This window comes from Caballeronia sp. NCF2, from assembly GCF_023631205.1.
GTDB classification, from domain to species: domain Bacteria; phylum Pseudomonadota; class Gammaproteobacteria; order Burkholderiales; family Burkholderiaceae; genus Caballeronia; species Caballeronia zhejiangensis.
Genome location: NZ_JALQDN010000006.1, coordinates 226,448 through 281,392, shown reverse-complemented (window position 1 = coordinate 281,392; position 54,945 = coordinate 226,448). Strand labels below are relative to the sequence as shown.

Here is a 54,945-nt window from a genome sequence, read left to right as displayed (position 1 = left end):
GCCCGTCGTCGTGGACGCCGAAGCGTTCTCTTCGCATCCGAAGCGCACCGCGCGATTCCAAACGCGATCTTCGCCCACGCTGCGCCAGTCCCCAAGGCATCATCGCAATTCCTCGTGACCGCAACCTTTTCCAAGACGCTCGCCGAGCGCATCGAAGACCTGCTGCCGCAGACGCAATGCACCAAGTGCGGCTACCCGGCCTGCCGGCCCTACGCCGACGCCATCGCCGCGGGCGAGGCGAGCTATAACCGGTGCCCGCCGGGTGGCGCCGAAGGTGTCGCGCGTCTCGCCGCGCTGCTGGGCGCGCCCGATATACCGCTCGATACGACGCATGGCGTCGAGCGCGCACGGCCCGTCGCGGTGATCGACGAGAACGTGTGCATCGGCTGCACGCTGTGCATGCAGGCGTGTCCGGTCGATGCGATCGTCGGCGCCGCGAAGCAGATGCACACGGTCATCGCCGAACTGTGCACGGGTTGCGATCTGTGCGTGCCGCCCTGCCCCGTCGATTGCATCGCGATGGTGCCCGTGACCGGCGATCGCACCGGCTGGGACGCGTGGAGTCAGGAACAAGCCGATGCTGCGCGCGCCCGGCACGACCGTCGCGTGGCACGTCTGGAGCGCGAGCGCGCCGAGGCGCAGGCACGCGCGAGCGCGCGTCAGGCCGCGCGGGCGGCGCAAACAGCGCAAACAGCGCAAGCGACGCAGGCCACGCAGGCCACGCACGAAGCGCAGCCCGCGAGCGACGATCCGGAAGCGAAGAAACGCGCGATCATCCAGGCCGCGCTGGAGCGCGCGCGCAAGAAGAAAGAAGAGATGGCGAAGCTCGGCGCCGGTCCCAAGAACACGGCTCACGTGAGCGCGGCCGTGCAGGCGCAGATCGACGAAGCGGAAGCGCGCCGCCGCCGTCTTGGCATTACGGACGACGCAAACGCGTCCCATCCCGATAAAGGCGATAAACCCGCGTAAGAACGGACATCGAATCATGAACGCCACGAAGCGCCGCGCGATCTACGAGACCTTGCAGAGCCTGAATCCGCACCCGGTGACCGAGCTCGAATACACGACGCCGTTCGAACTGCTGATCGCCGTAATGCTCTCCGCGCAGGCCACCGACGTCTCCGTGAACAAGGCGATGCGCAAGATGTTTCCCGTCGCCAACACGCCGGCAACGGTGCTCGCGCTCGGCGAGGAAGGCGTAGCGGAATACATCCGCACGATCGGGCTGTATCGCACGAAGGCGAAGAACGTGATCGCGACGTGCCGCATGCTCGTCGAGCAGCACGGCGGCGAGGTGCCGGACAATCGCGAGGCGCTGGAAGCGCTGCCGGGCGTCGGCCGCAAGACCGCGAACGTCGTGCTGAACATCGCGTTCGGGCAGCCGTCTATCGCCGTCGATACGCACATCTTTCGCGTCGCGAATCGCACCGGGCTCGCGCCGGGCAAGGACGTGCGCGCCGTCGAAACCGCGCTCGAGAAATTCACGCCGAAGGAATTTCTGCACGACGCGCATCACTGGCTGATCCTGCATGGACGCTATGTCTGCAAGGCGCGCGTGCCGGAATGCTGGCATTGCGCGATCGAGCCGCTCTGCGAATATCGGCCGAAGACGCCCGCGCCCGTCGAATGAAGAGGGTTTGGGCAGAACCTGCGCATCGCGGTCTACAATAGCGGATTCAGAAACCCGCAATCGAATCAATACGTTATGTTCAACCCCAGCCGCGACGAAGTTCGCCAGTTCTTCACCGAAACGTGGCGCAAGGAGCGCGCCGGCGAGATTCTGACGCCGCTCGAAAGCATGGCCGCCGACTGGATCGGCGAGCATCCGGAATATCACGACGCGCTCGTGAACCCCGAATCGCGCGAAGCCGATTACTCGCCCGATCGCGGTCAGACGAACCCGTTTCTGCATCTGTCGATGCATCTCGCGATCAGCGAGCAGCTTTCGATCGATCAGCCGCCGGGCATCCGCCGCGCGCACGACAGGCTCGTCGCACGCCTCGGCTCGCCGCACGACGCGCAGCACGCGATCATGGATTGCCTCGGCCAGATCATCTGGGAAGCGCAGCGCTCCGGCACCCCGCCCGACACCGACGCCTATCTCGCGCTGATCGAGCGCCGTGCTTCGCGCGACTAAGCATCGAAACCGGACGCATCAAGCAAAACACCCCGCTTCGAGCGGGGTGTTTCGTTGTGCGGATTGCGTGAGAAATCGCGCTTACTTCTTCAGCACGAGACTGCCATCGAGCGATTCGATGTATGCCGCGAGATCCTTCAGATCGCTCTGCGACAGGTTCTGCACCTGCGCCGCCATGATGGCGTTGTTGCGTCCGAAGTTCGGGTTGTTGCCGCCGATCTGATACTGCCGCAGCGCCCAGTAGATGTACGTCGCGTGCTGACCCGCGAGACGCGGATACTCGCCGCTCACCGGCTTGTTCAGACCGGGACCGTGACAGGCCGCGCAGTTGTGGCTGTCGGAAAGCGCCTTGCCGTTTGCGACATCGGCTGCGTGCGCGCTGCCGAACGCCGTCATGCCGATGAGCGCCGCTGCGGCGCTCGCTGCCTTGAAGCTTGAGTGAAGTGCCTTGGACGGCTTCATGAATTCTCCTTCCCGTTGTCGCTTTGCGTTCACGCGCGGATCACTTGTCGGGATTGTTCTTCGATTGGGGAGTCTGCGCAGCGTAGTACGCGGCGATATCGGCGATATCCTGATCCGACAGCGTCGTCGCGATGGCGCGCATCGTGTCGAAATGACGGTCGCCCTTCTTGTAGGCATGCAGCGCATTGGCGATGTACTGCGCGTTCTGGCCGCCCAGCATCGGCACTTCGTACACCTCGGGGTACGCGGTGCGATAGCCGGGGATGCCGTGGCAGCCGATGCACATCGCAACCTTGCCCTCTGCGGCCTTCGCGTTGCCGACGACGTCGGCCGACGCCTCACTCGCGAAGCCGGCGAGACCGGACAGCGCTGCAATCACGGCACATTTGCCGACGAAATTGTTCATAGCTCTTCTAACCTGGCTTGAGGGGAAATCCGGCGCTCACAAGGCCGCGGCCCGCGCCGAGCGCAATACAACCTTCTCGGGACTGTTTGCTGTTGCAGGGTCTGTCGCCACGCAGGCCAAAAAAATCGCGCTAATTGTACCGCGCGACCTACCCTCCGTCCACACGCGAACCGCGCCGAAGCCCTGCTGACAAGGGGAATCGGCTGAAAAGCAGCCGTTTGCCCTGCGACAATTCGTCCCTGTACACGCGATGAACCCGCTTGCGCGCACGCTTCACCCGCGCTCGGGCATGCAGCGTCGACCTGCCGATAAAGCGGCTCAAACGATACCGGGCGCGCCTCAATGCGGAAAGGTCTTCTGACTTATACTGGGATTTTTTTGCCAACCGGATCTTCGTCATGCGTTTCGAAGGCTCATCGCAATACGTCGCAACCGACGATCTCAAGCTCGCGGTGAACGCCGCGATGGCGCTGCAACGGCCGCTGCTCATCAAGGGCGAACCGGGAACCGGCAAGACCATGCTCGCTGAGGAAGTTGCGGGAGCACTCGGCATGCCGCTTCTGCAGTGGCACATCAAATCGACGACGAAAGCCCAGCAAGGCCTGTACGAATACGACGCCGTCTCGCGCCTGCGCGATTCGCAGCTCGGCGACGAGCGCGTGAAGGACATCCGCAATTACATCGTCAAGGGCGTGCTGTGGCAGGCGTTCGAGTCGGACCAGCAGAGCGTGCTGCTCATCGACGAGATCGACAAGGCGGACATCGAATTTCCGAACGACTTGCTGCGCGAACTCGATCGCATGGAGTTCTACGTCTACGAGACGCGCGAGCTCGTGAAAGCGAAGCACCGGCCGCTCGTCATCATCACGTCGAATAACGAGAAGGAGTTGCCTGACGCGTTCCTGCGCCGCTGCTTCTTCCACTACATCAAGTTCCCGGACGCGGAGACGATGAAGGCCATCGTCGAGGTGCATTTTCCGAACATCAAGCAGGATCTGCTCGCCGCGGCGATGCAGAGCTTCTTCGAGCTGCGCCAGGTCTCGGGCCTGAAGAAGAAGCCGTCGACGTCCGAACTGCTCGACTGGCTCAAGCTGCTCCTGGCCGAAGACATTCCGCCCGAGGCGCTGCGCTCGTCGGATCAGAAACAGATCGTGCCGCCGCTGCACGGCGCGTTGCTCAAGAACGAACAGGACGTCGCGCTCTTCGAGCGGCTGCTGTTCATGAACCGCAACCATCGCTGATAACGACATGAGCCGCTGGATCGAACCCGTCACGCTGCAAGGCGAACACGTCAGGCTCGTGCCGCTCACGCCCGAGCACGAGCAGGCCCTCACGGCCGCTGCGAGCGATGGCCAATTGTGGAAGCTCTGGTACACCTTCGTGCCGCCGCCCGACAAGACGCGCGCCTATATCGACACCGCGCTCGACATGCGCGACCGCTCGGGCGCGCATCCGTTCGCGGTGATCGATGCGAAGAGCGGCGACATCGTCGGATCGACGCGTTACTTCAACGTCGACGAAGCGAATCGTCGGCTGGAGATCGGGCATACGTGGTATGCGAAGCGCGTGCAGAAGACCGCGCTCAACACCGAAGCCAAACTGCTGCTGCTCACGCACGCCTTCGACAGGCTCGATGCCATCGCCGTCGAATTCCGGACGCATTTCATGAACCACGCGTCGCGCACGGCGATCGCGCGGCTCGGCGCGAAGCAGGACGGCATTCTGCGCAATCATCAGGTCGGCAAGGACGGCGTGTTGCGCGACACCGTCGTGTTTTCGATCATCCGCTCGGAATGGCCGGCGGTGCGCGCCAATCTGAATTTCCGGCTCGAACGTTAAGCACGATGGAGCGCGCGCCATGCTGATCGACTTCTTCTACTCGCTGCGCGACGCGAAGCTGCCCGTTTCGGTGAAGGAATATCTGACCTTGCTCGAAGGGCTGAAGGCGCAGGTCATTTCGCCGTCGCTCGACGAGTTCTATTTCCTCGCCCGCATGACGCTCGTGAAGGACGAGAAGTACTTCGACAAGTTCGATCGCGCGTTCGGCGCGTATTTCCACGGGCTGACGCAGCTTCCCGACGAAGTCTTCGACATTCCGCTCGATTGGCTCAGGAAGCGGCTCGAACGCGAATTCACGGCGGAAGAGAAGAAGCGCATCGAGGCGCTCGGCGGCCTCGACAAACTCATGGAACGCCTGAAGGAACTGATGGACGAGCAGAAGGAGCGTCACGAAGGCGGCAACAAATGGATCGGCACGGGCGGCACGTCGCCCTTCGGGCATGGCGGCTACAACCCGGAAGGCATTCGCATCGGCGGGGAATCGGCGGGGAACCGCACCGCCGTGAAAGTGTGGGACGAGCGCGCGTACAAGGATTACGACGATCAGGTCGAAATCGGCACGCGCAACATCAAGGTCGCGCTGCGGCGCTTGCGGCGCTTCGCGCGCGAAGGCGCGAACGAAGAGCTCGATCTGCCCGGCACGATCCGCAGCACCGCCGCCAACGCCGGCTGGCTCGATCTCAAGATGGTGCCCGAGCGCCACAACAACGTGAAAGTGCTGATGCTGCTCGACGTCGGCGGCTCGATGGACGATCACATCAAGCGCGTCGAAGAGTTGTTCTCGGCGGCGAAGGCCGAGTTCAAGCATCTCGAGTTCTACTACTTCCACAACTGCGTGTACGACTATCTGTGGAAGAACAACCGCCGCCGTCACACCGAGCGCACGCCGACCTTCGACGTGCTGCACAGGTTCACGCCGGACTACAAGCTGATCTTCGTCGGCGACGCCACCATGAGTCCCTACGAAGTGCTGCAGCCGGGCGGCTCCGTCGAATACAACAATGCCGAGGCCGGCGCGGTGTGGTTGCGCCGTCTCGCGGATCAATTCCCGCATCACGCATGGCTCAATCCCGAGCCCGAGCGGCTATGGGAATATCGCCAGTCGATCTCCGCGATCCGCAACGTGCTCGGCAATCGCATGTATCCGCTGACGATGGCCGGCCTCGAAACCGCCATGCGCGCCCTGTCGAAGTAATCGAGACACCCGAATGAAAGCTTCCGCTCCGGCGCCCGCCGCGCCGCGTTTCCTCTTTGATACGTCGCTCTCCACGATCGTCGCCGGTTTCGTCGCGATGATGACCGGCTACACCAGTTCGCTCGTCCTGATGTTCCAGGCGGGCCAGGCCGCGCATTTGTCCGATGCGCAGATTTCCTCGTGGATCTGGGCGCTCTCGATGGGCATGGCGGTCTGCACGATCGGCCTGTCGCTGCGCTATCGCGCGCCGATCGTCGTCGCATGGTCGACGCCGGGCGCGGCGCTGCTCGTCTCGTCGCTGCCGAACGTCGCCTACGCCGATGCGATCGGCGCGTTCATCGTCTGCGCGGTGCTCTTGACCGCCGTCGGCCTGACCGGCTGGTTCGACACGCTGATGAAGCGCATTCCGTCGGGCATCGCCGCCGCGCTGCTCGCGGGCATCCTGTTCGAGATCGGCATCGAGATTTTTCGCGCCGCCGAGCATCGCACCTCGCTCGTCATCGTGATGTTTTTCACATATCTCGCCGGCAAGCGCTTCCTGCCGCGCTACGCGATCCCGGCGACGCTCGTCGTCGGCATCGCGGTCGCGGGCGCGCTCGGGCTGCTCGACTTTTCGCGCTTTCATGTGGCGCTCGCGCATCCCGTCTTCACGATGCCCGCGTTCTCGATCGCCTCGGCGATCAGCATCGGCATTCCGCTTTTCGTCGTCGCGATGGCCTCGCAAAACGTGCCAGGCATCGCCGTGTTGCGCGCCGATGGCTACACGACGCCTTCCGCCCCGCTCATCTCGACGACCGGCCTCGCGTCGCTCGTGCTCGCGCCGTTCGGCTCGCACGGCGTGAATCTCGCCGCCATCACCGCCGCGATCTGCACCGGCCGCGAGGCGCACGAGAATCGCGACAAGCGCTACACGGCGGCCGTCTGGTGCGGCGTGTTCTATCTGCTCGCGGGCACGTTCGGCGCGACCATCGCGGCGCTGTTCGCGGCGTTTCCGAAGGAGCTCGTCGTGTCGGTGGCGGCGCTCGCCCTCTTCGGCTCGATCATGAGCGGCCTCGCCAACGCGATGCAGGACGCGCGTCAACGCGAGCCCGCGCTCGTCACGTTCATGGTGACGGCGTCGGGCCTCACGCTGCTGTCGATCGGCTCCGCGTTCTGGGGCTTGATCGCGGGCGTTGTGACGCATGTCGTGCTCAATGCCAGACGCGCCTGACGCAGCCTACAATGGCGGAATCGGCCCCGATTTCCGGCCGATGCTTCCGCAATCGTTTTTGGCATTTCCGTCATGGCTTTGATCGACAGACTGCTGGCGCGCTCCACGCCGCCTGGCACCGCACCGAAGCGCAAGACGATCGTGCGCGTGCTGCTCGACGACGCCGGGCACGTCCAGGACGTCGTCCCGAAGATGAACTGCGGCGATCCGGCGAAAGACGCGCACGCGCTCGACGAAGTGCGCAAAATGCGCTTCGCGCGCGGCCAGTTGGGCTCGGGCACGGTGCGGCGCTGGCACGAGCTCGCTTACGCGGCCGATTGAACGCGACTGAACGCGCTTGAACGCGATTGAACGCGCGAGGCGGCGCGCCGGTCGAATTCCGGCACGCCGCGTGCGTGCGCGCACGGTATCAGCGCGTTCGCCGCGCTCGGGACTAGAATGGGAAAATGAATTCAGGGGCGCGCCGCGCGAACGAAGTCGCCGCGCGGCGTCGCAATCATGGGCAATCCGCGGGTTGTTTTCCGCAATTTGACAAGACGCCACGCGTCTGAGACTCGACATGACATCCGCTCTCGACCAGCTCAAGCAATACACGACCGTCGTCGCCGACACGGGCGACTTCCAGCAATTCATCGCATTCAAGCCGCAGGACGCGACGACCAATCCGTCGCTGATCCTGAAGGCCGTCCAGAAGGACGACTACAAGCCGCTGCTCGAAAAGACCGTCAAGGAGCACGCGAAGAAGCCGATGCCGCAGATCATCGACAATCTGCTCGTCGCGTTCGGCACCGAGATTCTCAAGATCATTCCGGGCCGCGTGTCCACCGAAGTCGACGCGCGCTTGTCGTTCGACACGAAAGCGTCCATCGACAAGGCGCACGACATCATCAAGCTGTACGAGAACGCGGGCATCAGTCGCGATCGCGTGCTGATCAAGCTGGCGTCGACGTGGGAAGGCATCCGCGCGGCCGAAGTGCTGCAGAAGGAAGGCATTCACTGCAACATGACGCTGCTCTTCTCGCTCGCGCAAGCGGTCGCGTGCGCCGAAGCGGGCGCGCAGCTTATTTCGCCGTTCGTCGGCCGCATCTACGACTGGTACAAGAAGTCGGCCGGCGCGGAATGGGACGAAGTGAAAAACGGCGGCGCGAACGATCCGGGCGTGCAGTCGGTGCGCCGCATCTACTCGTACTACAAGAAGTTCGGCTACAAGACGGAAGTCATGGGCGCGAGCTTCCGCACGGTGAGTCAGATCACCGAACTGGCGGGCTGCGACCTGCTCACGATCAGCCCCGATCTGCTGAAGAAACTCGCCGACAGCAACGAAAAGGTCGAGCGCAAGCTCTCGCCGGAGAGCGTGAAGAACGAGAACGTGGAGAAGATCGCCGTCGACGAGCCGACGTTCCGCTTCCTCGTCAACGACGACGCCATGGCGACCGAAAAGCTCGCGGAAGGCATCCGCGCTTTCGCCGCCGATGCGATCAAGCTCGAAAAGCTGATCACCGCGCTGCAATAAGCGCGCTGAAAACAGAACCGCGAATCGCGCCGGATCACTGGTGCGATTTGCGGTTTTTTCCATTTCGCTGCTTCTTGACGTAATTTGACCGTTTCCGAGTCGACGTAGGACGCCGTTGCAATAGACTTTCGGGCTCTGGCGGCATGTCCGCTTTATATGCACGGAGTCATTCGGTCATGCAACTGGATACCTATATCTTCTACAACGGCGACTGCGCCGAGGCGCTCGAACTCTATCAGGCCGCGTTCGGGGCGCAGATCGCCGCGCTGGTGCGCTTCCGCGATGCGCCGGACGGCGGCAACGCCCCGCCCGACTGGGCAGACAAGATCATGCATGCGGTATTCTGCGTCGGCCCGAACGCGATTCTGGTGTCCGACGGCCGCTATGGTCAGCCGCGCAAGGACTATTCGGGCTTCACGCTGTCGATCGCCGCGGACGACGCGCAATCCGGCGAGCGCATCTTCAACATGCTTGCCGAAGGCGGCAACGTGCTCACGCCGTGGCAATCCACGTTCTGGACACAAGGCTTCGGCATGCTGACGGATCGTTTCGGCGTGCCCTGGCTCATCAACGTGGTGCACGAAGCCGAAGTGCAGGCAGCCTGAGCATTCACTGCTTCATGGATTGAGCGGCCGCGCCCCTTCGATATTCCACTGCCGCTCGATTTCCGACAGCCGCATCCGCAAGCGATCCACCTGCTCGACGAAACGCATCGCGAGCCAGTGCATGCCCTGCGTCGTCGCGTTCTCGTCGGCGGCGGCGTTCGATTGCGGCGCGCCCGACGCATCCATCGCGCGATACAGCAAACCGACGCGCCCGAAGCGCAGCGCGCGCGCCATCTGCAGGAGCTGTCCGCGCACCGCGTGTTCGCCCGGCGAGCACGCAATCGCAAAACGGCTGGGCGTTGCGCCCGAGACTTCCGGCATCGACGTCACGAGCATTTCCAGCGCCGCGAGAATCGAGCGATGCAGGCGCTGGATCTCTTCCAGCCGCGCCATCGGCACATCGGTTTCCTTCGCGACCGACTCCATCAGCGCGCGCGCCTGCACGAGCCGCTGGCTCATCGCATACATGCGGCGCGCCGTGTCCTCGGCGACGAGCGGCGTGCCATCCAATAAAGCGCCGTAGATCCTCGCGCATTCGCGCAGATTGTCCGCGAGACGGTAGCGCCACGAATACGTCGCGTATTGCGGCAGCACGAACGAGAACGCGAGCGCGATCACGACGCCGATCATCACATTGGCCGTGCGCCACAAACCCGTGGAAAGCGGCAAGTCGCCGTGCCCGGAAACGATGACCATCGTGATCGCCGTGAGCAGCGCGACATAGCCCGGCTTGCCGATGGCGTAATACGCGCAGCCGCCCGCGACCAGGCACATCAGCACGAAGAACACCATCTGCGAGCCGGTCAGCGTCTCCGCGAGAATCAGCACGAGGCCGAAGCCCGCGCCGAGCGTCGTGCCGATGGCGCGTTCGGCGGCCTTCTTGCGGATGTTGCCGTAGTGCTGCAGCCCGCCGATCACGACGAGCACCGACACCGTCGCCCAGATGCCGTGCGGCACGTCGACGCCCGTCGTGACGGCGATCGACATCGCCACGGCAAGGCCGACGCGCAGCCCGTGGATCAGGTTCGCGTGCCGGTATCGGAAGTACGGCGACGTGACCCAGTGAACGAGGCGTGAGAGACGGCCGCGCCTGATTGACGTCGATGTCGGAGAAAGCATGGTTCGCTCACACGAAGGCTGTCCAAAAAAACGCCCGCAAAGGCGAGAAGCCTGTTACGGGCGTTTTACCAGCTTTTCGCGCGCCGCGCCGGGCAGGTGCGCGACGGCCGGAATCAGCCTTCCACGATGTCCAGATAATCTTCCGGACGCGTGCGGTCGTCGGAGCGCTTGAGGCCGAGAACGCGCACGAGCACGCTCACGACGATCGAAACGATGAGGTTCGCGATCAGCGCCCACACCGCCGCGTAGCCCGGCACGACGTAGCCGAACAGATGCAGCGGATAGATCGAGCCCTTCAGTTGCAGCGACACGGCCATCCACGTACCGACGCCGATGCCCGTCGCCCAGCCGATCAGCAAGCCGCGATGATCGAGCACGCGCGTATAGAGGCCGAGCACGAGCGCGGGCAGCGTCTGGATGATCCAGATGCCGCCGAGCAGTTGCAGCTGGATCGCGTACGTGAGCGGCAGCGCGAGAATGAACACCACCGCGCCGACCTTCACGATCAGCGACACGAGCTTGGCGACGTTGGTCTCCTGCTCCGGCGTCATGTTCGTGTTGACGAACTCGCGATGCACGTTGCGTGTGTACAGGTTCGCCGCCGCGATCGACATGATCGCCGCCGGCACCAGCGCGCCGATGCCGATCGCCGCGAACGCCACGCCCACGAACCACGACGGGAAGTAGTGCAGGAACAGCGCCGGCACGGCGAAGTTCGCGCCGTAGGCCTTGAAGTACTGCGCGTATTCCGGCATGTCCTTCACGCCCGAGGCGAGCGCCATGTAGCCGAGCAGCGCGAGCAGGCCGAGCACGAGCGAGTACGCCGGCAGAAGCGACATGTTGCGGCGGATCGTGTTGCCCGAATTCGACGACAGAATCGCCGTCACCGAGTGCGGGTACAGGAAGAGCGCGAGCGCCGAACCGACCGCGAGCGTCGCGTACGCGCTGTAGCCGTTCAGGCTCGCGGCATCGGGCGCTTTCAGCAGCAGCTTTTCAGGCGGCACGGTGCTGAAAATATGGCCGAAGCCGCCGAGCTGCGCTGGAATCACGATCATCGCGGCGATGATGGTGACGTAGATCAGCACGTCCTTCACCACGGCGATCATCGCGGGTGCGCGCAGGCCCGACGTGTACGTGTACGCGGCGAGAATCGCGAACGCGATGATGAGCGGCAGATCGCCGACGAAGCCCTGCGTCGAGAAGCCGAGCGCGCCGATCACCACTTCGATGCCGACGAGTTGCAGCGCGATGTACGGCATGGTCGCGACGATGCCCGTCAGCGCGACGGCGAGCGCGAGCATGCGGCTGTTGTAGCGCGCGTGCACGAAGTCGGCGGCGGTCACATAGCCGTGACGCTTCGCGATGCTCCAGAGCTTCGGAAACACGACGAACGCGAATGGATAAATGAGGATCGTGTACGGCAGCGCGAAGAAGCCCGTCGCGCCCGCGCCGAACACGAGCGCCGGCACCGCGACGAACGTGTAGGCGGTATAGAGATCGCCGCCGAGCAGGAACCACGTGACAATGGTCCCGAAGCGGCGTCCGCCGAGGCCCCATTCGTCGAGCTGGGCGAGATCGCCCTTGCGCCAGTGCGCGGCGATGAAGCCGAGAATCGTGACGCCGACGAAGAAGAGGACGAAGACGAAGGTTGCGGTGGTGTTCATCATCGCGCGCCTCCGTTCTTTCGTCCCGAGGGCAGCGCCTTCGTCTTCTTATAGACGACGGCGGTGATGACGGCGCTGATCAGCACCCACAGCAGCTGATACCAGTAGAAGTACGGAAAGCCCCACAGAACGGGCTCGATCTTGTTGTAGAAAGGCACCCAGACCACACCGATCCACGGAAGGATCAGAAGCCACAGCCAATGCTTGTTGCGCGGTTGTCCGGTGCCGGTCGTAGCTTCGTGAGCCATGAACGGTCTCCTCTTGTTTTGTCGTTATTGCGAGCCCGGCGGGATGCCGGTCGTCGGGTAGACATGCCGCTTGAAGCGCCCCGAAATAACAGAGGGAGTATATGGACCGATAAATAGCGCTCAAATCAGGGAGAATCCCGACTATTCAGATTCCGCTGATTTCTCTGCTTGCTTCTGTGATGGCCGCGAAAGGGCCAGAACGCACGTTCCGGCCCGATGCATGTTCGGTCAGATGGAGAACGAACCCGTCGTCGGGATGCCCGCGCTTTCGGCGAGACCCTTCACCCACTTGCGCGCGGGCAGGCCGAGTTGGGCTTCGATGAGCTTCGCGCGCGTTTCGAGCGCGGCGAATGGCACGTCGAGCGCGGGACCGGCGAAGGCGAGCGCGACGCGATTGCCGTCGTGCACTTCGGGCAGCGCGATCACGCGATGATCGAACGCTTCGTTCAGATGCCGCATGTTGCGCACGAAGCTCGGATGATCGCCGAACAGATTGATCGTGACGACGCCCGCCTCGGGCGTGAGACACGCGCGGCACGCACGATAGAACGACACGCTGTCGAGGACGGGGCCGCGCGCGGTGGCGTCGTAGAGATCGATCTGCAATGCGCCGATCGTGCCGTGGTTCGCGCGATCGTTGACGAACTCCCACGCGTCGCGCTCGGTGACGGTGAGGCGCGCGTCGTCATAGGGCAGTTCGAACATCGCGCGCGCGGCGATCACGACCGCGGGGTTCAGTTCGACCGCTTCGACCTTCGCGCGCTTGAGAAAGCGGTAACAGAACTTCGTGAGCGCGGCCGCGCCGAGCCCGAGCTGCACAATGCGCTCGGGCGTTTCGATGAAGAGCAGCCACGCCATCATCTGCTGCGCGTATTCGAGCTCGATGTGATCGGGCTTCTTCAAACGCATCGCGCCTTGCACCCATTCGGTGCCGAAATGCAGATAGCGCACGCCGCCCTCTTCCGAGAACGTCACGGGCGCGAAGCGCGGCTTGCGCGGCGCCTTGATGCGCGGGGCGTTGGCGAGGTCGTCATCGTCGCGATTGCGCTTCGATTTGGCGTTGTCTTTCTTGCGGCCGAACGCGCGGGCTTCGGCCGACGCGCGCTTGATGAGATTCGTCATTGTGTGGTGAGGATGTCGCGCCAGATGCGCAATTTTCGATCGAACGAGAGGATAGCATTGGCCGCGCTCGACGACGGCAGCACGAGCGTCGCGTAGCCCGCCGCTGCAAGGACGGGCGCGAACTTGCCCGAGGTCTTGCCGTTGAAGCAGACCTTGCGCAAGTTCGGGAAGCGCGTGCGGAACACGGCGAAGTCGTTGGGCGATGCGTTGCGGATCGCGGCATCGAGACTGCCTTCGCGTTCGCACGCGGCGAGTACGTCCCATAAGCCGATGCCGTGCTGCTTCAGGCGCGCCAGACGTTCGTCGTAGCTCAGTTCGTGCAGCGATTCCCCGATCGCCGCGCCGACGAGCCGCCAGAACTGATTGCGCGGATGCGCGTAATACTGCGTCGCCGCCAGCGATGCGACGCCCGGAAAGCTGCCGAGGATGAGGGTGTGCGTGGCGTCATCGCCGACCGGTTCGAATCCCGCGAGCTTCATTTCGCCTCGCCGTGCGCGACGCGCTTCGCATGCGAGCTCAGATGTTCGAGCGAACGCGCGTGTTCCCAATGGTGCTTTTTCGCGGCTGATACGTCGAGGCGCGTCCAGAGCGCATCGAGCATGCATTCGGTGACCATCAGCGGCGCGCCGTGACGCTTGAACACGGATCGTCTCGCGACGAGCGCATGCGCGCTTTCCCTATGCGCCGATGCCAGGCGATGCAGCGGATGCCGCGCGGTGATCCTTCTGCTGACGAGCGCCGAGCGCGACACGCTGCCATCGCTATAAAGCAGTTCGGCAAGCGGACGCGTGCGCAGACGGCGCATCGATTGCCAGATACCCGTGCTGTGCGAAAGCGGCACGACGCTATGCGCGACGACGAACGGCTCGCCATCGACCTTGAGCGTGACTTCGCGCGTCCAGACGGGCGTGCGCGGCGTGACATCGAGCGCGCGCCATTCGTCGCGCCACGGCATATCGACGGCTTCGCGCGTCACTTCGACCGTCACCGCGCCGAGCGTGCGCAGATGCGCGGTCAGCGAGCCGCCGCGCGTGAGCCAGTCCTTTTGAGCGTCGGTGAGCGAGGCAAGCGGGACGACGCGCCAGTGTGCGTCGATGGGATCGTTGGGCGTGAGCATGCGGCGGATTATAGAGGCACCCGCTATTCGGACGTTTCGGCTGGAATTGCTCGCCATCCACGGATATAAGGGGATTGGCCGCGAACACTGCATCACCGAGGCGCGGCGTCCAGACGAAGAATCAATGAAACAAGACTATGACAATCAACAAGAAACAGTCGTCGAAAGCAGTCACCGAGATCGCCGAAAAGACATTGCATGATCCGCACGCATCGAAGATTGCGAAGAGCTTCGCGGGATCGGTTCTCGCGCAGCGCCACACGAACAAACAGACCGGCGCGGCAATGGAACACAAGGCATCGGAAGCATTGAGAAGCCCGAAGTATTCGGAAGAGACCCGAAGGATGGCGGCATCGCTCATCGCTCAGTCGAACAAGGAACGCAAGAGCAAGTAAAAAACGCGCCGCCGGTTCCCCGGCGGCGCGTTCATTCAAATCACCTGCAAAGACTTACCGCGCAAGCAACAACGCGTTCGTGCGCTTCACGAAGCTCGCCGGGTCCTCCAGCGCGCCGCCTTCGGCCAGCAACGCCTGATCGAACAGCAGATGACACCAGTCGACGAAATTGGCGTTATCCGCATTCAACGACTTCACCAGCGGATGCTCAGGATTCACTTCGAGAATCGGTTCCGCTTGCGGCGCGTTCTGCCCCGCTGCCTTCAGCATGCGTTGCAGATAACCGCTCATGTCGCCTTCATCCGCGACGAGACAGCTCGGCGAATCGGTGAGACGGAACGTGAGGCGCACGTCCTTCGCCTTGCCTTCGAGCGCTTCCTTCATCTTCTCGACGAGCGGCTTCATTTCCTCGCCGACCTTCTCTTGCTGCTGCTTTTCCTCGTCGTCGAGCGCGCCGAGATCGAGGTCGCCGCGCGCGACGCTCTGCAGCGGCTTGCCATCGAACTCATTGAGGAACGACAGCATCCACTCGTCGACGCGGTCCGTCAGCAGCAGCACTTCGACGCCCTTCTTGCGGAACACTTCGAGATGCGGGCTGTTCTTCGCGGCCTGCCAGCTATCGGCGGTGACGTAATAGATCTTCGTCTGCTCGGGCTTCATGCGCGCAACGTAGTCCGCGAGCGACACGTTCTGCTCGTTGCTGTCGTTGTGCGTCGATGCGAAACGCACCAGCTTCGCGATGCGCTCGCGATTGCTGAAGTCCTCGCCGATGCCTTCCTTCAGCACTTGCCCGAACTCGTTCCAGAACGTGGCGTACTTCTGCTTGTCGGCGCCTTCGGTGGCTTCGGCCGAAGACGTCGCGAGCTCTTCGAGCATCGACAGCACGCGCTTGGTCACGCCTTCGCGAATCGCCCTCACGTCGCGGCTTTCCTGCAGGATTTCGCGCGATACGTTGAGCGGCAGATCGGCGGAATCGACGACGCCCTTCACGAAACGCAGATACGCGGGCAGCAGTTGCTCGGCGTCATCCATGATGAACACGCGCTTCACGTAGAGCTTCAGTCCGCCGCGATGCTCGCGGTTCCACAGATCGAACGGCGCGTGCTTCGGTACGTACAGCAGTTGCGTGTACTCGCTGCGGCCTTCGACGCGGTTATGCGTCCACGCGAGCGGCTCGTCGTGATCGTGCGAAACGTGCTGATAAAACTGCTTGTACTGCTCGTCCGTGATGTCGTTCTTCGGACGCGTCCAGAGCGCGCTCGCCTGGTTGACGGTCTCGTCCTCGTCCTTCGTGACCATCTCGCTCTTTTCGGCGTCCCACTCTTCCTTCTTCATCAGGATGGGCAGCGCGACGTGATCCGAATACTTCTGGATGATCGACTTCAGACGATGCGTCGACAGGAACTCGTCCTCGTCCGCGCGCAGATGCAGCGTGATGGTCGTGCCGCGTTGCGCGCGCTCGATGTCCTCGACTTCGAAATCGCCCTCGCCCGCGCTCGTCCAGCGCACGCCCTCGTTCGCCGCGAGACCGGCGCGGCGCGTCTCGACCGTGATCTTGTCCGCGACGATGAAACCCGAATAGAAGCCGACGCCGAACTGCCCGATGAGCGCCGCGTCCTTCTGCTGGTCGCCGGAGAGCTTCGAGAAGAATTCCTTGGTGCCCGAACGTGCGATCGTGCCGAGATGCGAAATCGCTTCGTCGCGGCTCATGCCGATGCCGTTGTCGTCGATGGTGACCGTGCGCGCGGCTTTATCGAACGACACGCGGATGCGCAGATCCGGATCGTTCTCGTAGAGCGCGCTGTTCTCGATGGCTTCGAAGCGCAGCTTGTCCGCGGCATCGGATGCGTTGGAAATCAGCTCGCGCAGGAAAATTTCCTTGTTGCTGTAGAGCGAATGGATCATCAGATGCAGAAGCTGCTTCACTTCTGCCTGAAAGCTCATGGTTTCTTGCGCCATGTCGGTTCCTCTTTGATTTCGTTGATGCGGATGCGTTGGCCGTGTTGGCCGAATTCGTCCGATATAAGGGCGCGCCGCTCGATTTCAAGAGCGACGTGCACGCCGTTATGATGCCTGCATGCACCGCACCGCCCGCGCACTCACATCCGGCGAGATCGACATCGCCCGTTCGATCTTCCGCGACGCCATCGACTATTCGCGGGTGCGCGTGCACGCGCGCGCCTATCTGCCGTTCGGCCTGCAGCCGCGCCGCACGGCGATGGCGCCGAACGGCAACCTCCATTTTCCGCGCGGATGTTTTCAGGACGACTTCTCCGCCTGCGACATCGCCGACCGCATGTGGTTCATCCACGAGATGACGCATGTCTGGCAATTCCAGCTCGGCTATCCGGTGCGGCTGCGCGGCGCGATTCGCATCGGCCTGCGGTATGCGTACACGCTCGCCGATGACAAGCGCCTCTGCGATTACAACATGGAAGCGCAAGGCAACCTGCTCGCGGATTATTTCGCGCTCAAGTTCTGCGACGGGCAAAACCGCCTTTACGAGCATCGCTACCGGCATACGCCCGGCGCGCTCGCGCTCTATGAGACCGTGCTCGCGGAGTTCATCCGCGTGCCCGCCGCGCGCCGCAATCTGCCAAGGCTTGCCGGACGGCGCCGCTAGGCGCTGCGCCGCGCGGCCTTTTCCAGATAGTTCGACAGCAAGGCGGGCAAGGCCGGATCGCCGCAATTGGCGATGTTGAAGCGCATCCACGTCGTCGGAGACTGATGCGGCGAAAACAGGCTGCCGGGCGTCAGCAGAAAGCCGGCTTCGTGTCCGGCTGCCGCGAGTCCATCGGAATCGATGCCCGCGTCCGCCCACAGGAACATGCCCGCCGCAGCGGGCGGCGCGAAAAGTCTGAGGCCGGTTTTTTCCAGCATGCGCGCGGTCTTGTCGCGCACGCCGTCGAGCCGGGCCCGCAGCCGCTCGACGTGACGCCGGTAATGCCCTTCCGTCAACACCTTGTAGACGACGCGCTCGTTGAGCTCGGGACTCGTCATGCCGACGAGCATCTTCTGATCCGCGAGCGCTTTCGCGACTTCCGGCGCCGCCGCGATATACCCGACGCGCAGATTCGCCGCGAGCGTCTTCGAAAAGCTGCCGAGGAAGATCACGCGCTTCAACTGATCGAGCGATGCGAGGCGCGTCGCGGGAAAGCCAGCGGGACACAGATCGCCGTAGACATCGTCCTCGACGACGATGAAGTCGTATTCCTGCGCGAGTTGCAGGATGCGGTACGCCTGCGCCGCCGTCAGCGACGTGCCGGTCGGATTCTGCAGCACCGAATTGATGATGAGCATCTTCGGCCGCCAGGTCGCGACGAGCGTCTCCAGCGCATCGAGATCGGGGCCGTCGGGCGTGTACGGCATGCCGACGAGCCGCGCGCCCTGCGAAGCGAAGCGGCCGAACATCTGAAACCACGCCGGATCGCCGACGATCACGGCATCGCCCGGCTTCACATAAAGGCGAGAAATGAGATCGATCGCCTGCGTGATGCCCGACACGAGCACGATCTGCCGCGCCGCCGACGCGCCGATCTCCAGTTCCTCGAGCCGCGTCTGCAACTGCTGGCGCAGCGGCAAAAAGCCTTGCGGCGTGCCGAAGCCCAGCATCTGCGCCCCGCTCTGGCGCGACAGCGAGCGCAGCGCGTTGGTGATCAATTCGCCGTCGAGCCAGCGGCCCGGCAGATAGCCGAGCCCCGGCCCTTTTTCGGGACTGGACGTATGCAGCATGTTGCGCAGCAGCCAGACCACGTCGATGGTGTTCTGCACCGGCTCGCGATCCGCCGCGACGGCGGGCGTCTCGCCCTTCGCGACGAGCGTCGGCGCGATGCGCTCGCGCACGTAAAAACCGGAGCCGCGCCGCGAATCGAGATAGCCGTGCGCGACGAGCCGCTCGTACGCCTCGACCACGGTAAAGCGCGACACGCCTTTATCCAGCGCGAGTTTGCGGATCGACGGCATCCGCATGCCCGGACGAAACACGCGCTCGTCGATGCGCCTGCGCCCCCATTGCACCAGTTGATCGACGAGCGTGAGCTGCGCGGCGTCGTGCGGGGCGGGAATCTGATCGAGCGGAACGGACATGCGGGCCTCCGGTCTGCGGCGCGCAGCGTGACTGGGCCGTCAAAAAGTGTACCGAATAGTATGGGGCCGATTGTACCGTTACTGTTCCGGTGCAAGCGGCTACATTTTGCTTTCGGGCTGCGCGGCGCGTGCGAACGAAGCGCTATGCTATCGGCCCTTTTTATCGCTCGCCCGTCATGACCGACCATCGACTGAAACTCGATCACCTCGTGATCGCCGCACGCACGCTGGAAGAAGGCGCGCAGTTCGTCGCCGCGAAATTCGGCGTGGAAACCGCGCCCGGCGGCGCGCATCCGCTGATGGGCACGCATAACCGGCTGCTGAATCTGTGGGGCGGCGCGTATCTCGAAGTGATCGCGATCGATCCGGCGGCGAATGCCGAAGCAGCGCGGCCACGCCTTTTCGCACTCGACGATCCGTCGATGCAGCGCCGCCTCGACGAGCACGGACCGCAGCTCGTGCACTGGGTCGCGCGCGTGGACCGGCCGAAGTCGCTCGCGCGCTGGCGCGAGCAGTATCCGGAGCGCATCGCGCCCGTCGCGGCAATGTCGCGCGCAGGCAATACCTGGGGCCTGACCGTACCCGACGACGGCGCGTTCCCCGCCTGGCAGGGCGCCGGCGATGGCGTGCTGCCGTCGCTGATTCAGTGGGACACGCCGCGTCATCCGAGCGGCGCGCTGCCGGAAACCGGCATCGCGCTGCGTTCGCTGACGGGGTTTCATCCGCGCGCGCGGGCCGTGGCGGAGCAGCTCGCGTGGCTCGGCGCGGCGCATCTGATGCGCGTCGAGGAGACGGCGGGCGCGCCGGTGCTCGTCGCGCAGTTCGATCTGCCCGATGGCACGACGCTCACGCTCGGCGAATCGGCGGAACAGGCCGAGGCGCGGGCGGCATCGAAGCCACGTCGCCCGAAGAAAACGGATTCACCCGACATGACCGACCACGGAGACACCGCACAATGAAGACCCGCGAAACCGAAGGCATGCTGCTCGGCCTGATCGGCGTCGTCATTTTCAGCCTGACGCTGCCGATGACGCGCATCGTCGTCGCGGAAGTCAATCCGATCCTGAACGGCCTCGGACGCGCGCTCGTGGCGGCCATTCCCGCCGCCGCGCTGCTTTTGTGGCGTCGCGAAAAGCTGCCGACGTGGCCGCAGGTCAAGAGCCTCGCGGTGGTCGCGCTGGGCGTCATCATCGCGTTTCCGGTGTTTTCCGCGTGGGCGATGAAAACCGTGCCCGCGTCGCACGGCGCGGTCGTGAACGGCCTGCAGCCGCTGTGCGTCGCCATCTATGCCGCGTGGCTCTCGCACGAGCGGCCGTCGAAGGCGTTCTGGGCGAGCGCGATCGCGGGCAGCGGGATCGTCGTCGCGTTCGCGTTGCAGGCGGGCGGCGGCGGGCTGCAGGCCGGCGACCTGCTGATGCTCGTCGCGGTCGGCATCGGCGCGCTCGGTTATGCGGAAGGCGCGCGGCTCGCGCGTCAGATGGGCGGCTGGCAGGTCATCTGCTGGGCGCTCGTGCTCTCGGCGCCGTTCCTGCTGCTGCCGGTCGGCTGGCTCGCGTGGGCGCAACTGTTCGGCAGCCACGCGACGCATCCCGAACCGCTCGCTCTCAAGACCTGGCTCGCGTTCGGCTACGTGACGCTGTTCTCGCAGTTCATCGGCTTCTTCGCGTGGTACGCCGGACTCGCGATGGGCGGCATCGCGCGCGTCGGGCAAGTGCAACTGCTGCAGATCTTCTTCACGATGGCGTTTTCCGCGCTCTTCTTCGGCGAGCACGTAAGCGGGTCGACGTGGCTGTACGCGGCCGCCGTCATCGTGACGGTCGTGCTCGGACGCAAGTCCGCCGTGCGCGCCGCGCCGCAGCCGGCCGTGGTCGCTGCCGGCACGACGCACGCAAGATGACGCCTTCGCGCGATAATCGACGTTTGCGGTACGTTCCGCGATAAGAAATCACCCCAGAGACAATCGAGGCATTTCATGAATCAAGCCGATCTCCGCGCCACGCCGTGGCAACTCTCCGAACGTGCTCGCAAGCTCACCAGTTCGGCGATTCGCGAAATCCTGAAGGTCACGGAGCGGCCGGAAGTCATTTCGTTCGCGGGCGGTCTGCCCTCGCCGGCGACGTTCCCCGTCGAGGAAATGCGCCACGCCTCCGAACGCATCCTGCGCGACCAGCCCGCCGCCGCGCTCCAGTACAGCGCGACCGAAGGCTACATGCCGCTGCGCGAGTGGATCGCGAAGCGGTATTCGGTGAACGGCGCGCATATCCGTCCGACGCAGGTGCTCATCACGACGGGCTCGCAGCAGGCGCTCGACCTGCTCGGCAAGACGCTCGTCGATCCGGGCAGCCGCGTGCTCGTCGAAACGCCGACCTATCTCGGCGCGCTGCAGTCGTTCTCGCTATTCGAGCCGCACTACGTGCAGGTGCCGACCGATGAATCGGGCCTGATCCCCGAAGCGCTCGACGCCACGCTCACCGCGAACGCGCGCCTGCTCTACGCGCAGCCGAATTTCCAGAACCCGACCGGCCGCCGCCTGCCGCTCGAACGCCGCCGCGCGCTCGCCGCGCTGGCTCAAAAAGCGTCGTTCCCGGTGATCGAGGACGATCCCTACGGCGCGCTGGACTACGCGGGCGCGCCGCTGCCCACGATGCTGTCGATGGCGCCCGATCACATCGTGCATCTCGGCTCGTTCTCGAAAGTGCTGGCGCCGGGCCTGCGCGTGGGCTACATCATCGCGCCCGAGGAGTTGCACTTCAAACTCGTGCAGGCCAAGCAGGCGACCGACCTGCACACGCCGAGCCTCACGCAGCGCATCGTTTATGAGGTGGTGAAAGACGGCTTCCTCGACACGCACGTTCCCAAGATCCGCGCGCTCTATCGCGATCAATGCAACGCGATGCTCGACGCACTGGAACGCCACATGCCCGCGGGCGTCGAATGGAACCGGCCGGAAGGCGGCATGTTCGTGTGGGTGAAGCTGCCGCAACACATCGATTCGATGAAGCTGCTCGAACAGGCGATCGCGCAGAATGTGGCCTTCGTGCCGGGCGGCCCGTTCTTCGCCAACGAAGCCGAACACAACACCATGCGTCTGTCGTTCGTGACGGTGCCGCCCGCCACGATCGACGAAGGCGTCGCGAAGCTCGGCGCGCTGATCCGCGCGAGCATCTGATTTCAACGTTTAGAGGAGCAACCGATGGCATCGAACGTGTACGACAAGCTGAAGGAACTCGGCATCGACCTGCCCGTCGCGGGCGCGCCCGCCGCCGCTTACGTGATGAGCGCGCAGAGCGGCAACACGGTGTATCTCTCCGGACACATCGCGAAGAAGGACGGCAAGGTCCACGTCGGCAAGCTCGGCGACAACATCACGACGGAAGAAGGCAAGGCGGCGGCGCGCAGCGTCGCCATCGACCTGATCGCGACGCTGCACGCGCACGTCGGCGATCTGAACAAGGTCAAGCGCATCGTCAAGGTGATGAGCCTCGTCAACTCGACCTTCGATTTCACCGAGCAGCACATCGTCACGAACGGCGCGTCCGAGCTGATCGCGGAAATCTTCGGCGATGCCGGCAAGCACGCGCGCTCGGCGTTCGGCGTCGCGCAGATTCCGCTCGGCGCGTGCGTCGAGATCGAGCTGATCGCGGAAGTCGCGTAAGGCGCGCTTTCGCTTCTGCATGGAGGCGAACCAAACGCCTGCTCCAATGACAACGCCCCGTCTCCGGACCGCGAGAACGGGGCGTGCGTCACGTCACTTCATGTGAGTCTTACTTTGCCGGACGGCCGAAGCTCTGGAACTCGAGGTCCAGCCCCATCGGGCGCACCACGGCGACGCGGAAGGTCAGCGAATCGTATGCCGCGGCGGAGACGCCCTTCAGATCGGTGATAGTCGATCGCCAGCGAGATCGCGTACTTCGCATTGTCGACCGTCGAAGGTGAAACGCCGACGAAGCGGCTTGCCGCCGCATTGGTCGCTCGCGCCCGGCGCCAGACCGCAACGTGAAGCGCGGACCGCGGCCTTTCACAGACCGCGCCGGAGTGTATTGGGGGCAGAATGGCCCTTCCATCGAACTCATTCCAAAACCATGTCCTCACGCACCGTCCAGTTCAAGCAGGTTGATGTCTTCACAGCCGTTCCATTCAAGGGCAATCCGCTCGCGGTGATCTTCGACGCGGAAGGCCTCACGGCCGAGCGCATGCAGGAAATCGCCCGCTGGACGAATTTGTCGGAGACGGCGTTTCTCCTGCCGCCGACCGATCCGCGCGCCGACTACCGCGTACGCATCTTCACGACGGCAGTCGAACTGCCGTTCGCCGGACATCCGACGCTCGGCAGCGCTCACGCGCTCATCGATGCCGGTTACACGCCGAAGACGCCCGGCCGGCTCGTGCAGGAATGCGGCGTCGGACTCGTGGAGCTCGCGCAACGCGGCGATGCCAATGGCGATGCCGATGGCGGCGAGTGGGCGTTCGTCGCGCCGCCCGCCACCATCGCGCCGCTTTCAGATGCGCAGTGCGAGCGCCTCGCCGCCGCACTCGCACCCGCCGTAATCGATTTCAGTTCGCCGCCCGCCGCCTTGGACAACGGCGTGCCGTGGCTCGTCGTGCGCGTGAAGGACGCGGCGCAGTGTTTCGCGACGTCGCTGCAAGGCGCGGCGCGCGAATCGCTCGCGGCGCTCGTCGCCGAGGTCGGCACACACGGCATCGCCATGTATGGGCCGCACGAAGCCGGCGGACCCGCGACGTTCGAATTGCGCGTGATTCTGCTCGGCGCGGAGAACATCGAAGATCCGGTGACGGGCAGCGCGAACGCGGCGCTCGCGACGCTGCTGCGCGCGCGGGACCAGCGGCCCGGCCAGCGCTTCACGGTGAGACAAGGCACGGCGCTCGGCCGCGATGGCCGCGTCAGCATCGAATTTGACGATGGGGCGGACGGCGCACCGATCTGGATCGGCGGCGCCTCGGTAACTGTGATCGACGGCACATTCCGCATCTGAAACAATGACCTACGCGCTGCCCGACGCCGCGCGTATACCCCCAAGCGCGGCCCCTTTCTTAATCCCGGCGGCTTCGTTAATATCTGAACAATCGGGGATCGGAACGCAATGGCGGTTCACATCGGCGGGCGACAGGCGTCGTGAGGGTGAGCCGCTCGCGCCGCAGCGCAAACGTATGCACTCGACGACACCGGATGCTCGCCGTCTCGCTCATGCCGGGCTTCGGGCGCTGCAGCGGCAAACGGCTCGCCGAACGGCCGTCGCGCGCGGACCTGAGGTGGATCGAGATGTGGATCGGGTCTCGGAGAAAATATCCGCCGATCATCCGCTGTGCGCCGCGCGCGGTATATTCACTCGTTTCGGTCGAACGCCTCAGAACATGCATCGCTTCATCCACCTCGCGCAGTCCGCAGCACGCAAGGCGCCACGCGACAGAGCGCCGACGGACACCCCATGAAGCGCACGCGCTCCCACGCCTTTTCCGACACCGTCCTCGGCGCGCCGTCGGCGCGGCGTCGGCGCGCGCTTCTCGCGATTCCCGTGCTCGGCACCTTCGTGCTCGTGCTGCTGTGGGCGGTGATCTTCGCCCGGCTGTCGGTCGAGCGCGAAGCGACCACGCATGAGTCGATGTCGTCCGCCGCCATTCTTTCGTCGGCGCTCGAACAGCACACCATCAAGGCGATTCACCAGGTCGACCAGATCACGCGCTTCGTCAAATACGAGTACGAGAAGTCGCCCGACAACTTCGATCTGATCGCCACCGTCGAAAAAGGCGTCGTGCAAAGCGACACGCTCGTGCAGGTTTCGCTGATCGACGAATACGGGACGCTGATCGCCAATACATCCGATCCGCATCCGAAACCGATCGATCTCTCCGACCGCGAACACTTCAAGGTCCACGCGCATTCGAACGACGATCTGCTCTACATCAGCCGCCCGGTGCGCGGGCGGGTATCCGGGCTCTGGACGCTGCAGATCACGCGGCGGCTCAATCATCCGGACGGCTCGTTCGCGGGCGTCGTGGTCGTGTCGGAAGACCCGGCGTATTTCACGAACGACTTCTACAACGTCGCGTCGATCGGGCACGAAGGCGTGATCGCGGTCGTGTCGGACAACGGCTCCGTGCTCGCGCGCAGCACGGGCGGCAGCCTGGCCGAGAGCGCCGCCGCGAATGCCGCCGCGAGCGCCCCGGCGAAAGGCAGCGCGCGCAGCGGCCCGGCCGATCGCTCGCACGCCGCGTTCAGCGCGACCGGCGTGTATCCGACGACCGATCACGCGTCGGGCATCTACGTCGATCCGATCGATCACGTGAAGCGCATCGTGTCGTACCGGCATATCGACGGCTATCCGCTCGGCGTGCTCGTCGGCCTGTCCGAGCGCGAGGAGATGGTCGACTACAACCACACGCGCAATGTCTATCTGCTGATGGCGAGCTTCATTTCGCTCGCGATGCTCGGCTTCTTCGCGGTCGCCACGGGCCTCATCGGCAAGCTGCTCGGGCGCGAGCGCGAGATGACGCATCTCGTCGAATACGACCTGCTCACCGGCCTGCGCAACCGGTATTCGACGCTGCGCGCGCTCAGGCTCGACGTGGCGCAGCCGGAAAACATCGGGCGCCTGGCGCTGCTCTTCATCGATCTCGACAACTTCAAGACCGTCAACGACACGCTCGGCCACAACGCCGGCGACATCGTCCTGCAGATGACCGCGTCGCGGCTCGCCGAAACGGTCGGGCAAAGCGGCACGCTGTCGCGCATCGGCGGCGACGAGTTCGTGGTCGTCGTGAAGGGCGACGACGTCGAGCAACGCGCCGTCACGCTCGCCGACGACATCTCGACGATGTTCGCCACGCCCTTCGACGTGCGCGGCAGCGCGTTCGTGCTGCATGCGAGCATCGGCATCGCGCTCTTTTCCGTGTCGAACGAGAGCGAAATCGATCTGCTGAAGAAGGCCGATCTCGCGATGTACAGCGCGAAGGACGCGGGCCGGAACTGCTATCAGTTCTATTCGCCGCAGTTGTCGCATCGCGCGGACCATTTGATGAAGTGGGAGCAGCAACTGCGCGTCGCGTTGACGGAGCAGCAGCTTTTCCTCGTCTATCAGCCGAAGATCGATCTGACGCGCCGCTGCATCACCGGTTTCGAGGCGCTCGTGCGCTGGAATCATCCGCAGCACGGGCTCATTCCGGCGAACGAGTTCATTCCGGTGGCGGAATCGACAGGACTGATCGTCGCGGTCGGCGATTTCGTGATTCACACCGCGTGCATGGAGCTCGCGCAATGGCAGCGCGACGGGTATACGGGACTGTCGCTCGCCGTGAACATTTCGGCCGTGCAGTTCTGGCGCGGCGATTTGCTGGAGACGGTCGCGCGCGCGATCGAGGCGAGCGGCATTCCGCCCGACAAGCTGGAGCTCGAAATCACCGAGACCGTGATGGTCGAGTATCCGGAGCTCGTGCAGGAGAAGATCGTCGCGCTGAAGCGGCTGGGCGTGCGTATCGCGCTCGACGACTTCGGCACGGGATATTCGTCGCTGTCGTATCTGAACCGCTTTTCGGTCGATACGCTGAAGGTGGATCGCTCGTTCATCCAGGCGATTCCGGAAGATCGCAGCGTCTGCGTGATGGTGTCGGCGATCGTCAATCTGGCGCGCTCGCTCGGGTTGACGGTGATTGTCGAAGGCACGGAGCGCGAGGAGCAGATTGCGTGGCTCGCCGCGCTCGGGCCGGTGGAAGCGCAAGGCTTCCTGTTCTCTCGCCCGGTGCCGGCGGATGGCGTGCAGGCGCTGCTCGACCGTTTCGGCGTATGCGGATGGCCGCGCGGACACGCCCCGCGATCGCGCAAGGACGCCGGCCACGAATCGAGCACCGCGCTCAGCGACGAGCGCGGCGTTTAAGCGACGGGTCGAATCAGAAGCCGCGCGAAAGAACCGCCGTGCCGATCGTCACGACGCCCAGCACGAGATTGATCACGACGAGCCTTCTCACGGTGCCGACCGCCCTCGCGCCATCGGGCCAGTTCTGCGCCTGCACCGCGCGGCGGATGCGCGGAAAAACGGCGAAGCGGATGTGACCGAAGATCAGCATCATCACGATGCCGAGACCGGCCATCGCGTGCAGCGGCCACGCCGCATGACCGCCGCCGAATTGCATGAGCAGGAAACCGCCGGTGAGCAGGATGACGATCACCGAGGCGCCCACCCAGTTGAAGAAGCGCGCGAATACCGACTCCCAAAGCGGAAGACGCAGTTGCGGCGTGAGATCTCCGAGCGCGGGACGCAGGCAGAAATGCGCGAAGATCATTCCGCCTATCCAAACGGCGACGCCGAGCAAATGCAGAAAGAGCGCCGCTTCGATGGCTTTGTTCATTGTGAATTCCGGGGCTGATTTGAGTTGTTGAGTACGTGCAGGCACAAGGCATAGGAATACGCGCGGAGTGTGGAGTTCCCCGCCCGGCCGATTTTGTTCGACGATGACAGCGTGGCACGCGAAAGAACCGGATTATTCGTGACCCTAAGGATCGCGCGAATGGGATATGTTTTGCCGATGCCCCATGCCAGTCCGAGGCTTGCCTTAGTGACGGATATCGGCCGCCGGGCAGCTTTCCCGCCCCGGCTTCGCCGAGCGCCGCGGTGGACCGACGACGATCTGCACATTGCGACCAAGGCGCGCGAGCAGTTCGAGCATCTTCGCCTCGCCGAGCCCGCGAAACTGGCCACGCATCAGCTGCGAGAGCTTGGGCTGACTGATGCCAAGAAGCGTTGAAATGATTAATGTCTGAATCTCGCGAACGACAGACGATAAAAAGCCCGCACTGAGCGGGCTTCATGCCGTCATGGAGCGCGCGCGGCGCCCCACTGAAACATCACCCCTCGAACACCGGCCGCAGCTCCGTCACCTTCAACGACGAATCCGGCGCCCTTCCCTTTCTCGATCGCTTGCCGAGATGCAGTTGCAACTGCGATCCGCTGAGCTTCTCGTCCCTCGCCTTCCCGCCGCGCCCGGTGCCGATCATCATCACGCCGCGCGCATCGATGGCGAGCGCCTGGCGCAGCGTTTCCTTCGGATCGAGGCCCATCAGAATGACGCCGCGCCCCCCGCCCGACAACGTCTTCATCTCGTCCATGCCGAAGACGAGCAGTTTGCCCGCGCTCGACAAGCACGCGACATAGATCGCGCCCGGAATGACGGGCATCGGCGCGAGCGGTGCCGCGCCTTCATCGATCGTCATGAACGCCTTGCCGGCCTTCTGGCGGCTCACCATGTCGCCGAGCTTCGCGATGAAGCCGAAGCCGTTGCTCGATGCCAGCAGCAGTTGTTGTTCAGCATTCGCCGCGAAGTAATGCAGCAGATGCGTGCCCGATTCGAGCTCGATCAGCGACGTCACCGGCACGCCATCGCCGCGTCCGCCCGGCAACGCCGAAACCGGCACCGAATACACGCGACCCTTGCTGCCCCACGCGACGAGCGAATCCGGCGTGCGCGCCTGGAACGCGGCGTACAGCCCGTCGCCCTGCTTGAACGTGAAGCCCGCCGGATCGAGCCCGTGGCCCTTCAGCGCGCGCACCCAGCCCTTCTGCGACACGACCACCGTCACCGGTTCGTCGACGACACGCGCCTCGAACGTCGCGCGCTTCTCCTGCTGAATCAGCGTGCGGCGATCGTCGCCGTACTGCTTCGCGTCCGCTTCGATTTCCTTGATCAGCACGCGCTTCATCGCGGCGTCGCTGTTGAGCAGTTCTTCGAGCTTCGTCTTTTCGTCGCGCAAGTCGGACAACTCTTGTTCGATCTTGATCGCCTCCAGCCGCGCCAACTGACGCAGGCGGATTTCGAGAATGTCTTCGGCCTGCCGGTCGGAGAGATTGAAGCGCGCGATCAGCGCCTGCTTCGGTTCCTCCGATTCGCGGATGATGCGGATGACTTCATCGATATTCAGGAAGACGATCATTCGTCCTTCGAGAATATGGATGCGGTCGTTGACCTTGCCCAAACGATGCTGCGTGCGCCGCGTCACCGTGACGAAGCGAAAGCCGATCCACTCGTGCAGGATCTCGACGATGCCCTTCTGACGCGGCCGGCCATCCGAGCCGATCATCACGAGGTTGATCGACGCGTTCGATTCGAGGCTCGTGTACGCGAGCAGCGTGTTGACGAACTCGGTCTGATCGATACGGCTCGACTTCGGCTCGAACACGAGCCGCACGGGCGCGTCCTTGCCCGACTCGTCGCGCACGGCGTCGAGCAGCGCGAGCATCGACTGCTTGGTCTGCACCTGCTCGGGCGTGAGCGTCTTCTTGCCGAGCTTGATCTTCGGATTCGTGAGTTCCTCGATTTCCTCGAGCACTTTCTGGCTCGACACGCCCGGCGGCAATTCCGTGATGACGACCTGCCACTGGCCGCGCGCGAGATCCTCGATCTTCCAGCGCGCACGCACCTTCAGGCTGCCGCGTCCGGTTTCGTAGGCCGTCGAGATTTCCGTCGGCGATGAAATGATTTGCCCGCCGCCGGGGAAATCCGGTCCGGGCAGTTTCTCCATCAAGCCCGCGTGGCCGATCTTCGGATCGCGGATCATCGCGACAGCGGCTTGCGCGACTTCGCGCAGATTGTGCGACGGAATTTCCGTCGCCAGCCCGACCGCGATGCCCGATGCGCCGTTCAGCAACAGGAACGGCAAGCGCGCGGGCAATAGCTTCGGCTCTTCGAACGAGCCGTCGTAGTTCGGCATGAAATCGACCGTGCCCTGATCGATTTCATCGAGCAGCAAACGCGCGATCGGCGTCAGACGCGCTTCGGTGTATCGCATGGCCGCTGCGCCGTCGCCGTCGCGCGAGCCGAAATTGCCCTGGCCGTCGATGAGCGGATAGCGCATCGAAAAGTCCTGCGCGAGACGCACGAGCGCGTCGTACGCCGATTGATCGCCGTGCGGGTGATATTTACCCAGCACGTCGCCGACCACGCGCGCCGACTTCACCGGCTTGGCGTTGGCCGCGAGGCCCATCTCGCTCATCGCGTAGAGAATGCGGCGCTGCACGGGCTTCTGTCCATCGCACACGTCGGGCAGCGCGCGGCCCTTCACCACGCTCACCGCGTAGTCGAGATAAGCACGTTCGGCGTAATCGCCGAGCGTCAGTTGTTCGCCGTCCGGTGCAGTCTGTTCGGCGAAGAGATCGTCTGTGATTCCCATCGAATGTCCGTGTTAATGCGTTCGCGTCAGATGTCCGCTTCGACTTCGTTGCCCTTTTCTTCGAGCCAGCTTCGGCGCGAGGCCGCTTCGCCCTTGCCCATCAGCATCGTCATGCGCGAAACGGTGAGATCGAAGCCGAGATCGCCGAGCGCGACCGGCAGAAGACGGCGCGTGTCCGGGTTCATCGTCGTGTCCCAGAGCTGTTCGGCGCTCATTTCGCCGAGGCCCTTGAAGCGGCTGATGGTCCACGCCGTTTCGCGCACGCCGTCCTTGCGCAGCTTGTCGAGGATCGCTTCGAGTTCGCCTTCGTCGAGCGCGTAGAGCTTCTGCGCGGGCTTCTTGCCGCGCGCGGGCGCATCGACTCGGAACAACGGCGGACGCGCGACGCACACATGGCCGCGCTCGATCAGTTGCGGGAAATGCTTGAAGAAGAGCGTGAGCAGCAGAACCTGAATGTGCGCGCCGTCGACGTCCGCATCGGAGAGAATGCAGATCTTGCCGTAGCGCAGATTCGACAGATCGATCTGATCGTCGGGACCGTGCGGATCGACGCCGATCGCCACCGCGATGTCATGCACTTCGTTGTTCGCGAAGAGCCGGTCGCGTTCCGTTTCCCACGTATTCAGCACCTTGCCGCGCAACGGGAGAATCGCCTGGAACTCCTTGTCGCGGCCCATTTTCGCGGAGCCGCCCGCCGAATCGCCCTCGACGAGAAAGAGTTCGTTGCGGGAGATATCCGTCGATTCGCAATCGGTGAGCTTGCCCGGCAACACGGCGACGCCCGAACTCTTCTTCTTCTCGATCTTCTGGCCCGCGCGCGTGCGCGCCTGCGCCTGGCGAATCACGAGCTCCGCGAGCTTCTTGCCGTATTCGACGTGCTGATTCAGCCACAACTCCAGCGCCGGCCGCGAGAACGACGACACGAGCTTCACGGCATCGCGGCTATTGAGGCGTTCCTTGATCTGCCCCTGGAACTGCGGATCGAGCACCTTCGCCGACAGCACGAACGACACGCGCGCGAACACGTCTTCCGCGAGCAGCTTGACGCCCTTCGGCTGGAGATTGTGAATCTCGACGAAGTTCTTCACCGCCTGAAAGAGACCGTCGCGCAAACCGGATTCATGCGTGCCGCCCGCGGGCGTCGGAATGAGGTTGACATACGATTCGCGCAGCAGCGGGCCTTCCTCGGTCCACGCGACGACCCACGACGCGCCCTCGCCTTCCGCGAACGTTTCCTCGGTGTTCTTCGAGCTTTCCGCGTAGCGTTCGCCTTCGAACAACGGAATCAGCAGTTCGCTGCCGCCCATGCCTTCGAGCAGATAACCGCGTAGACCGTCTTCGTATTTCCACGTCTGACGCTCGCCCGTTTTCTCGATGACGAGCACCACTTCGACACCCGGCAACAGCACGGCTTTCGAACGCAGGAGGCGCTGCAATTCGCCGAGCGGCAGATTCGGCGAGTCGAAATACTTCGGATTCGGCCATGCACGCACGCGCGTGCCGCTCTTCTTCGCGCCGCGTTCGGCCGGGCGCGTCGTCAGCTCTTCGATGACGTCGCCATTGGAAAACGCAAGCTGCGCGACCTTGTTGTCGCGCCAGACGGTGACTTCGAGACGGGTTGCGAGCGCGTTCGTCACCGAGACGCCGACGCCGTGCAGACCGCCCGAGAACGTATAGGCGCCGCCCGCGGCCTTATCGAACTTGCCGCCCGCATGCAGCCGCGTATAGACGATCTCGACGACCGGCACGCCTTCTTCCGGATGCAGCCCGAAAGGAATGCCGCGGCCGTCGTCCTCGACGGTCACGGAGTTGTCCTGATGCACGGTGACGGTGATTTGCTTGCCGAAGCCGCCGAGCGCTTCGTCGGAGGCGTTGTCGATCACCTCCTGAATGATGTGCAGCGGATTCTCGGTCCGCGTGTACATGCCGGGCCGCTGCTTGACCGGCTCCAGGCCCTTGAGCACCTTGATCGATGCTTCGCTGTAGCCGGCTGCCTTGGCGTTCATGACCTGGCGCTTGCCTCGTTCAGTGCCTGTCGCCATTGCGCTGGATTTTTTCGTGGACATAGTTGAACGTTGATCCGGCTCTCGAACGCCTGACGGAATGTCACGACATGACGCCCGATCTGCCGGCAAATGCTTGATGTTGTGCCTGGCCGGATGCGTTGAAAGCGAGGCAAAAAAACGCCCGCCGATCCGAGCCGCGCTAGGAGAATAGCGGTTTTCGCCCGCCGCGCCCACCTCGGCGCGATAAAACGCGCTTCGTTCGCGTACATGCGTTCAGCACACGCACAGCGGGCGCGAGCCGCTATTTGCGCTTCGCTTCGAGCTCTTCCCAGCGCTCGAGGGCGACGAGCAACTCCTCTTCGATCGCCGCGTGTCGCTCGGAAAGACGCGCGCCTTCCTTCGCGTCCTTCGCGAAGATCGAGCCGTCTTCGAGTTGCGCGCCGATAACCTTCTGCTCGTCTTCGAGTTCGGCGATGCGCCCCGGCAGCGCTTCGAGTTCGCGCTGTTCCTTGAACGACAGCTTCACCGTGCGCTGCGCATTGCGGCCGGCGGCGCTGTCTTTCGGCGCATCGTCTTTCGGCGTGTCCTTCGCGGTCTGACGCGCCGCTTCTTCAGCAATGCGCTCCGAACGTTCGCGCTGAACCTGCCAGTCGGAGAAACCGCCGACATATTCGCGCCACTTGCCGCCGCCTTCCGCGGCGAACACCGACGTCACGACGTTGTCGAGGAACGCGCGGTCGTGGCTCACGAGCAACACGGTGCCGTCGTAATCCGCCAGCAGTTCTTCGAGCAGTTCGAGCGTCGGGATGTCGAGATCGTTGGTCGGCTCGTCGAGCACCAGCACGTTCGCCGGCCGCGCGAAAAGGCGCGCGAGCAGCAGGCGATTGCGCTCGCCGCCGGACAGCGACTGCACCGGCGAGCGCGCGCGTTCGGGCGCGAACAGGAAGTCGCCGAGATAGCTCATGACATGCTTCTTCACGCCGTTCACTTCGACCCATTCGCTGCCGGGACTGATGGTGTCGGCAAGCGATTTGTCGAGATCGAGTTGCGCGCGCATCTGATCGAAATACGCGACCTGAATGTTGGTGCCGGTCCGCACGCGGCCTTCGTCGGGCTGCAGTTCGCCGAGGATGAGCTTGAGCAGCGTGGTCTTGCCCGCGCCGTTCGGGCCGACGAGACCGATCTTGTCGCCGCGCATGACAGTTGCCGTGAACCGGTCGACGATCGTGCGTTCGCCGTAGCGCTTGGTCACATCGGTCAGTTCGGCGACGATCTTGCCGGACTTCTCGCCCTGCCCGACATCGAGCCTGACATTGCCCTGCACGTTGCGGCGCTCGGCGCGTTCCTTGCGCATTTCGACGAGCCGCGCGATGCGTCCGACGCTGCGCGTGCGCCGCGCCTCGACGCCTTTGCGGATCCACACTTCTTCCTGCGCGAGCAGCTTGTCGAACTTCGCCTGTTCGATCTGCTCGACTTCGAGCTGTTGCGCCTTCCTCGTCTGATACGCGCTGAAATTGCCGGGATACGACAGCAACCGACCGCGATCCAGTTCGACGATGCGCGTCGCCACGCGATCCAGAAACGCGCGATCGTGCGTGATGAAGAGCAGGCCCGTGCGCAACGTGACGAGCAGATCCTCCAGCCAGTGGATGCCGTCGAAGTCGAGGTGGTTGGTCGGCTCGTCGAGCAGCAGCACGTCGGGCTGAACGACGAGCGCGCGCGCCAGCGCCACGCGCTTTTTCATGCCGCCGGACAGATCGCCTGCGCGGGCATCGCCATCGAGACCGATCTGCGCGAGTGTCGTCGCGACGCGCGTGCGCCAGTTCCACGCGTCGCGGGTATCGAGCGCCGACTGCAGCGCGTTCATGCGCGCGAGCAGCTCGTCGTGCTTCGCGCCTTCGGGCGTATCGGCGAGCGCGTGCGCGACGGCGTCGTACTCGTCGAGCAACGCGCGCGCTTCGGTGAGGCCGGACGCGACGACATCGAACACGGATGCGTCGAGATCGAACTCGGGCTCCTGCGGCACGTAGACGGTCGTGAGCTCGCTCTGACGCGTGACGAGCCCGTCGTCGGGCGCGGCGAGCCCCGCGACGATCTTGAGAAGCGACGACTTGCCCGCGCCGTTGCGGCCGATCAGCCCGACACGCTCGCCCGCTTCGAGCGAGAAGTCGGCGTGGTCGAGCAATGCGACGTGGCCGAACGCGAGCTGCGCGTCCGAGATGGAATAAAGCGACATGGGAAAACCGGATGAATGGCGAAGAATCGGCGCCGAACACGCGAGCAACCGATGGAAGCGGCCATTGTACCGGGCGCGGCGCGCGATCACGCACGCTGCATCCGCCATTGGCCGAACGGACGAGGCGCGCGGCGCCAGCAAGCGCGAAAGGCCGCCCGGATGCGCTCCGTGGCCGCCTTTCCTCGCGTCGTGCCGAAACAACTTACTGCACGTGCACCTTGATCGTCTGGCTCATTTCGGGGCCGTACGAGCGGTGCGCGCCGTCGCCGAACTGCATTGTCAGCGTGTGATCGCCGGGCGGCAGCTTCACGTCGGCTTCGGTCTGGCCCTTGCCGAAGTGCAGCGACGTGTCGTTCGCCGGGATCACGGTGCCTTTGGGCAGCGGCTTGCTATCGATCAGCAGGTGGTGATGGCCGGTTCCATCGGTCATCGTGCCCGCCGGAGCGACCGACATGCCGTCGACGCCGAATCTGACGTGCACGGGGCTCGTGACGGTCGCGCCATCCTTCGGTTCGACGAAATAGACGCGCGCCTGCGCATGCGCCGCGCCGGCGTACTGGGTGAGCAGGACCGCGCCCGTCAGCATCGCGCCCAAGAGCTTTTTCTTCATCGTTTTCTCCACGTTGTGAAACCGGTCGATGGCGCGAGTCGGCGCCGGAGCCTCGAAAAGCATACACCGGGCTTTCGGCACGCCGGAATCGGGACCATCCTGCCTACGGCGATCGGGGAACGATCGCGCCGATTACGGTAAGATGCCGGCTCGCTGCGCCGCGCATCGTCTTCGAACGCACGCGGTCCGTTTATTTCTTTCGAATCAAGAGTCTGTCGTGAGCGAAGTCATCGAATTCAAAAGCTGGGTCTGCCTGATTTGCGGCTGGATCTACAACGAGGAAGAAGGTCTGCCGGACGATGGCATCGCTGCCGGAACCCGTTTCGACGACATCCCCGCCGACTGGCGCTGCCCGCTGTGCGACGTGGGCAAGGCCGATTTCGTCGTCGTCGAGTTTTGATGCTGGCGCCGCGCCTAATTGGCGGCGCGGCGCAGGCCCTGTCAATCGCAAAGTTTTAGCATCGCGACAAGGTGGCGGGTGCGCCATCTGGTTGTGACCAATCTACTTTGCAGATATGACGCTACGGTGCGCGCGGCATGAAGCAGTCGGTCATGGCGCAATTCTAGCGCCGCCAGCCTGCTACTCAACATCACCGCATCGCTTTCTGCTTGCTCGCGCAACGCGACTTCCGTTGCTTTCTGCGCGTTGATGTTTGCAAATTCCTCCCTTAAACGCTCGTGTTCTTGCTTTTCATTTTCCCGCGCTTCCTTCGACTCCGCCAACTCCAGCCGTAACACTTCGGCTTCTGCCGACAGCCGATCAAGCGCAACGTTGCGGTCATTCAGCGCGAGTTCCTCGGCAGCGCTTCGGCCATCCGGTCTTTCCGAACTTGCGTTGTGCTCGATGCCGCAGGTTTCCAGCACCCGAATTCTGGCGTCTCGCTCCGCGATCCACTGATCACGCTCTTTTATCCAGCCGTCCCTATCGCTTATCCAGCGATCACGGTCGAGAATGAACGTTTGCAGTTGTGAGATACGGGTATTTTGCTCAGCGCACTGACGTCTCAGATTGAAGAGCTCATCAAGGAGTTTATTTGGAGCATCAACCTCCAGCGTTCGGCCGCTAGTTTCCGGAACTGGCTTTTTGTCCACGAGCCGTTCACCGCGCCGTTGATTCTGAAACGAAACGAAGTGCTTTTCTGCGATGTCCGCAACTGAAGGGTTCGATAACCGCCATAAGTAGTATTCAGACGAAAACAACAGCGAATACGGTATCAAATAATTCAGGAAGAACCATATCCGAAATAACCGTGACGACTCGCCGGACTCGTCGAAAAAAGTCTGAATAGGGGTGCTACCGAAGAATCGAACCTTTTTGCGCCACAGTACCGCCTCGATCCCGAGGCTCGAATTGATGGTCCATAATTCCTGAATCGCGCCAAGGAATTTCAATGGCGAGCTTCCCAGGTCAACCTTGCCGGGATAAAGCGCCTTTCCGTTCGGATGATATCGGACAAGCGGAGTGTGTTCGGAGGTTGATCTTGACGCGAATTCGAGCAGCGAGAGATTGTTCCATCCTTTGCTGAAGGCGAGCGCGTTAGAGTCCGTTTCCACCTGCAGCGCGACGCCGATCGTATGCGAGCCTTCCGAAGAACGATACATCTCGCGCGCTGCATCCGAGATCAGTACCGATTCGAGAGTCTCGGAAATCGCGGCGTCACCTCGATCGCCGACCCAATCGCGAAATGCGGCTTTCTCGCGCTGCCACCGGATGCCGACTTCAGTATCTCCGTTGACTCCGCTCGTGTCCCAGTAGGCGCATTGTGCGTAATACGGTTTTCGCAGTGGTCCGATCTCATTGAAAACAAGCGCGCAACCGGACTCTTGGGCCGCGCGTCGCATTGACGGACAATTGAGCCATGTGACCGCGACAACTTCTTGATGCAGCGCTTTCAAGCGCGAAAAGGCGTCTGCGAAATATCGATGCAATTCCGAAGAGTCTCGTGTCACGTAAGAGATGAACCGGTCAAGCGGTGCTTTGTCAAGTGACCAGTCCGTCAAACCGTCTTCATAGCAAACCAGCCGGACCCTTTCAGAATCCAAATTCCCCACGTTATACTCGTGAAACTGCTTTGACCAGTCCGACAGTTCCCAACGAGAAAGGTCGGATTCGATATTCAAGTAGTACCGCGGTAAAAGAATGGTCGACTGCTTTGCTCTGAACGCGTGAAGCCATTTCAGGATTACCCAATAGTAATGAGCAGTTCCTTCCACCGGAGCGACGAGTGGAACGAACAGGACGAAATGCGTCATACGATTTGCCGGTCTGATGCTTCGTTATTTTCGATGGGACGTGAACGAAGCGTGCAATGCGTCCTCGCGTCGTGCGCGAGCCATTTGCGGCGCTTCTTCCTCTCAGCAATCCAGCTACTTGTTTTAAGTTAGCGCATTCAATACATCAAAACCAGCCTTCCAGAAAGAGCGAGCTCTGCTGAGCGCGATTTCCTCGTTGCTCGGCCGGCCATTTTTGACGTCAAGCCGTTCGGCGAGGCTCGTTCGTGCGCTGGTGTCGCCTGCAGAATCCGAGTGCGTGAGCGCGCCGAATAACGCCGCCTCGCTCTTGCTCGGACGCTCGACCAGTCGGCTGAACGGCTGCGCCCATGCCGGCGAGATGAATTTCTCGTAGCCGAAAGCCAGGATCGTCGGCAAGACCGTATGCACATATTCGAGCGCGCCAGCTTGAACCTCCGCCGCAAGCTTTTGCACGGCGATGTCTTCGTTGTTCTCCTCGAGTATGGGAACGATCTCCTCTCCTTCACGACGGTATCCCAATGTCGTGCCGTGCGGTGCTACCGTCGCAAACTCCAGAATTTCGACGCCCCCCGCTTGCAAAAGCTCCGTTTCGTGACGGGGATCGCTGTTCTGAACCATGAAACCGAAGTAGGCGTCACTCGGTAGCTGATTGATTCTCACCGATTCGAAAGTCCCGAAATAATAGCCAAACGTACGGAAGTCGCTTCGAGACGTCTGGAGGATACGTGAGAGGCCCCCTTGCATGTTTCCTCCCCAGCCAATGTCAGACACGGCGATTCTCTTGCATCCGATAACTGTCTTCGACAAGTACGCAGATACCAGCGCACGCTGCTCGGCTGCGACGTCCATGAGTTGCGAAAGAAGAATACTGATCAGCCGGTGCATTCGCATGTCGCCGCCTACTACTCGCTCGTCTTCGCTTGCGAAGCCGACCGCCTTTATCGCGGCACGATTACGCGAAACGTCGAGCCCCAGACGTTTGAAATGCTGCTTGACCGTTCTCTCCGTTTTTCCACCGAAAAGATGCCACACACGATCGGGCGGAAAATCGACGAAGCTCGGCAGGAGCGTGGCGGCGCGCGAAATGTAAACGTACTCGCTCGGAATTTTGACACCCATTTGCTCCGCGTACTGCTCATACAGCTTATGGAACAGGTAACTGTCACGCGCGAAGAACAGAACCTTGTCAACGTTGTCCAGCTTCAACTGATGCATCATCCAGATGAAGTAGCCGAGGAACAACGGTCCAAACACCTGTGCGCCGATGTCGAACCATGGCTCCGCCACCTCGCGCTTTCTCTGCATAAGTACTGCCCGCGTCCCGCCGGCGATGAGACTGGCGGTGTGCGGCATGTCCACTGACGACACTATCGGATTCCGTAAGAAATCGGACTCGATGCGGGCGAGATAATCGAAATGCACGCCCTTCACGCCAGCGCGCTTCGCCATTTCTACATCCGCGTGGAGGTTGTCACCGAAGTGCAGCATGCCCCGCGTCGTGCCGCCTGCCCTTTTTGCAGCGATCGCGAAAAGAGAGCCTTCGTGCTTGCTGGCTCCCTCCTCGCAGGACACCACCAGTTCTATCTTTCCGTATCCGCATGCCTGAATGAGTTCGAGAATGACCGTCGACGGGAGATACATGTCGGAGCAAAGCACCACGGGCTTGCCAATGGCTTGCGCGTATTGCACTAGCTCCCGCATGACTGGGTTGCAATAGACGATTGCCCGCTCCACCTGGAGTTCTACCACCTTGAACCGGTCAACCAGGCGATCCGCTCCCAGTTGCGATGCCAACTCTTCATAGATCTCGTCGTAAGTCACTTCGTAGGAGTTGCGGAGCCTGTAGTACTTCTCGCGCGTCTGAATTTCTGCGAGAAGTCGATTCGCCGGAAACGAGTCGACCATCCCGTAATCCAATTCAGTGTACTCATCGTGCCGCAATTGAGCCGCCACCAAGTCGAAAACGTCAGCAGGTCTTGCAACCAGACGATGAATGAGCGTATCGAACACGTCGAACGACACGATTCCTGCTTCGTCGATCAGACGTTTTGCGTCCTCAAAACTGCAATTCTTGTTTATGCGCCACATATCTATCGCTGCAGGAGTAACCAGGTTTTTGTTCGGTCCACGGCTTGCCGCAAGCCGACCGAATTCGCCGTCCGCAAGAACTGAAGCAAGTAATGAAGTGCGCGGCCAGAGCGCAGCCACAAATAGCCGAGCTTGAACACGTTTCGCACTGGACGACGTGAGACTCTGCCGGACACGTTCGACAGCTCCGCCCCCAAGGCCCCTATGTCGCCGTGTAATCGTTCGAGCATCGCTCGGGACGAGTTGCTGCTTTGCGTCGCGTACCACGACAAGTGCTCAAGAACCGGTCGAATGCTGTTCAGAAACCCAAGGCCGACTGTTCCCGATGAAATGTCGGCTCTAAGCCAGGCATTTCCCAAAATCGTTGCTTCTGCGACGGTCCCGGCAAATGCACGAGCGGCGGCCGAACGGTTTGCATAGGGGCCGCGTACCGAGCTTCGGACGTGAGAAAACACTAGCACCTGCGGAATAACATAGATATCTCTTGCCATGAGCAGACGAAGGTGAAAATCCCAGTCTGACATTCCGCCGAATAGCGAATTGAAGCGAATTTTGGCAACCGCACTTTTCTTTACGAGTAGCTGAATGTTCTTGAACTGATTTTCGACCACCATCGCATTAAGCGAAATAAATCCCGCGCTCATATGCGGCCGCATCAGCTCCGTGCTTTTGACACGCACCACGTTACCGTCGATTTCCTCATCGACGCGTTTTCCCAAAGCTATCACGGCCACCGTTGCCGGATATATTTCCGATAATGTTTCTAATTGCCTAACGCAGATTCCCAGAAAATCCGGGGCCCAGCTATCGTCATCGTCGTGAAATGCGATATGCTCTGCGCCGCTCAGACGCTCCAGCGCCGCGTTCGTTGCATCTTCCGCGCTGAGCTCCTTGTCCAGATGCACTATCTCGATAGCTAGACCGTCGGTGGCTCCCAAGCTTTCCAACACGCGTTGAACGACTCGCGGATCACCGGTATTAGCAATGACGACGTGCCATTTTTTCCACGATTGCCGCATGACGCTTTTCAGCGCTCTACGCAGAAGGACTGGCCGGTCCTTCGTACGCATCACAATCCCGATCATGACGATTCCTTGACCGCTGACTTGTAGAGGTTTCGCGACATCGAGAAATCCGATGCCGAGATGGGACGGGTTGAATTCATAAAGTGCGAACCATTTGCTTTTATGCGCCTTAAGGCCCGAACCAGCCGGATGTCTAACTGGGTCTCAAATTGACGATCCGAGCCATGCGCGATAATTGCCGAAAATCAACGGACGCTTGCCCTTCAGCCGACCTTCGGAATTAACCTTCGCATCTTCCGCTAAGGCCTGAACACTATAAGTGTAATCGCCGATGCTCACAGGTCGATCATGATGCGCTGAATACAACGATGATTTAGGAAATTTCGGCGTTTATTCTGTGATAAATTGTTTTCCGATGTACAGGTTTAGATGCGCAACTGCTATTTGTATAAAGCCTATTATCAGGATAATATCGCGAATTAGATTGCAAACGTTCGAGGTTTTCGGCGCGTCAACTTATCGATCCCGGCGAAAGGCATAGGGTTCGCGCATGACACCGCGCGCGCCGAGGTTCAAACAATGCGAAGAACATTGATCCCCTGGACAGAATGCCAACGCGTTAAGTCAGGGGATTGAACTTGATCCAGTCAGCGCGCCACCGCGATCAACTCGCGGCTCACTTCATCAACCGGCGCGCGGTTCCAGTCTCCGAACCAGTCGATTTTTGCGAAACCCGCATCGGTCAGCAAGCGCGCAAGTTCGTCACGCGTGCGAAAGCGCAGCTCGCTCACGGCGCTCAGCGTTTCCTCCGGCGCATCGGGCGTCGGCATGAAGCGGTAATGCGTCGTGAACGCGACGCGTCCCGTCGAAAGCGGATCGGGCTCGGCGTGCCGCTCCTGCCACACTTCCACCGCGCGTCCATCGGGCGCGCTCACGCATCTCGACGAACGCTCGCGCGTCCAGTTGTCCCACGCGCGCGCCGCCGGATGGCGGCTCTCGAACGCGATCGCGCCGCCCGGCCGGATCGCCCGGCGCGCGGCTTTGAGCGTCGCGAGAAACGCGTCATCGTCGAGAAAGACTTGCGCGACGTGGCCCGTCATCACGAGCAGATCGGCCGCGCCGACGAACGGCAGCGCGCTCGCGTCGCCTTCGATCCACGTCACCTCGTCGCCGTCGGGACGCGAGCGCGCGACGTGCAGCATCTGCGGCGACGGATCGATGCCCGTCACGCGATGGCCGCGCTTGGCCAGCTCGCAAGCCAGCAACCCCGTGCCGCAACCCAGATCGACGACGTGCCGCGCCGATTGCGCCAGCGCGAGATAAAACGCCGTGTCGGCGGCGAACGGATTGAGGACGTCGTAGAGCGCGACGAGGCGCGGATCGTCGTAGAGCATCAGCGGGATTCGTAGGAGAGCGCGTCGCGCATCGGCTGGCTGCCGACCATGATCGGCCCGGTGAACGGCGTATCGAGATCGAGGATCACGAGCACCGCCGACGCGATCGACAGCGCGCCGAGCATGATCGTCACGAGCGAGAGCGCGTTGCGCGGCGCGATCAGCCCGAAGCACAGAAAGATGATGAGCAGCCAGCCGACGAGAATCCGGTCGAACGGATACGAAATCGATCCGTGCGCCTCCTCGATCAGCTTCCAGCGCAGCGCGATCAGCTGCTCGAAGCGCGCGGCGGCTTCGACCGCGAGCTGGCGATGATAGTCATCGCGCGGAACCAGCAAGCGCACTTCGCGCTGCGCCTCGCTCAGCATGGCGCCGAGCGTGCTGCTCGCGAGACTGTCGTTCTTGTTCGGTGCCTCGACCGCCGGATATTCGCCGGGCGGCCGCGGCTCGCTCGGCCACGTGCTCGCCACCGCCGCCGCCGTGTATTTGCGCAGGAGTTGCCGCGCGTGACCGAGTTCGGCGCCGTAGTCGCGCATCGTGCGATCGAGTTCGATGATCGAGGACGCGTAGCTGCGCATGTCGTTGTTGGTCGTGTCGAAAACCGTTTTCGCCGATGCGGTCAGAAGGCCGAGCACGAGCGCCGCGAACGTGACCAGCATGCCGACGAGCAACTGGACCAGTTGCACCGTCTCCTGCGCCTTGTGTTCCTCGGGCAGAAGCGGCCGCACGATCGCGCCGATGCCCGTGCTGGCCAGAAGGAGAACGAAGACGAGCACCGCGGATTGAATTTCCGTCATGAGCGCGCGAGCCGTGATGGCGTGACCGGAGTGGACGCATTATCGACGGGAAAGCGCGCGCGGTCCAATGCGGACCGGATACGGCGAAGAAAAAGAAGGGGGGAAAAACGGCGTGCGGGAATCGTGGTCCCCCCGGCAGGAATCGAACCTGCATCTAGCGCTTAGGAGGCACTCGTTCTATCCATTGAACTACGGGGAGCGGACCGCGCAGGGCCGACAGCGTCGGCGAAGCGAGCGCAGAGTATAGCAAACGCTTTCGTTCGCCGCGTATCCGAAAAATCGGCGAAAACCAGGGTTTGCACCTATCAAGTTCCGCCTGATCGCGCCGCCATCGGAGTAATGGACCCATTTCCCGATACAAAGCCGCAGGGCGCGTTTTCGGCGTTGCTGGCAGACCAAGACCTGACGCACCTCGAACTGGTGCTGCGTCGTTCATTGTCGTGCGATCTCGGCGGCCCGCTGCTGCCGCCTTCGTACTGGCGCGAGCGGCTCGCATCGATCACGCGTCGGTCACATCTCTCTCATACGCAGATCCAGACCGTGCATCGGCTGTTTCTGCACATCGACGCGTTCGAGGCCGCCGTCCGCGCCCGCGAAGAAGAACTCAGGCGCGAGCGCGAACTCGCCGCGGGCAGCGGAAAAACCGCAAGCGCCTGAGCGTCTTCAGGCCGACTGACGCGCGCGCTGTTGCGCGTGCGCGGCGAGCCGCACCGCCGCGTTGGCCGCGCCGTAGCCGTCGTAGCCGCCGCGCCGCTCGATCACTTCGAGGAAGAAGCGCTGATCGAGCTGCTCCGTGTACGCATGGAAGAACTCGCCACCGCGCTCGTCGCGGTCGTAGAGGATATTGTGCTCGCGCATCTGATCGATCTGCTCGTCGGGCAGGCCGAAACGCGCGACAAGGTCGTCGTAGTAGTTGCGCGGGATTCGCAGGAATTTGACGCCATCGGCTTCGAGGCGCGGAATCGCGTCGAAGATATCGGGCGTGCTGAACGCGACGTGATTCAGACCCGAGCCCCGATACGTCGACAGCGACTCCGACACCGCCGTATAGCGATCCATCGACGCATTCAGCGCGATTCGCACCGAACCATCGCGGCTTCGCACCGCGCGGCTGCGCACGAGCCCGTACGGATCGGGCACGAGCACGGCGGGCTCGGTCTCGAAACCGAACGCGCTGCGAAAGAAAAGCACCCAGGTATCGAGCGCATCGGCGGGAAGCGACAGGCACACGTGATCGATGCGCGACAGCGGCCCGACTTCGTACGGCCCGTCGATGTCCGTCAGGATGAAATCCGATTCCCACAACGTCGGGCCGCCTTTCGCTTCGTCGACGAAATAGTCGAGGCTGCCGTCGGGCGACTGCACGCCCGGCACCACGCGCTCGTTCGGACCGACGCGCCCCGAGAACGGCTGCGAGCCATACGCGGCGGCGCGCTCGAACGCCTGCTTCGCGTCATCGACGTGAAACGCCGACGCGCACAGCGACAAGCCGTGCTTCTGGAAGAACGCGCTCGCGAAGGAATCGGCCTCGGCGTTCAGCACGATCGAACCCGCGCCATGCCGATACAGCGCGACATCCTTCGAGCGATGCTTGCCCGCGAGCCTGAAGCCGAGCCGTCCGAGCCATTGCGACAGATGCTCGCGCGTCGAATCGTCGACGGCGAATTCGAGGAACTGAAAGCCGATGTGCTCGGGCGGCGCGGGCGGATTGAACAGCTCCGGCGGCACGGCCTTGCCTTCGGAAACCAGCAGCTCGCGCGTCTGCTCTTCCAGAAAGCGCAGCGAGCGATAGCCGTCCGCCGCCGTGATCGCGGTCGGCGCGGCGCGAAAGCCGTCGTTGAAGATTTCGAGCGACAGCGGCCCCTTGTAGCCCGCTTCCAGCACGCGCGCGGTGAAGCGTGCGACATCGAACGCGCCTTGCCCCGGAAAGCACCGATAGTGACGGCTCCATTCGAGCACGTCCATCGCGAGAATGGGCGCATCGGCGATTTGCACGAACGCGATGCGCTCGCCCGGAATCGACGCGATCTCGTCGACGGAATCGCGGATCGACAGCGTGTGGAACGTATCGAGCGCGAGGCCGAGACTCGGATGATTCACGGCATCGACGAGTTTCCACGCGTGCTTGTACGAGTTGACGTAGCGGCCCCACGCGAGCGCTTCGTACGCGACGATCACCCCCGCTTCTTCCGCGATTTTGGCGAGCACGCCGAGCTGGTCGACGATGAGCGCGTCGTCGCGAATCGTATCCGGCGACACGTTGCTGCAGACGAGAATGCGGTCTGTGCCGAGCTCGTGCATCAGCTCGAACTTGCGCTTCGCGCGCTCGACGTTGCGCGCGAGACGCTCGGCGCTCACGCCGTCGAAATCGCGGAACGGCTGAAACAGATAGATCTCGAGGCCGAGATCCGCGCACATGCGGCGCACGTCGGCGGGCGTGCCGTCGAAATACAGCAGGTCGTTCTCGAAGATCTCGACGCCGTCAAACCCGGCGGCCTTGATAGCGTGCAGCTTCTCGGGAAGCGTGCCGCTGATGGAAACCGTCGCGATGGAAGTGCGGATCGAACGCAGCATCGCTGCCTCCTCGTTGCAATTCAGTGAATGCGGGATGGATCGAGCGGTGCCTTCCAGTGTAGGACGTCCGCATGGCGAACGCGCGCAATCCATGTCATTCTGCGAGATAATAACAAACTAACTAGACCGTACAAATCAGTGGAAACACGAACCGACAAGCCTCGCGCGGGCGTTCACACTGCGACGTATTCATCTCGCACTGCAGCATGCAGTGCTCATCCATGCCGGAGCGCTCGCATGACCAACAAGACTTCGTATCTCATCGGCCTGATCGGATCGGGCATCGGCGGCTCGCTCACCCCCGCCATGCACGAAAAGGAAGGCAGCAACCTCGGACTCAATTACGTCTACCGGCGCATCGACCTGCAAGCGCTGGAACTGGAGCCGTCCGCCCTGCCCGATCTGCTCGATGCCGCCGAGCGCATGGGTTACGACGGCCTGAACATCACGTATCCGTGCAAGCAAAGCGTGATCCCGTTGCTCGATGACCTCGATCCCGACGCGCGCGCGCTCGGCGCGGTCAACACCGTCGTGCTGAAGGACGGCAAGCGCATCGGCTACAACACGGACTGGTCGGGCTTCGCGCGCGCGTTTCAGCGCGGTCTGCCGGACGCGCCGCTCGAACGCGTCGTGCAACTGGGCGCGGGCGGCGCGGGCGCGGCCGTCGCGCACGCGGCGCTCACGATGGGCGCGCGCGAACTCACGCTCTTCGATTCCGACGACGCCCGCGCGGCTTCGCTCGCCGCCGAGCTCGCGGCGCGCTTTCCGGATCGCGTCGTGAAAAGCGGCGGCGACTTGCGCGACACGCTCGCCGGCGCGAGCGGCCTCATCCACGCGACGCCGACCGGCATGGCGAAACTGCCCGGCCTGCCGTTGCCGGCCGAGTATCTGCACAAGGAACTGTGGGTCGCGGAAATCGTGTACTTCCCGCTCGAAACCGAGCTGCTGAAAGTGGCGAAGGCGCTCGGCTGCCGCACGGTGAGCGGCGGCGGGATGGCGGTGTGTCAGGCGGTCGATGCGTTGCGCATCTTCACCGGGCTGGAGCCGGATGCCGAGCGCATGTTCGCGCACTTCCAGAGCCTGCTGGAACGCTGATGCATCGGCAGCAATGAAAAAACGGCGACCTCGCGAGAGCGTCGCCGTTTTGCTTTGCGCGCGGGGAAATCAGCCGTCGCGCCGCATGAACCGCAGCACCGCATCGACGATCATCTCGCGATGACGCGCACGCGAGCGCGCGCCCGACGGATCGCGCCCGAACGCCGCGCCCCAGGTATGACGGTTCGCCACGCGATGAAAGCAGAACGAGCTGATCATCAGATGCAGGTCGATCGGATCGACGTCTTCGCGAAACTTGCCGGCAGCGACGCCACGCGCGATGAGATCTTCGATCGTCTTCACGACCGTCGAATTGCGCGCCTTGAAGGTCTTCGATTGTTCGATGTACTTCGCGCCGTGGATGTTTTCGATTGTCACGAGCCGCACGAAATCGCGATGCTTGTCGTGATAGTCGAACGTGAAGCCGACGAATTCGCGCAGCGCTTCCTCCGGCTCCATTTCCGCGAGCTGCAATTCCTGTTCGAGCGCGCGGATATCGCCATAGACCTGCTCCAATACCGCTTCGTACAGCCCTTCCTTGCTGCCGAAGTAGTAATACAGCATGCGCTTCGTGGTGTTGGTGCGCTCCGCGATGGCATCGACGCGCGCGCCCGCGAGTCCCATCGCCGAGAACTCCTGCGTGGCGATGTCGAGAATGTTCCGCTTGGTCTCCTCAGGATCGTACTTGCGCCGCCCCTGCTCCGTGGTCGACGAGGGCGCGGCGCTAGCGGCCTTGCTTCCTTTTTTCATTTTTCTGTCTGAGAACGGCGTTGAAAATCGATTCTAGCACGCGATATTGACGCATCCTCGCCATAACAGACGTTGCGCACGGAGGGCTTCACCTATAATTTTTTGACCCCACGAACAAAGCGAAAAATCACATGCCGACGAAGCGCTCGACCCTACTCGTTCCCGCCGTTCTGACCACATGGTGCCTGTGTGCGATGGCGCAGACCGCGATGCCGCCGGGCCATCCGTCATCGAAGGAACTGGCGGCTGCGGAAGGCGTGATGACGAGCGCGAACATCGCTCGGGGCGCGGCGGATGTCTGTCATATCGACGCCGCCAAGGTCGCGCGCTTCAAGAACGTCGTGCGGACAAGCTATCCCGACGCACCCGATTTCGATGGCGAATGGAAGCTCGGCCTTGCGCAGGCGCAACCGACCGTCGATCGCTTCGACAAGCTGAAGACGAGCAATCCCGCCGAGTACAAGAAGCAGATCGGCGAAGCGTGTCCGGCACTCAGCCGCGGCATCGACGAAGTCGCACAGTCGCAGTGATCACTCGCTCGCGCCGTCGTAATGCGCGCGTTTTTCCGCGTACATCGCGGCATCGGCGCGTTGCAGCATCGGTTCGAGACGCTCGCCTTCGTGCGCGGTGGCCGCGCCCGTCGCGAAGGAAAGCGGATTGCCCGAATAGAACTGATTGTTCACTTCGAGCAACTGGCGAATGCTCTCGATGACCGTCTCGCCGCCGCGTTCGTCGGTGCCCGGCAAGAGCACCATGAACTCGTCGCCGCCGATGCGCGCCGCCTGGAACGGCTTCTCCACCGCCTTGGCGAGCACTTCGCCGGCGCGCCGCAGAAGCGCATCGCCGGCGGCGTGGCCGAGTTGATCGTTGACGGCCTTAAGGCCATTCACGTCGATGGCGATCGCCGTCACCGGGAACGGGCCTTTGCGTTCGAGACGATTGATCTCATCGATATAGAACGAGCGATTCTTGAGCTTCGTGAGCACGTCGTGCTTGCCGAGAAACTCCAGATACGCCTCGGCCTTCTTGCGCGCGGTGATATCCGTCAGCGCGACGAGCACGAGATCCCAGCGCGCCTCGTGCCCCGGAAACACCGAGAACTGCAGATGCACGTGCACCTCGTGGCCTTCGAGCGAATAGTTCAGCACTTCGCGCTGCTGGAAGAGCTTGCCGTCCCACAAATCGATGAGCTGTTCCTGAAAGTACTGTTGCATGTCGTCGCGGAACACATCGGACAGGCGCGCGAGCAGCGTCGCCTTGTCGGGCGCGGCGAACATCCGCAGCGTGTGCTGATTGACGTCGAGAACGTGAATCTCCTGCATGCAGCGCTCGACGAACTCCGGGTGCACGTTCGTGAAAGTGCGAAAGTCGACGATGCCGCGCTCGCGCACATCGTCCAGCAACGACTTGACGGAACTGAAATCCTCGACCCACAGCGACACCGGCGAATGCTCGAAGAGCCCGCGTGCATAGAGCTCGCTTGCGGCGGCGCTGCGGCGCATCGCTTCGAGCTCGGTGATGTCTTCGATCGTGACGAGCACGCGGCTCCATGTGTCCTCGTGTCCCGGCAGCACGACCGCCTTGAGCAGCACGTCGAGACGCTTGCCGTCGAGCGTGTAGTTGACCGTCTGACTGACGAAGCGCGATTGACCCGCCCAGAGTTGCTCGAGTTCGTCGACGTGCGTGGTGAGCATGTCGTCGCGGAACACGCGATCGAGGTTCTGCACGAGATGATCGACATCCTTCGCGTGAAAGAGCGACAGCGTGCGCCGGTTGACCTTCACGACCCGAATGCGCGACGAGCACTCCGCGATACGCCCGGGATTCTCCGCGAGAAACGACCGCAGATCGGCGACGCCCGCCGCGCGCCAGCGTTCGAACTGCTCGCGCACGGCGCTGAAATCTTCGAGCCAGAGCGAAACGGGCGCGAGCTCGAACATGTCGGCGTCGTCCGCCGGCATGCTCGCCGGCACGAATTGACCGGCAGCGCGGCGCGGGTCGTTTGGCATGGTCGTCCTTTCGGCTCGCGCCGGCTGAATTCATCTCATTATTGTAACGCGCGTCATATTTCGAGGGCTCGATCGCCCGCTTCCGGCCGTCTTCGCGCATTCCGTCCAGCGGCATTCGCGCTCATGCGGGATATCGGGGGCGGATGCTACACTCGACTGGCTTCGTCCTTGCCGCCTCGGGCACGTTTGCTGCACCGGCTCACGCGAGGCTCGCGGCGCCACGCAGTCCGATGCGCCGTGCCGCATCCATCCACATCGCTATAAGAAGGAGGCTCGACTCTCATGGCTGATTTCCGCATCTGGTCCGACGAATTTCCGGCGAACGGCTTCATGACGCGCGCGCAGGAATTCGACCAGCAGGCCTTCGGCGGCTCGGGCGAGAACGTATCGCCGGCGCTGCAATGGGAAGATCCGCCCGCCGAAACGCGCAGTCTCGCGCTCACCGTCTACGATCCCGACGCGCCGACCGGCAGCGGCTTCTGGCACTGGATCGTCGTCAACATTCCGCCCGACGTGCGCTCGCTGCCGCGCAACGCCGGCAAGGCCGACGGCAGCCTGCTGCCGCCAGGCGCGCTGCAGTTGCGCAACGACTACGGCACGGTCGGCTTCGGCGGCGCGGCGCCGCCGCGTGGCGACAAGCCGCATCGCTACATCTTTCGCATCCACGCGCTCTCGGCGGAAAGCCTGCCGCTCGATGGCAACGTGACCAATGCCGTCGCGCGCTTCATGACGCATCTCAACGAGATCGATTCGGCAACTTACACCGGCCTCTACGAACTGAAGTAAGCACGCGGGCGAAGACGCGGCCCCGCGTGGCGGCGTCTTCGTCCTGGCCATTCGAAAAAACGGCGCGACACACGATGCGCCGCCCGCCACTTCCCGCCCATCGATGGACTCCGATAAAGGTCTGCCGCTGCCCCAGCGATACTGGGCCATTGCCGTCGTCGCGCTCGGCATCACGCTCGCGGTGCTCGACGGCGCCATCGCCAACGTCGCGCTGCCGACCATCGCGCGCAATCTGAACGCGTCTCCCGCCGACTCCGTCTGGATCGTCAATGCGTATCAGCTCACGATCACCATATCGCTGCTGCCGCTCGCCTCGCTCGGCGACCGCATCGGCTACCGGCGCGTGTACATGACGGGGCTCGCGCTCTTCACGCTGTCGTCGCTCGCGTGCGCGCTGTCGGGGTCGCTCGCTGCGCTCACCATCGCGCGCGTCGTCCAGGGCTTCGGCGCGGCAGGCATCATGAGCGTGAACACGGCGCTGGTGCGCATCATCTATCCGCAGGATCAGCTCGGTCGCGGCGTGTCGATCAACGCGACGGTCGTGGCGATCTCGTCGGTGATCGGGCCGACCGTCGCGTCCGGCGTGCTTTCGGTCGCGACGTGGCCGTGGCTCTTCGCGATCAACGTGCCGATCGGCGTCGCGGCGTTCGCCATCGGCTGGAACGCGATGCCGCGCACGCCGGGGCATCGGCAGCCGTACGACTACATCAGCGCGATCATGAACGCGCTCTTTTTCGGCCTCGCGATCGTTGCCGTCGACGGCATCGGGCACGGCGAGCATCGGCCGTATCTCGTCGCCGAATTCATCGCGACGGCGGTCATCGGCTATTTCTTCGTCAAGCGGCAACTGACGCAAAGCGCGCCGCTTCTGCCCGTCGATCTGCTGCGCATTCCGGTGTTCGCGCTGTCGGTCGGCGCGTCGGTGTGTTCGTTCTGCGCGCAGATGCTCGCGTTCGTTTCGCTGCCGTTCCTTTTGCAGAACAATTTCGGCATGGGCCAGGTCGAGACCGGGTTTCTGATGACGCCGTGGCCGCTCGTGATCGTGTTCGTCGCGCCGCTCGCGGGCGTGCTCGCGGACCGGTATTCGGCCGGCCTGCTCGGCGGCATCGGTCTCGCGATACTGACCGTCGGACTCGTGCTGCTCGCGAGCGTCGGCGCGCATCCGACGGCCCTCGACGTCGCATGGCGCATGGCCGTGTGCGGGCTCGGCTTCGGGCTGTTCCAGTCGCCGAACAATCGTCAGATGCTCGCCTCCGCGCCGCGTCATCGCAGCGGCGGCGCGAGCGGCATGCTCGGCACCGCGCGCCTCACCGGTCAGACGCTCGGTGCCGCGCTCGTCGCGCTGATCTTCGGCGTCGCGCCCAAGCAAGGCCCGGTGATCGCGCTCGGCGTCGCAGCCGTGTTCGCGGCTGCCGCAGCGGTCGTCAGCGTGCTGCGTCTGATGGGCAAACGCAGCGTCGAGCCCGCCTGATCCGCCCTTCCCGCTCAAGGCCGCCCGGCCGTTCCGCTGGGCACAGCCTTTGCTGAACTTCGACCATGGATTCCGCACGCGCGGAAGAGTCGAAATCAGCAATAAGGAGTGTGTTCATGGCCAATTCCCTCAACGGTTGCAAGGTCGCGATTCTCGCCGTCGACGGCTTCGAGCAGGCCGAACTCGTGGAACCGCAACGCGCGCTCAAGGAAGCGGGCGCGCAGGTGGACGTCATATCGCAGAAAGCCGGTCAGATTCAGGGCTTCAAGCATGTCGACAAGGGCGACAAGGTCGATGTCGACGTGACCTTCGACGCCGCCAATCCCGCCGACTACGACGCTATCGTCCTGCCGGGCGGCGTCGTCAACGGCGACGCGATCCGTCTCGACGCGAAAGCGCAAGCCTTCGTCAAGGACGCCGACCGCGCGAAGAAGCCGATCGCAGTGATCTGCCACGGCGGCTGGCTGCCGATCTCGGCTGGCATCGTCGCGGGCCGCACGATGACGAGCTGGCCGAGCCTGCAGGACGACGTGCGCAACGCGGGCGGAACGTGGGTCGATCAGGAAGTGCAGATCGACGGCAATCTCATCACGAGCCGCAAGCCCGACGATATTCCGGCGTTCAACAAGGCGCTGATCGACGCGCTCGGCAAGGCGCGCGCCTGAGCGCATGTTTATCGGAGGCTCGCCGATGCCGAGATACTTTCCATCCGTGACGCGCGCGATCGTGCTGTCGCTCGCCGCTGCTTTCGCGCCGCTCGCGCAGGCACAGACGCCAAGCGAGAAGCTCTCGCCCATCGATCAGCAATTCCTGCAGGACGCGGGTCAGGCGGGCGCAACCGAACTCACGGCGAGCAAGCTCGCGCTCACGCATGCGAGCGACCGGCAGGTGCGGGAGTTCGCACAGCGAATGATCGTCGATCACACGAAGCTCGCGCGCAATCTCGACGTGCTCGCGAAGCGTCACGGCATCACCGCGCCGCCCGCCGCCGATACCGCCGTGATCGGCAGCCTGCAAAATCTCCAGGGTGCCGAGTTCGACAAGGCCTATATTGAAAAGGTGGCCGTGGGCGGGCATCAAAAGGCCGTCGAACTGTTCAGAAAAGAGAGCGAAACCGGCAACGACACCGCGCTGAAAGCCGCGGCGACCAAGGCGTTGCCGATCATCAGCCATCACTACGAGATGGCGCAGCAGCTCGCAAAAGCGAAGGCGGCGTCATGAGGATCGCGCACGTCGCCGGTCGCGCCGCCTTGCGTTCCGTTTCCCGTCCCGCTTATGAGGACTCGACCATGCACATCACGTTTGCCGACGAACCGCCTGTCTACGACGGCGACGATCTCGCGATTCACTTCGCCGCGCTCATCGACGGCGAGCCGGTCGTCTGCTCGATCACCGCCGAAGCCCTCGAAGATCACTTCGGCGCGAAATCGCCGCGCGAGGACGATCTGCTCGCCGCGTTCGAACAAGGCGCGTCGCGCATCCGCGCGGTGTGCGCCGAAGTGCTCGACGACAACGGCGGCCAGCCCGCCGTGCTGAGGAGCGGATTGTTCCGCGTCGCCGGCCTGGAGCCGGAGTGAGCGGCCTTGCCGTCTGAACGACGCATTCCCAAAACCCAAGCCAACAAGGAGGGAACATGTCCCTGATCATTGCGGGCCGATTTCAGACTTTTCGCGCGGCCGAAACGGCAGCGCAGAAGCTCTTTGCGCGCGGCTTCCTGGAAGAAGACGTGACGCTTTTCTTCGTCAATCCGAGCGGCCAGCACGCACGCCATCCGATCGGCGGCGATGTCGGCACCGATGCGGGTGCGAGCGGCGCGCCCAAGGGCGCCGGCAAGGGCGTGACGATCGGCGCGGTGGTCGGCGCGGTCATCGGCGCCGCCATCTTCGCCGTCTTCAAGGCGCCGCTGCTGGTTTCGGTGATCGCGGCGGGCGTCGGCGCGTACGTCGGATCGCTCGTCGGCGCGATGTCGCATACGAAGAAGAAGCCGCACGGCGCGGCGCAAGCGGAAGAGCCCGCGCGTCATGCGGGCGTGCTGGTGGCCGTGCACGTTTCGCCGGAAACGCACGATCAGGCCGCGGCGGTATTGCGTGAAGCAGGCGGAATGGACATCGAACGCGCGTCGGGCCGCTGGCAACAAGGCCGCTGGAGCGACTTCGATCCGCTGAAGCCGCCGCAACCGGCTGGCGAGTTCGCGCAATCGCGCGTGTGATCGTAGTTTCGCGCCGTATCGATGAAACGCCCGCTTCGCGCGGGCGTTTTCGTCTGTGCTAGACCCAGGGCGCGTTCGGCCGATTCGGCTGCACGTTGGCGGGAATGGCGCAGTCGGCCGGCAGCACGCGCCCCTTCTCCGCATGTGCGACGGGCGGCTCGCAGATGCGTCCGTATTCCGCGCGCGAAACGTGTGTCGAGCGCGCGTGCGCGTCGATGCTTTCTTGTCGGACATGCAAGGTCAGCGCCGATGCGGCGACAGCCGCCAGCACCAGAAACTCGCGATGCGCGAGCCGGTTGAAAAATTTCACTGCGTTCTCCTGTTGCCTTGTCGCGCGCACGTCCCGAACCGGTCGCGCGCTGTAGTGCGGTGACGGCAGCAAGGCGTATGCCGCGCGGCCCGCGATCGGGCACGCCGCGTGCGTCATGAATCCGCGAGCCGCATCCCGCAGGGGTTGCGCAGTGGCAATGTCCTAACGAAAAGGAGGTCTCATATGAGCACGAATGTCGTATCGGTACTCAACGATCTGGTCGAAACCTCGAAGGACGGCGAAAAGGGTTTTCTCAAGGCCGCCGAGGATACGCGTGATTCAAGCCTCAAGCTGCTGTTTCAGAATCGCGCGCAAAAGTGCGCCGAGGGCGCGCGCGAATTGCAGGACATCGTTGCACGCCTGGGCGGCAAGCCCGAAACCGGCGGATCGGTGTCGGGCGCGCTGCATCGCGGCTGGGTCGACGTGAAGTCGGCCGTAACCGGCCATAGCGATCACGCGATCCTCGCCGAATGCGAGCGCGGCGAGGATGCAGCGAAGAAGAATTATCGCGAGGCGCTCGACAAGGACCTGCCCGCCGATGTCCGCGCCGTGGTGGAGCGCCAGTATCAGGGCGTGCTGGAGAACCACGACCGCATCCGCGATCTGCGCGATCAATACGCAGCCGCGAAGTCCTGATGCTGACGCGGTGAAGCACGCGGCCCGGCTTTCCGGGCCGCTTCGAAAGCAAACGGCCGCACGAAGCGGCCGTTTGTTCGTCAAGCGACAGTACGACGCGGGTTACTGCGGCTGACCCTTGTCATTGGTGCCGAGCGCCGAAGCCGCTGCCGCTGCGGATGCGCCGTGCAGCTTGTGTGCCTTGTTCTGCTGATGCAGATTGGTGCCCTTCTGCTTCTTCGCCACCGGCGCCGAGGCTGCCGCATCGGAGGCTGCCTGGGCGAATGCCGTCGTCGAGAATGCCAGCGCGAGCGCGCCGATCAATGCCATCTTTTTCGTCTTCATGAAGAGCTCCTTTTTGCCGGGGCCTCTGAACGCCGGGCTACTGCGCATTCGTGAGCCGCCTGTTTGAGTGTCGACCTG

The 54,945-nt window shown here is 63.3% G+C and carries 55 protein-coding genes and 1 tRNA gene; 29 read left to right on the top strand and 27 right to left on the bottom strand.

Translation table 11 applies throughout. The features are described from left to right. Positions 1–114 precede the first annotated feature (114 nt). The 3 genes from rsxB to NCS02_RS04785 all read left to right on the top strand — a co-directional run bounded on the left by rsxB (position 115) and on the right by NCS02_RS04785 (position 2,137). Complete coding sequence (gene rsxB, locus NCS02_RS04795; protein ID WP_250522900.1) at positions 115–969, top strand: electron transport complex subunit RsxB; 855 nt, start codon at positions 115–117, stop codon at positions 967–969. A 16-nt stretch (positions 970–985) separates the two neighbouring features. Then, positions 986–1,630, top strand: a complete 645-nt coding sequence (nth, locus tag NCS02_RS04790; RefSeq protein WP_008350681.1) for an endonuclease III — start codon at positions 986–988, stop codon at positions 1,628–1,630. Between the two features lie 75 nt (positions 1,631–1,705). Next, complete coding sequence (locus NCS02_RS04785; protein WP_008350683.1) at positions 1,706–2,137, top strand: DUF1841 family protein; 432 nt, start codon at positions 1,706–1,708, stop codon at positions 2,135–2,137. A gap of 81 nt (positions 2,138–2,218) precedes the next feature. On the opposite strand, the gene NCS02_RS04780 is transcribed toward NCS02_RS04785, so the two are convergent. Both NCS02_RS04780 and NCS02_RS04775 read right to left on the bottom strand, forming a co-directional pair. Next, entirely contained in the window at positions 2,219–2,599 is a 381-nt protein-coding gene (locus NCS02_RS04780) for a c-type cytochrome (RefSeq protein ID WP_008350685.1), read from the bottom strand. A 40-nt stretch (positions 2,600–2,639) separates the two neighbouring features. Further along, positions 2,640–3,005, bottom strand: coding sequence for a c-type cytochrome (locus NCS02_RS04775; RefSeq protein ID WP_008350687.1), 366 nt, complete (start codon positions 3,003–3,005; stop codon positions 2,640–2,642). 398 nt (positions 3,006–3,403) lie between these two features. Between NCS02_RS04775 and NCS02_RS04770 the strand changes: the two genes are divergently transcribed. The 7 genes from NCS02_RS04770 (at position 3,404) to NCS02_RS04740 (ending at position 9,367) form a co-directional block, all read left to right on the top strand. Beyond that, on the top strand, positions 3,404–4,246 hold the full coding sequence (locus NCS02_RS04770) for an AAA family ATPase (RefSeq protein WP_244807842.1): 843 nt from the start codon (positions 3,404–3,406) through the stop codon (positions 4,244–4,246). Positions 4,247–4,253: 7 nt separating this feature from the next. Further along, positions 4,254–4,844 (top strand): GNAT family N-acetyltransferase, encoded by a 591-nt coding sequence (locus NCS02_RS04765; protein ID WP_008350692.1) that lies wholly within the window; start codon positions 4,254–4,256, stop codon positions 4,842–4,844. Positions 4,845–4,863: 19 nt separating this feature from the next. Beyond that, complete coding sequence (locus NCS02_RS04760; protein ID WP_008350694.1) at positions 4,864–6,039, top strand: vWA domain-containing protein; 1,176 nt, start codon at positions 4,864–4,866, stop codon at positions 6,037–6,039. Positions 6,040–6,052: 13 nt separating this feature from the next. Beyond that, positions 6,053–7,249, top strand: coding sequence for a benzoate/H(+) symporter BenE family transporter (locus tag NCS02_RS04755; RefSeq protein WP_034471259.1), 1,197 nt, complete (start codon positions 6,053–6,055; stop codon positions 7,247–7,249). 72 nt (positions 7,250–7,321) lie between these two features. Further along, positions 7,322–7,570, top strand: coding sequence for an energy transducer TonB (locus NCS02_RS04750; protein WP_244807841.1), 249 nt, complete (start codon positions 7,322–7,324; stop codon positions 7,568–7,570). A 238-nt stretch (positions 7,571–7,808) separates the two neighbouring features. Further along, positions 7,809–8,762: a transaldolase gene (gene tal / locus NCS02_RS04745; RefSeq protein WP_008350701.1), complete on the top strand. Its 954-nt coding sequence runs from the start codon at positions 7,809–7,811 to the stop codon at positions 8,760–8,762. A 176-nt stretch (positions 8,763–8,938) separates the two neighbouring features. After that, positions 8,939–9,367 (top strand): VOC family protein, encoded by a 429-nt coding sequence (locus NCS02_RS04740; protein ID WP_008350703.1) that lies wholly within the window; start codon positions 8,939–8,941, stop codon positions 9,365–9,367. Between the two features lie 12 nt (positions 9,368–9,379). Here the strand turns inward: NCS02_RS04740 and NCS02_RS04735 are convergent, their stop codons facing one another. The 6 genes from NCS02_RS04735 to NCS02_RS04710 all read right to left on the bottom strand — a co-directional run bounded on the left by NCS02_RS04735 (position 9,380) and on the right by NCS02_RS04710 (position 14,637). After that, the gene (locus NCS02_RS04735; RefSeq protein ID WP_244807840.1) at positions 9,380–10,486 is read right to left on the bottom strand and encodes an FUSC family protein; all 1,107 of its coding nucleotides are present in this window, start codon (positions 10,484–10,486) and stop codon (positions 9,380–9,382) included. Positions 10,487–10,599: 113 nt separating this feature from the next. After that, positions 10,600–12,150 carry a monocarboxylate uptake permease MctP gene (gene mctP / locus NCS02_RS04730; RefSeq protein ID WP_008350706.1) on the bottom strand — a complete coding sequence of 517 codons (1,551 nt, stop codon included), beginning with the start codon at positions 12,148–12,150 and terminating at the stop codon, positions 10,600–10,602. Continuing rightward, positions 12,150–12,398 carry a DUF3311 domain-containing protein gene (locus NCS02_RS04725; RefSeq protein WP_008350708.1) on the bottom strand — a complete coding sequence of 83 codons (249 nt, stop codon included), beginning with the start codon at positions 12,396–12,398 and terminating at the stop codon, positions 12,150–12,152. The genes mctP and NCS02_RS04725 overlap by 1 nt, the downstream gene beginning before the upstream one ends. Positions 12,399–12,626: 228 nt before the next feature. Then, entirely contained in the window at positions 12,627–13,520 is an 894-nt protein-coding gene (locus NCS02_RS04720) for a class I SAM-dependent methyltransferase (protein ID WP_244807839.1), read from the bottom strand. Further along, positions 13,517–13,999 carry a DNA-deoxyinosine glycosylase gene (locus NCS02_RS04715; RefSeq protein WP_244807838.1) on the bottom strand — a complete coding sequence of 161 codons (483 nt, stop codon included), beginning with the start codon at positions 13,997–13,999 and terminating at the stop codon, positions 13,517–13,519. The genes NCS02_RS04720 and NCS02_RS04715 overlap by 4 nt, the downstream gene beginning before the upstream one ends. After that, a complete protein-coding gene (locus NCS02_RS04710; RefSeq protein WP_244807837.1) occupies positions 13,996–14,637 on the bottom strand; it encodes a chorismate--pyruvate lyase family protein in 642 nt (213 codons plus the stop codon). The genes NCS02_RS04715 and NCS02_RS04710 overlap by 4 nt, the downstream gene beginning before the upstream one ends. 137 nt (positions 14,638–14,774) lie before the next feature. On the opposite strand from NCS02_RS04710, the gene NCS02_RS04705 reads away from it, so the two are divergent. Continuing rightward, a complete protein-coding gene (locus NCS02_RS04705) occupies positions 14,775–15,032 on the top strand; it encodes a hypothetical protein (protein ID WP_008350714.1) in 258 nt (85 codons plus the stop codon). 54 nt (positions 15,033–15,086) lie between these two features. Here NCS02_RS04705 and htpG read toward each other — a convergent pair whose 3' ends face one another. Then, the gene (gene htpG, locus NCS02_RS04700; RefSeq protein WP_244807836.1) at positions 15,087–16,991 is read right to left on the bottom strand and encodes a molecular chaperone HtpG; all 1,905 of its coding nucleotides are present in this window, start codon (positions 16,989–16,991) and stop codon (positions 15,087–15,089) included. A gap of 118 nt (positions 16,992–17,109) precedes the next feature. On the opposite strand from htpG, the gene NCS02_RS04695 reads away from it, so the two are divergent. After that, entirely contained in the window at positions 17,110–17,655 is a 546-nt protein-coding gene (locus NCS02_RS04695) for a Rhs element Vgr protein (RefSeq protein ID WP_250519340.1), read from the top strand. Here NCS02_RS04695 and NCS02_RS04690 read toward each other — a convergent pair. Continuing rightward, positions 17,652–19,118, bottom strand: coding sequence for an aminotransferase-like domain-containing protein (locus tag NCS02_RS04690; protein ID WP_034471274.1), 1,467 nt, complete (start codon positions 19,116–19,118; stop codon positions 17,652–17,654). The two genes, NCS02_RS04695 and NCS02_RS04690, sit on opposite strands and share 4 nt — an antisense overlap. A 176-nt stretch (positions 19,119–19,294) precedes the next feature. Here NCS02_RS04690 and NCS02_RS04685 point away from each other — a divergent pair, with 176 nt between their 5' ends. The 6 genes from NCS02_RS04685 to NCS02_RS04660 all read left to right on the top strand — a co-directional run bounded on the left by NCS02_RS04685 (position 19,295) and on the right by NCS02_RS04660 (position 27,007). Continuing rightward, positions 19,295–20,077, top strand: coding sequence for a VOC family protein (locus NCS02_RS04685; RefSeq protein ID WP_244807834.1), 783 nt, complete (start codon positions 19,295–19,297; stop codon positions 20,075–20,077). Beyond that, positions 20,074–21,015 (top strand): DMT family transporter, encoded by a 942-nt coding sequence (locus tag NCS02_RS04680; protein ID WP_008350719.1) that lies wholly within the window; start codon positions 20,074–20,076, stop codon positions 21,013–21,015. Before NCS02_RS04685 ends, NCS02_RS04680 begins: the two co-directional genes overlap by 4 nt. A gap of 75 nt (positions 21,016–21,090) precedes the next feature. Then, entirely contained in the window at positions 21,091–22,287 is a 1,197-nt protein-coding gene (locus NCS02_RS04675) for an aminotransferase-like domain-containing protein (RefSeq protein ID WP_008350720.1), read from the top strand. A 24-nt stretch (positions 22,288–22,311) separates the two neighbouring features. Beyond that, the gene (locus NCS02_RS04670; protein ID WP_008350722.1) at positions 22,312–22,773 is read left to right on the top strand and encodes a RidA family protein; all 462 of its coding nucleotides are present in this window, start codon (positions 22,312–22,314) and stop codon (positions 22,771–22,773) included. 427 nt (positions 22,774–23,200) lie between these two features. Beyond that, positions 23,201–24,112 carry a PhzF family phenazine biosynthesis protein gene (locus NCS02_RS04665; protein ID WP_244807833.1) on the top strand — a complete coding sequence of 304 codons (912 nt, stop codon included), beginning with the start codon at positions 23,201–23,203 and terminating at the stop codon, positions 24,110–24,112. 453 nt (positions 24,113–24,565) lie between these two features. Then, a complete protein-coding gene (locus NCS02_RS04660) occupies positions 24,566–27,007 on the top strand; it encodes a bifunctional diguanylate cyclase/phosphodiesterase (RefSeq protein WP_034471280.1) in 2,442 nt (813 codons plus the stop codon). A gap of 13 nt (positions 27,008–27,020) precedes the next feature. Here the strand turns inward: NCS02_RS04660 and NCS02_RS04655 are convergent, their stop codons facing one another. The 6 genes from NCS02_RS04655 to NCS02_RS04635 all read right to left on the bottom strand — a co-directional run bounded on the left by NCS02_RS04655 (position 27,021) and on the right by NCS02_RS04635 (position 35,146). After that, the gene (locus NCS02_RS04655) at positions 27,021–27,479 is read right to left on the bottom strand and encodes a CopD family protein (protein ID WP_008350729.1); all 459 of its coding nucleotides are present in this window, start codon (positions 27,477–27,479) and stop codon (positions 27,021–27,023) included. 204 nt (positions 27,480–27,683) lie between these two features. Continuing rightward, positions 27,684–27,860: an XRE family transcriptional regulator gene (locus NCS02_RS36265; protein WP_235366286.1), complete on the bottom strand. Its 177-nt coding sequence runs from the start codon at positions 27,858–27,860 to the stop codon at positions 27,684–27,686. A gap of 115 nt (positions 27,861–27,975) precedes the next feature. Continuing rightward, positions 27,976–30,294, bottom strand: a complete 2,319-nt coding sequence (gene parC / locus NCS02_RS04650; RefSeq protein WP_034471282.1) for a DNA topoisomerase IV subunit A — start codon at positions 30,292–30,294, stop codon at positions 27,976–27,978. Between the two features lie 26 nt (positions 30,295–30,320). After that, positions 30,321–32,300, bottom strand: a complete 1,980-nt coding sequence (locus tag NCS02_RS04645; RefSeq protein ID WP_008350734.1) for a DNA topoisomerase IV subunit B — start codon at positions 32,298–32,300, stop codon at positions 30,321–30,323. 301 nt (positions 32,301–32,601) lie between these two features. Further along, positions 32,602–34,536: an ATP-binding cassette domain-containing protein gene (locus tag NCS02_RS04640; protein ID WP_244807832.1), complete on the bottom strand. Its 1,935-nt coding sequence runs from the start codon at positions 34,534–34,536 to the stop codon at positions 32,602–32,604. 202 nt (positions 34,537–34,738) lie between these two features. After that, positions 34,739–35,146, bottom strand: coding sequence for a DUF4399 domain-containing protein (locus NCS02_RS04635; protein WP_033536673.1), 408 nt, complete (start codon positions 35,144–35,146; stop codon positions 34,739–34,741). A gap of 217 nt (positions 35,147–35,363) precedes the next feature. Here NCS02_RS04635 and NCS02_RS04630 point away from each other — a divergent pair, with 217 nt between their 5' ends. Then, positions 35,364–35,546: a rubredoxin gene (locus NCS02_RS04630; protein WP_008350739.1), complete on the top strand. Its 183-nt coding sequence runs from the start codon at positions 35,364–35,366 to the stop codon at positions 35,544–35,546. A 41-nt stretch (positions 35,547–35,587) separates the two neighbouring features. Here NCS02_RS04630 and NCS02_RS04625 read toward each other — a convergent pair whose 3' ends face one another. From NCS02_RS04625 to NCS02_RS04600, 6 genes are all read right to left on the bottom strand, one after another. Further along, on the bottom strand, positions 35,588–37,399 hold the full coding sequence (locus NCS02_RS04625) for a GT99 family glycosyltransferase N-terminal domain-containing protein (protein ID WP_250519339.1): 1,812 nt from the start codon (positions 37,397–37,399) through the stop codon (positions 35,588–35,590). Positions 37,400–37,522: 123 nt separating this feature from the next. Beyond that, complete coding sequence (locus NCS02_RS04620; RefSeq protein ID WP_008350742.1) at positions 37,523–39,487, bottom strand: HAD family hydrolase; 1,965 nt, start codon at positions 39,485–39,487, stop codon at positions 37,523–37,525. A 2-nt stretch (positions 39,488–39,489) separates the two neighbouring features. After that, complete coding sequence (locus NCS02_RS04615; protein ID WP_250522899.1) at positions 39,490–40,572, bottom strand: glycosyltransferase family 2 protein; 1,083 nt, start codon at positions 40,570–40,572, stop codon at positions 39,490–39,492. A gap of 587 nt (positions 40,573–41,159) precedes the next feature. After that, on the bottom strand, positions 41,160–41,906 hold the full coding sequence (locus tag NCS02_RS04610) for a class I SAM-dependent methyltransferase (protein ID WP_244807828.1): 747 nt from the start codon (positions 41,904–41,906) through the stop codon (positions 41,160–41,162). Then, a complete protein-coding gene (locus NCS02_RS04605; protein WP_008350748.1) occupies positions 41,906–42,703 on the bottom strand; it encodes a bestrophin-like domain in 798 nt (265 codons plus the stop codon). Before NCS02_RS04605 ends, NCS02_RS04610 begins: the two co-directional genes overlap by 1 nt. A 124-nt stretch (positions 42,704–42,827) precedes the next feature. Then, positions 42,828–42,902: transfer RNA gene (locus NCS02_RS04600), tRNA-Arg, on the bottom strand. Positions 42,903–43,042: 140 nt separating this feature from the next. On the opposite strand from NCS02_RS04600, the gene NCS02_RS04595 reads away from it, so the two are divergent. Continuing rightward, the gene (locus tag NCS02_RS04595; protein WP_244807827.1) at positions 43,043–43,360 is read left to right on the top strand and encodes a hypothetical protein; all 318 of its coding nucleotides are present in this window, start codon (positions 43,043–43,045) and stop codon (positions 43,358–43,360) included. Positions 43,361–43,366: 6 nt separating this feature from the next. Here NCS02_RS04595 and NCS02_RS04590 read toward each other — a convergent pair whose 3' ends face one another. After that, on the bottom strand, positions 43,367–45,265 hold the full coding sequence (locus NCS02_RS04590) for a bifunctional sugar phosphate isomerase/epimerase/4-hydroxyphenylpyruvate dioxygenase family protein (RefSeq protein WP_033536690.1): 1,899 nt from the start codon (positions 45,263–45,265) through the stop codon (positions 43,367–43,369). 249 nt (positions 45,266–45,514) lie between these two features. Between NCS02_RS04590 and NCS02_RS04585 the strand changes: the two genes are divergently transcribed. Then, positions 45,515–46,372 (top strand): shikimate dehydrogenase, encoded by an 858-nt coding sequence (locus NCS02_RS04585; RefSeq protein ID WP_034471290.1) that lies wholly within the window; start codon positions 45,515–45,517, stop codon positions 46,370–46,372. A 69-nt stretch (positions 46,373–46,441) separates the two neighbouring features. Here NCS02_RS04585 and NCS02_RS04580 read toward each other — a convergent pair whose 3' ends face one another. Beyond that, on the bottom strand, positions 46,442–47,122 hold the full coding sequence (locus NCS02_RS04580; RefSeq protein WP_008350756.1) for a TetR/AcrR family transcriptional regulator: 681 nt from the start codon (positions 47,120–47,122) through the stop codon (positions 46,442–46,444). A 131-nt stretch (positions 47,123–47,253) separates the two neighbouring features. On the opposite strand from NCS02_RS04580, the gene NCS02_RS04575 reads away from it, so the two are divergent. Further along, positions 47,254–47,652 (top strand): hypothetical protein, encoded by a 399-nt coding sequence (locus NCS02_RS04575; protein ID WP_244807826.1) that lies wholly within the window; start codon positions 47,254–47,256, stop codon positions 47,650–47,652. Here the strand turns inward: NCS02_RS04575 and NCS02_RS04570 are convergent, their stop codons facing one another. Further along, positions 47,653–49,131, bottom strand: a complete 1,479-nt coding sequence (locus NCS02_RS04570) for a sensor domain-containing diguanylate cyclase (protein WP_008350760.1) — start codon at positions 49,129–49,131, stop codon at positions 47,653–47,655. 282 nt (positions 49,132–49,413) lie between these two features. Between NCS02_RS04570 and NCS02_RS04565 the strand changes: the two genes are divergently transcribed. The 6 genes from NCS02_RS04565 to NCS02_RS04540 all read left to right on the top strand — a co-directional run bounded on the left by NCS02_RS04565 (position 49,414) and on the right by NCS02_RS04540 (position 53,597). Further along, the gene (locus tag NCS02_RS04565; protein ID WP_008350762.1) at positions 49,414–49,917 is read left to right on the top strand and encodes a YbhB/YbcL family Raf kinase inhibitor-like protein; all 504 of its coding nucleotides are present in this window, start codon (positions 49,414–49,416) and stop codon (positions 49,915–49,917) included. Positions 49,918–50,020: 103 nt separating this feature from the next. Next, a complete protein-coding gene (locus tag NCS02_RS04560; protein ID WP_250519337.1) occupies positions 50,021–51,388 on the top strand; it encodes an MFS transporter in 1,368 nt (455 codons plus the stop codon). Positions 51,389–51,504: 116 nt separating this feature from the next. Next, on the top strand, positions 51,505–52,053 hold the full coding sequence (locus tag NCS02_RS04555) for a type 1 glutamine amidotransferase domain-containing protein (protein ID WP_244807824.1): 549 nt from the start codon (positions 51,505–51,507) through the stop codon (positions 52,051–52,053). 25 nt (positions 52,054–52,078) lie between these two features. Further along, the gene (locus NCS02_RS04550; RefSeq protein WP_244807823.1) at positions 52,079–52,609 is read left to right on the top strand and encodes a DUF4142 domain-containing protein; all 531 of its coding nucleotides are present in this window, start codon (positions 52,079–52,081) and stop codon (positions 52,607–52,609) included. Next, the gene (locus NCS02_RS04545) at positions 52,606–52,965 is read left to right on the top strand and encodes a DUF1488 family protein (protein WP_008350770.1); all 360 of its coding nucleotides are present in this window, start codon (positions 52,606–52,608) and stop codon (positions 52,963–52,965) included. Before NCS02_RS04550 ends, NCS02_RS04545 begins: the two co-directional genes overlap by 4 nt. Before the next feature lie 56 nt (positions 52,966–53,021). Continuing rightward, a complete protein-coding gene (locus NCS02_RS04540; protein ID WP_034471300.1) occupies positions 53,022–53,597 on the top strand; it encodes a glycine zipper domain-containing protein in 576 nt (191 codons plus the stop codon). A 58-nt stretch (positions 53,598–53,655) separates the two neighbouring features. On the opposite strand, the gene NCS02_RS04535 is transcribed toward NCS02_RS04540, so the two are convergent. After that, positions 53,656–53,907: a hypothetical protein gene (locus tag NCS02_RS04535; protein ID WP_244807822.1), complete on the bottom strand. Its 252-nt coding sequence runs from the start codon at positions 53,905–53,907 to the stop codon at positions 53,656–53,658. A 183-nt stretch (positions 53,908–54,090) separates the two neighbouring features. Here NCS02_RS04535 and NCS02_RS04530 point away from each other — a divergent pair, with 183 nt between their 5' ends. Then, complete coding sequence (locus tag NCS02_RS04530) at positions 54,091–54,543, top strand: PA2169 family four-helix-bundle protein (RefSeq protein ID WP_250522898.1); 453 nt, start codon at positions 54,091–54,093, stop codon at positions 54,541–54,543. Positions 54,544–54,645: 102 nt separating this feature from the next. Here NCS02_RS04530 and NCS02_RS04525 read toward each other — a convergent pair whose 3' ends face one another. Further along, positions 54,646–54,867, bottom strand: a complete 222-nt coding sequence (locus tag NCS02_RS04525; protein ID WP_008350777.1) for a hypothetical protein — start codon at positions 54,865–54,867, stop codon at positions 54,646–54,648. Positions 54,868–54,945 lie beyond the last annotated feature (78 nt).

What these genes read in the sequence shown, in the direction of transcription:
- nth (WP_008350681.1), top strand. Translation starts at nt 986, where the DNA reads ATGAACGCCACGAAGCGCCGCGCGATCTACGAGACCTTGCAGAGCCTG.
- NCS02_RS04785 (WP_008350683.1), top strand. Translation starts at nt 1,706, where the DNA reads ATGTTCAACCCCAGCCGCGACGAAGTTCGCCAGTTCTTCACCGAAACG.
- NCS02_RS04780 (WP_008350685.1), bottom strand. Translation starts at nt 2,599, where the DNA reads ATGAAGCCGTCCAAGGCACTTCACTCAAGCTTCAAGGCAGCGAGCGCC.
- NCS02_RS04775 (WP_008350687.1), bottom strand. Translation starts at nt 3,005, where the DNA reads ATGAACAATTTCGTCGGCAAATGTGCCGTGATTGCAGCGCTGTCCGGT.
- NCS02_RS04770 (WP_244807842.1), top strand. Translation starts at nt 3,404, where the DNA reads ATGCGTTTCGAAGGCTCATCGCAATACGTCGCAACCGACGATCTCAAG.
- NCS02_RS04765 (WP_008350692.1), top strand. Translation starts at nt 4,254, where the DNA reads ATGAGCCGCTGGATCGAACCCGTCACGCTGCAAGGCGAACACGTCAGG.
- NCS02_RS04760 (WP_008350694.1), top strand. Translation starts at nt 4,864, where the DNA reads ATGCTGATCGACTTCTTCTACTCGCTGCGCGACGCGAAGCTGCCCGTT.
- NCS02_RS04755 (WP_034471259.1), top strand. Translation starts at nt 6,053, where the DNA reads ATGAAAGCTTCCGCTCCGGCGCCCGCCGCGCCGCGTTTCCTCTTTGAT.
- NCS02_RS04750 (WP_244807841.1), top strand. Translation starts at nt 7,322, where the DNA reads ATGGCTTTGATCGACAGACTGCTGGCGCGCTCCACGCCGCCTGGCACC.
- tal (WP_008350701.1), top strand. Translation starts at nt 7,809, where the DNA reads ATGACATCCGCTCTCGACCAGCTCAAGCAATACACGACCGTCGTCGCC.
- NCS02_RS04740 (WP_008350703.1), top strand. Translation starts at nt 8,939, where the DNA reads ATGCAACTGGATACCTATATCTTCTACAACGGCGACTGCGCCGAGGCG.
- NCS02_RS04735 (WP_244807840.1), bottom strand. Translation starts at nt 10,486, where the DNA reads ATGCTTTCTCCGACATCGACGTCAATCAGGCGCGGCCGTCTCTCACGC.
- mctP (WP_008350706.1), bottom strand. Translation starts at nt 12,150, where the DNA reads ATGAACACCACCGCAACCTTCGTCTTCGTCCTCTTCTTCGTCGGCGTC.
- NCS02_RS04725 (WP_008350708.1), bottom strand. Translation starts at nt 12,398, where the DNA reads ATGGCTCACGAAGCTACGACCGGCACCGGACAACCGCGCAACAAGCAT.
- NCS02_RS04720 (WP_244807839.1), bottom strand. Translation starts at nt 13,520, where the DNA reads ATGACGAATCTCATCAAGCGCGCGTCGGCCGAAGCCCGCGCGTTCGGC.
- NCS02_RS04715 (WP_244807838.1), bottom strand. Translation starts at nt 13,999, where the DNA reads ATGAAGCTCGCGGGATTCGAACCGGTCGGCGATGACGCCACGCACACC.
- NCS02_RS04710 (WP_244807837.1), bottom strand. Translation starts at nt 14,637, where the DNA reads ATGCTCACGCCCAACGATCCCATCGACGCACACTGGCGCGTCGTCCCG.
- NCS02_RS04705 (WP_008350714.1), top strand. Translation starts at nt 14,775, where the DNA reads ATGACAATCAACAAGAAACAGTCGTCGAAAGCAGTCACCGAGATCGCC.
- htpG (WP_244807836.1), bottom strand. Translation starts at nt 16,991, where the DNA reads ATGGCGCAAGAAACCATGAGCTTTCAGGCAGAAGTGAAGCAGCTTCTG.
- NCS02_RS04695 (WP_250519340.1), top strand. Translation starts at nt 17,110, where the DNA reads ATGCACCGCACCGCCCGCGCACTCACATCCGGCGAGATCGACATCGCC.
- NCS02_RS04690 (WP_034471274.1), bottom strand. Translation starts at nt 19,118, where the DNA reads ATGTCCGTTCCGCTCGATCAGATTCCCGCCCCGCACGACGCCGCGCAG.
- NCS02_RS04685 (WP_244807834.1), top strand. Translation starts at nt 19,295, where the DNA reads ATGACCGACCATCGACTGAAACTCGATCACCTCGTGATCGCCGCACGC.
- NCS02_RS04680 (WP_008350719.1), top strand. Translation starts at nt 20,074, where the DNA reads ATGAAGACCCGCGAAACCGAAGGCATGCTGCTCGGCCTGATCGGCGTC.
- NCS02_RS04675 (WP_008350720.1), top strand. Translation starts at nt 21,091, where the DNA reads ATGAATCAAGCCGATCTCCGCGCCACGCCGTGGCAACTCTCCGAACGT.
- NCS02_RS04670 (WP_008350722.1), top strand. Translation starts at nt 22,312, where the DNA reads ATGGCATCGAACGTGTACGACAAGCTGAAGGAACTCGGCATCGACCTG.
- NCS02_RS04665 (WP_244807833.1), top strand. Translation starts at nt 23,201, where the DNA reads ATGTCCTCACGCACCGTCCAGTTCAAGCAGGTTGATGTCTTCACAGCC.
- NCS02_RS04660 (WP_034471280.1), top strand. Translation starts at nt 24,566, where the DNA reads ATGAAGCGCACGCGCTCCCACGCCTTTTCCGACACCGTCCTCGGCGCG.
- NCS02_RS04655 (WP_008350729.1), bottom strand. Translation starts at nt 27,479, where the DNA reads ATGAACAAAGCCATCGAAGCGGCGCTCTTTCTGCATTTGCTCGGCGTC.
- parC (WP_034471282.1), bottom strand. Translation starts at nt 30,294, where the DNA reads ATGGGAATCACAGACGATCTCTTCGCCGAACAGACTGCACCGGACGGC.
- NCS02_RS04645 (WP_008350734.1), bottom strand. Translation starts at nt 32,300, where the DNA reads ATGAACGCCAAGGCAGCCGGCTACAGCGAAGCATCGATCAAGGTGCTC.
- NCS02_RS04640 (WP_244807832.1), bottom strand. Translation starts at nt 34,536, where the DNA reads ATGTCGCTTTATTCCATCTCGGACGCGCAGCTCGCGTTCGGCCACGTC.
- NCS02_RS04635 (WP_033536673.1), bottom strand. Translation starts at nt 35,146, where the DNA reads ATGAAGAAAAAGCTCTTGGGCGCGATGCTGACGGGCGCGGTCCTGCTC.
- NCS02_RS04625 (WP_250519339.1), bottom strand. Translation starts at nt 37,399, where the DNA reads ATGACGCATTTCGTCCTGTTCGTTCCACTCGTCGCTCCGGTGGAAGGA.
- NCS02_RS04620 (WP_008350742.1), bottom strand. Translation starts at nt 39,487, where the DNA reads ATGTGGCGCATAAACAAGAATTGCAGTTTTGAGGACGCAAAACGTCTG.
- NCS02_RS04615 (WP_250522899.1), bottom strand. Translation starts at nt 40,572, where the DNA reads ATGATCGGGATTGTGATGCGTACGAAGGACCGGCCAGTCCTTCTGCGT.
- NCS02_RS04610 (WP_244807828.1), bottom strand. Translation starts at nt 41,906, where the DNA reads ATGCTCTACGACGATCCGCGCCTCGTCGCGCTCTACGACGTCCTCAAT.
- NCS02_RS04605 (WP_008350748.1), bottom strand. Translation starts at nt 42,703, where the DNA reads ATGACGGAAATTCAATCCGCGGTGCTCGTCTTCGTTCTCCTTCTGGCC.
- NCS02_RS04595 (WP_244807827.1), top strand. Translation starts at nt 43,043, where the DNA reads ATGGACCCATTTCCCGATACAAAGCCGCAGGGCGCGTTTTCGGCGTTG.
- NCS02_RS04585 (WP_034471290.1), top strand. Translation starts at nt 45,515, where the DNA reads ATGACCAACAAGACTTCGTATCTCATCGGCCTGATCGGATCGGGCATC.
- NCS02_RS04580 (WP_008350756.1), bottom strand. Translation starts at nt 47,122, where the DNA reads ATGAAAAAAGGAAGCAAGGCCGCTAGCGCCGCGCCCTCGTCGACCACG.
- NCS02_RS04575 (WP_244807826.1), top strand. Translation starts at nt 47,254, where the DNA reads ATGCCGACGAAGCGCTCGACCCTACTCGTTCCCGCCGTTCTGACCACA.
- NCS02_RS04570 (WP_008350760.1), bottom strand. Translation starts at nt 49,131, where the DNA reads ATGCCAAACGACCCGCGCCGCGCTGCCGGTCAATTCGTGCCGGCGAGC.
- NCS02_RS04565 (WP_008350762.1), top strand. Translation starts at nt 49,414, where the DNA reads ATGGCTGATTTCCGCATCTGGTCCGACGAATTTCCGGCGAACGGCTTC.
- NCS02_RS04560 (WP_250519337.1), top strand. Translation starts at nt 50,021, where the DNA reads ATGGACTCCGATAAAGGTCTGCCGCTGCCCCAGCGATACTGGGCCATT.
- NCS02_RS04555 (WP_244807824.1), top strand. Translation starts at nt 51,505, where the DNA reads ATGGCCAATTCCCTCAACGGTTGCAAGGTCGCGATTCTCGCCGTCGAC.
- NCS02_RS04550 (WP_244807823.1), top strand. Translation starts at nt 52,079, where the DNA reads ATGCCGAGATACTTTCCATCCGTGACGCGCGCGATCGTGCTGTCGCTC.
- NCS02_RS04545 (WP_008350770.1), top strand. Translation starts at nt 52,606, where the DNA reads ATGAGGATCGCGCACGTCGCCGGTCGCGCCGCCTTGCGTTCCGTTTCC.
- NCS02_RS04540 (WP_034471300.1), top strand. Translation starts at nt 53,022, where the DNA reads ATGTCCCTGATCATTGCGGGCCGATTTCAGACTTTTCGCGCGGCCGAA.
- NCS02_RS04530 (WP_250522898.1), top strand. Translation starts at nt 54,091, where the DNA reads ATGAGCACGAATGTCGTATCGGTACTCAACGATCTGGTCGAAACCTCG.
- NCS02_RS04525 (WP_008350777.1), bottom strand. Translation starts at nt 54,867, where the DNA reads ATGAAGACGAAAAAGATGGCATTGATCGGCGCGCTCGCGCTGGCATTC.